Origin of the sequence: Neobacillus niacini (assembly GCF_031457145.1) — a bacterium.
GTDB lineage: Bacteria > Bacillota > Bacilli > Bacillales > Cytobacillaceae > Neobacillus > Neobacillus niacini_J.
The window spans coordinates 1-57671 of the sequence record NZ_JAVDVZ010000002.1 but is presented as its reverse complement, the minus strand read 5'-3'; the positions used below and the strand labels follow the sequence as shown (position 1 = coordinate 57671).

The following is a 57671-nucleotide window of genomic DNA, read 5'->3' as shown; positions in this document are numbered from 1 at the left end:
TGGGTAGCAAGATTGAGTCTCGTAAAGCAATGGAGGAAGCGGGTGTTCCAGTTGTTCCAGGAATTACCTACCCGCTGGCTGATGCAGAGGAGGCAGTAGAAGTAGCCGACCGCATCGGATATCCAGTGATGTTAAAAGCCTCCGCTGGTGGAGGCGGAATCGGGATGCAGGTGGTCAAGAGCGGTGATGAAATCCGCAAGGCCTTTGCCGGCAACCAAAAACGAGCGACTGATTTCTTTGGTGACGGGGCGATGTACGTTGAAAAATACGTTGAAAGTCCAAGACATATTGAGATTCAAATCTTAGCTGATGGCTTTGGAAATACCGTTTACCTTTGGGAACGTGAATGTTCGATTCAACGCAGGCACCAAAAAGTTGTTGAAGAAGCTCCATCTTCTTTTATTACTGAAATAACGCGTAAAAAAATGGGAGAGGCAGCTGTAAAGGCGGCAAAATCTATTGGGTATAAAAACGCAGGTACAATTGAGTTCTTGGTTGATGAACAGCAAAATTTCTATTTCCTTGAAATGAATACCCGTCTGCAAGTGGAGCATCCAGTGACGGAAGAAATAACCGGTTTGGACTTGGTTGAAAAACAATTGAAAATTGCTGCAGGTGAAGCCTTAACTTTTTCACAAGAAGAGGTAAAACGTGATGGTCATGCCATTGAAGTTAGAGTCTACGCAGAAGATCCAAAGACATTTTTCCCTTCTCCAGGAAAAATAACAAAATTAGTGCTGCCGGACGGTGAAGGTGTTCGACATGAATTAGCAATTCATGGACAATCCGTGGTCACGCCTTTTTATGACCCAATGATTGCTAAGCTGGTTGTTAAAGGCAGTAATCGGGAGGAAGCAATCGAACGTTTGCAAGCAGCCTTAGCAGATTATCAAATAGAAGGAATTAAAACAAATATTCCAATGCTGCAAGAAGTCATTTCCCACCCGGCATTCCGTTCAGGTGATACGACAACGAACTTTGTTGAGAAGTACTTAAAACCTTTAAAAAAAGCAAATAAATAGGAGGAATCATCATGAGTGAAGTAGTAGCAAGTATGGCTGGAAGTGTATGGAAGGTACTAGTTAAGGTTGGAGACCAGGTAGAAGAAGGTCAGGATGTAGCGATTTTAGAATCAATGAAAATGGAAATCCCCATTGCAGCCGAGTTCGATGGAACGGTTAAGGAAGTGAAAGTGAACGAAGGCGATTTTGTGAATGAAGGAGATGTCATTGCAGAAATTGAATAAATCCTAAAATTATTAGGAGAAGGAGATGGAACAATGAAGTGGCCCGCAAATATAACCATTAAAGAGGTTGGTCCACGGGATGGACTGCAAAACGAAAAGGTATTTATTTCAACCGAGGATAAAATTGCCTGGATTAATCAATTATCATCCAGCGGCCTGAACCATATTGAAATTACCTCTTTTGTTAATCCAAAATGGATTCCTGCTCTTTCAGATGCGGTTGCCGTTTCTACAGGTATTACCAGACAGCCTGGTGTAACTTATACGGCTCTTGTTCCAAACGAGCGAGGTTTAGCACGGGCGTTTGAAGCGAACATCGATGAAGCAGCAGTGTTTATGTCAGCCAGCGAAACTCATAATCTAAAAAATATAAATAAATCGATTCGTGATACCTTCCCGGTATTAAGTGATTTGGTCCAAAAAACCCTTGCAGCAGGGAAATCGAGCAGGGGTTATGTTTCTACTGTGTTCGGTTGTCCCTATGAAGGGAATGTTGATATAGATGCAGTGATAAGGGTATCGGAAACCTTATTTGAGATGGGAATTGGCGAGCTGTCACTAGGGGATACCATCGGGGTAGCCACTCCAAAGCAGGTCCAAGAGGTTTTACAAGTTTTACTAAAAAGGTTCCCTGCTGAAAAATTAGCGATGCATTTCCACGATACCCGCGGAACGGCGCTGGCCAATATCTTAGCATCGCTGGAGATGGGAATAACCACTTTTGATTCTTCCGTTGGAGGATTAGGCGGCTGCCCTTATGCTCCAGGAGCAGCGGGTAATGTAGCTACGGATGATTTACTTTATATGGTTCATGGGATGGGAATTCACACTGGGGTGGACCAGGAAAAGATTTTGGCTGCATCGAGGTACATTCAAGGGAAGATTGGTAAAGCTTTACCTAGTAAAAGTTTCCAAGCTGCAAGCTCTCAATCAGGCTGCAAGATATGAGGAAGGTGACCACATGGGTAAAAAAGTAGTAGTGAACCGGTTGGAAAATGGAATCATAATGATTACTTTAAATCGTCCTGAGGCAGCTAATGCTTTATCTGTCCAAATGCTAGAGGAACTTCAGGACGCGATTCTTGCCTGTAAATTTGATCGGACAGTCCGCTGTATTGTGATGACTGGGACAGGGGAGAAAGCTTTCTGTGCAGGTGCTGATTTAAAAGAACGGGCAGGAATGGATCCAGTTCAGGTACAGAAGACGGTTTCCTTGATCCGTAGAAATATAAATGAGTTAGAAGCATTATCGCAGCCGGTGATTGCCGCTGTGAACGGCGTTGCATTTGGCGGGGGAACGGAACTTGCTCTGGCTTGTGATATTCGGATTGCCTCTGAAACAGCAAAGCTTGGACTTACAGAAACTTCTCTGGGAATTATTCCAGGTGCTGGGGGTACCCAGCGTTTACCGAGATTAGTAGGTAAGGGACGTGCGAAAGAGCTTATTTTCACTGCGAGAAGAATTGACGCTGTAGAAGCTTTGGAGATTGGATTAGTAGAGTATAAGGTTCCTGCAGATTACTTGATTGAAAAAGCATTAGAAATAGCCAGACAAATTGTCAAGAATGGTCCGATTGCCGTTGCACAAGCAAAATTCGCCATCGATAAGGGATATGATGTAGATCTTAACACCGGTCTTGCTATCGAACAAAATGCTTATGAAGTAACGATTCCGACGAAGGACCGATTAGAAGGTTTGCAAGCTTTTAAGGAAAAAAGACCTCCGGTTTATAAGGGAGAATAGGAGAATACTAAGGAGGAGATTCAATGTCAGTTGAAATAAATAACCTTCAAAAAACACTTGAAGATCGAGTAGAACAAATTAAAAAGGGTGGGCCCCCTAAGTATCATGAGAAAAATCAGGAACAAGGGAAACTATTTGTTCGTGATCGGCTAAAACTATTATTCGATTCTGGTTTTGAATTAGAGGATGCGCTTTTTGCAAACTGTATCGCGGGGGATCTCCCGGCAGATGGTGTTTATACCGGAATGGGAAAAATCAATGGTCAGCTAGTATGTGTAATGGCAAATGATTCAACGATAAAAGCGGGTTCCTGGGGTGCACGCACAGTTGAGAAAATTATCCGTATCCAGGAAACAGCAGAAAAAATGCGTTTACCGCTGCTATACCTTGTGGATTCAGCTGGTGCCCGCATCACGGATCAGGTTGAAATGTTCCCTGGCAGGCGCGGGGCAGGTCGGATTTTTTACAATCAAGTGAAACTTTCTGGGAAAATTCCACAAATTTGTATTTTGTTTGGTCCGTCTGCTGCAGGTGGAGCCTATATCCCGGCATTTTGCGATATCGTGATCATGGTAGATAAAAACGCCTCGATGTATCTGGGCTCGCCACGGATGGCCGAAATGGTGATAGGTGAAAAAGTTACCTTGGAGGAAATGGGTGGTGCACGGATGCACTGTTCCGTATCCGGATGTGGAGATGTTTTGGCGAAAAATGAAGAGGAAGCCATTGCAATAGCTCGTGATTATCTTGCTTACTTCCCAGCAAATTTTTCTGAAAAACCTCCTGTCCGTGAGGCAGTAGCTCCAAAACAATTGAAGAAAACGTTAGAAGAACTGATTCCAGCAAATCAAAATTCTCCATTTAATATGCATGATTTAATTAGTGGAATTATCGATGAAGGTTCCTTCTTTGAAATCAAAAAGCTATTTGCAGCTGAACTCATTACAGGTCTTGCCCGCTTGAACGGAAAGCCTGTCGGAATCATTGCCAATCAGCCGCGTGTAAAAGGCGGGGTATTGTTCCATGATACGGCAGATAAAGCCGCGAAATTTATTAATCTTTGTGATGCTTTCCATATTCCGCTCTTGTTCCTGGTTGATGTTCCAGGATTTATGATTGGTACAAAAGTAGAACGGGCAGGAATCATTCGCCACGGTGCGAAAATGATTTCCGCCATGTCCGAAGCGACTGTTCCAAAGATTTCTGTAATTGTTCGTAAGGCCTATGGTGCAGGTCTATATGCGATGGCCGGACCGGCATTTGAACCGGATGCATGTCTTGCGCTACCCTCTGCTCAAATTGCGGTTATGGGACCAGAAGCTGCAGTTAATGCAGTATATGCTAAAAAAATTGCCGAGTTACCTGAAGAGGAGCGTGCTGCTTTTATCGAGGAAAAACGCAATGAATATAAAGAGGACATCGATATTTACCGATTAGCATCAGAAATGGTGATTGACGGTATTATTCCAGCAAATTCTTTACGCGATGAGCTTGTAAACCGGTTTGAGGCATATTCCTCAAAATATATGATTTTCTCAGAACGAAAGCACTCAGTATATCCGGTTTAAAAAATATAACAAGAAGGCACCTTCAGTTTTGAGGGTGCCTTTTAACATTGTGTTGTTTGGTTCATTTCTTCTATTGGATTATCATTTTGCTGTGAACGCCATTTTTTTATGCCAAAAATGTTCAAGTAGAGTCAGTTTTACAAAACTCATTATTTGTACTGGTCCAGCCTGTTGAAATATTGGATAAGGAATTGATAGAAATTCTTTTCGGATGGTCCAATGTCTCTATGTTTCGGAATAATAACCCCAACTGTACGCATGGCCTTTGGTGTTTCAATCGGTACTTTGACTGTGAATCGGGGAACAGAGTCATAGAATGTACTCTCCGGTAATAGGCTAACGCCGATTCCTGCAGAAACAAGCCCTTTTAAAGCATCCATATCCTCCCCTTCGGACGCAATGTTCGGTTCGAAGCCAGCCTCATGACAGGCATCTATAGCAATTTTTCGAAGGATATATCCATCTGGAAATAAGACAAATGGATCTGTCTGCAAATCACTTAAATACAGACTTTTTCTATCAGCCAAGGGGTGATACTCAGGAAGCAAGGCAACGATATTTTCCATAAATAAAATCTTAGCCTCGAGATCAGGTTCCTTCATGGGCACAGGTCCAAGAAAGGCTAAATCGATTTCTCCGTTTTTAACCGCATCGATTAAGTAGGCATAGGAGCCATGCCGCAAATGAAAATTAACATTTGGCGCAACTTCCTTATAAGCCGAAATAAGAGTTGGAAGCCAATATATGGAAAGACTTGATGGATATCCAATATTAAGCGTTCCTCCTAGTGGATTGAGATATTCTTCTACTTTTTCCTTTCCTTCTTCTAATGTTTTTAAAGCACTTATGGCAAATTGTAAAAAAATATTTCCAATCTGTGTAATCTTAATGTTCCTACCGACCCTTTCTAATAACTTAACCCCTAGCTCCTCTTCTAGCTTGGTAATTTGATAGCTAACGGCTGATTGTGCCACGTTTAGATGATCAGCTGCCTCAGTAACATGCTGCCGTTCGGCAACTTCGATTAAATAACGTAATTGACGAAGTTCCACTTTTGTTTCTCCTTCCCATTCATACAAGAATTAGATTGATTTGATATAAATTATATATTGTTTGGATTGATTAGAAAACCTAAAATAGTTCATATAGAATATTTCGACAAAAATAAACCAACTGGGAGAGATTTGATATGACGTTTCATCAACTACCAAAAGCACAAGGTCTCTACCGTCCTGAATTTGAACATGATGCTTGTGGAATTGGGCTGTATGCTCACTTAAAAGGGAATGCTACACATGCTATTGTGTCAAAAGGTCTGAAAATGCTTTGTCAAATGGATCATCGCGGCGGACAGGGGAGTGACCCGCTGACTGGCGATGGCGCGGGACTTATGGTTCAAATACCGGATCTTTTCTTCCGAACAGAATGTTCAGCAATAAATTTACCTAAAAAAGGGAAATACGGTGTGGGGATGCTGTTTTTCTCAAAGGATGATGCGGAACGAGAAAAAATAGAAACATATATTAATAAAATAGTGGAACAAGAGGGCCAAACAGTACTTGGCTGGAGAACAGTCCCGGTCAATGCAGAACCAATCGGGGTAACGGCACAGGAAAGCTGTCCTGTGATCCGCCAGTTGTTTGTTAGTGACAACGAAAATAGTACGGATTCATTAGCGTTTGAACGAAAATTGTATGTGATTAGGAAACAAGTAGAAAAATGGGCGACGGATTCCCAATATCGGTTTTATTTTGCGAGCCTTTCGAGCAGGACAATTGTTTACAAGGGGCTGTTAACGCCTGAACAAGTTGATCAGTTCTATTTGGATTTGCAGGATGAGAATTTTATCTCTGCGTTTGCTTTAGTGCATTCACGCTTTAGCACAAACACATTTCCGAGCTGGGAAAGAGCACATCCTAACCGTTATTTAATTCACAACGGCGAAATTAATACCCTTCAAGGAAATATTCACTGGATGAATGCGCGAGAAAAACAATTCGTTTCTGAAGCGTTTGGTAGCGATTTGGAAAAAGTACTGCCAATCCTAGATACTGATGGAAGTGACTCATCAATCTTAGATAATGCGCTTGAATTTTTAGTGCTTGCTGGCCGTAAGCCTGCGCATGCAGCCATGATGCTTGTTCCAGAGCCATGGTCAGAAAATCCTCATATCACCCAGGAAAAGCGAGCTTTTTATGAATATCATAGTTCTTTAATGGAGCCTTGGGATGGACCTTCCGCCATTTCTTTTACCGACGGAAAACAAATAGGTGCTATCTTAGATCGAAACGGTCTTCGTCCGGCCCGTTATTATGTTACAGAAGATGATTATATTATTTTTTCATCAGAGGTTGGCGTCATCGATGTTGATCCAGAAAAGGTGTTATACAAAGAGCGACTGAGCCCAGGGAAAATGCTATTGATTGATTTAGAAGAAGGACGAATTATTTCTGACGAGGAAATTAAATCTGAGCTTGCAAGAGAACAGCCATATCAGCAATGGCTTGATGGTCAGCTTGTTCGATTGGAAGAAAAAGTAGAGGTTGAGGGAGAGATTCTAGCAGATTTACTGGTTCGCCAAAAAGCTTTTGGATATACGTATGAAGATATTCAAAAATATATCCTTCCAGTTGTAAGTGAAGGCAAGGATCCGCTTAGCGCGATGGGAAATGATATGCCGCTCGCTGTTTTATCAGACCGGCCACAAGCTTTGTTTAATTACTTTAAGCAATTATTTGCCCAAGTAACGAATCCGCCGATTGATTCCATTCGTGAGGCTATCGTTACTTCAACCATTTCCTATTTAGGAGCGGAAGGTAATTTGCTGAATCCAACAGCAGAAAATTGCCGTCGGATTCAGCTGGAGACACCGATTCTTACCAACTTCCAGCTTGAAGAATTAAAGAACAGCGAATTATTTAAAAGCAAAGTGATCGACATCCTGTTTTCAGAGGATTTAGGGAATAGTCTTAACGAAATGTGCCGTCAAGCAGAAGAAACAATCGCAGAAGGGGCCAGCTTAATCATCCTTTCTGACCGTAATATGAATGAAAAAGATGCTGCGATTCCATCATTACTGGCTGCAAGTACCCTTCATCAGCACTTGATTCGTGAAGGATTAAGAACGAAGGCAAGCATCATTGTTGAAACAGGGGAAGTAAGAGAAGTTCATCATTTTGCAGTATTGCTCGGATATGGAGTAGATGCAATTAATCCTTATCTGCCTTTCTCGATTTATCAGGACGCCGTACAGGAAGGGATTTTACCGTACACGTATACAGAAACAGTTAAAACATACGTGTATGCAATGACTGAGGGTGTTGTGAAGGTCATGTCCAAAATGGGGATTTCAACCGTACAGAGCTACCGTGGTGCGCAAACTTTTGAAGCAGTTGGTATTAGCACTGAGGTGATTGATCGTTACTTCACTGGTACAGTTTCCCAGCTGGGAGGGATTGGTTTAGATACTATCGCTGAAGAGGCGAAGCTACGCCACATTGCAGCTTATACTGATTTGACCGACAAGACATTAGAATCAGGCAGTAACTTCCAATGGAGACATGATGGTGAACACCATGCCTTCAATCTAGGAACAATCCATACCCTGCAATGGGCTTGCCGCAACGGTGATTATCAATTATTTAAAAAATACTCGACACTTGCAAATGAAGAAAAACTTGGCTTTTTACGCAACTTATTCACCTTTAATGGTTCGAGACCGGCTGTCCCGATAGAGGAAGTTGAATCCATTGAGTCAATCGTTCGCCGCTTTAAAACAGGAGCGATGTCATTTGGCTCTATCAGTAAGGAAGCTCATGAAACATTAGCGATTGCCATGAACCGATTAGGCGGAAAAAGCAACTCGGGTGAAGGAGGGGAAGATTCGAGCCGTTATGTTTTAGATGAAAATGGCGACAACAGAGGAAGTGCCATTAAACAAGTTGCTTCCGGCCGTTTTGGTGTAAAAAGTCATTACCTTGTTAATGCCAAAGAACTGCAAATAAAAATGGCACAAGGAGCAAAGCCAGGTGAAGGTGGACAGCTAATGGGTAAAAAGGTTTATCCATGGGTTGCCGACGTTCGTGGGGCAACACCAGGTGTCAGTTTAATATCTCCGCCGCCGCACCATGACATTTACTCTATCGAGGATTTGGCTCAGCTAATCCATGATTTGAAAAATGCCAACCGTGACGCTCGTATCAGCGTAAAGCTTGTTTCTAAAGGCGGCGTTGGAACCATCGCTGCTGGTGTTGCTAAAGCGGTAGCCGATGTGATTGTGATTAGCGGTTACGATGGTGGAACTGGAGCATCGCCAAAAACGAGCATTCAGCACGCCGGATTGCCATGGGAACTTGGATTAGCAGAGGCACACCAAACGCTTATGCTGAATGGTTTACGTGATCGGGTTGTACTTGAAACAGACGGAAAATTAATGACAGGTCTGGATGTCGTCATGGCTGCCTTGCTTGGAGCGGAGGAATATGGCTTTGCAACAGCACCTCTTGTTGTTCTAGGGTGTGTGATGATGCGTGTTTGTCATTTGGATACATGTCCGGTTGGAATCGCCACTCAAAACCCTGAGCTTCGTAAAAAGTTTACGGGTGAAGCCGATTATATCGTTAACTTTATGCGTTTTGTTGCACAGGAAGTACGTGAGATTATGGCCGAGCTTGGATTTAGAACGGTTGAGGAAATGGTCGGTCGTACCGATGTTTTAATGGTAAGTGAGCGGGCAAAAGCACATTGGAAGGCACAGCATTTGGATTTAACTAGGTTGCTTTATAAGCCTGAAGGAACACGCACCTTTAAGCGACCGCAAAATCATAAAATAAACGAAACCCTTGATGTAAAAAGAATTCTGCCAGCTGTTCAACCGGCTTTAGAGCAGGGAACACCAGTGGATGTCAGCTTCCCAATTACCAATGTAAATCGCGTGGTTGGTACGATTGTTGGTAGTGAAATATCCAAACGATTCGGTGAAGAAGGTCTTCCAGAGGATACCATTACCCTTAGGTTTACCGGTTCGGCAGGGCAAAGCTTTGGTGCTTTTGTACCGAAAGGGATGTCTCTTTTTCTTACCGGGGACGCAAACGATTATGTTGGAAAAGGTCTGTCTGGCGGGAAAATCATCGTTAAAGCAGATGAACACACAAAGATCGTTTCAGGAGAAAATGTGATTGCTGGAAATGTGTCCTTCATCGGGGCAACAAGCGGTGAAGCTTATATTAACGGACGCGTTGGGGAACGTTTTGCTGTTCGTAACAGCGGTGCAAATGTGGTTGTTGAAGGAATTGGTGACCATGGCTGTGAGTATATGACTGGCGGACGTGTTGTTGTACTAGGGGATGTTGGCAAAAATTTTGCAGCTGGAATGTCCGGTGGGATAGCCTACGTCTTAGTTGATGACAAGAATGAATTTAAAACTTTATGCAACCAAGAATTGATAGAATTTGAATCGGTATTAAGTCCTGCCGATCGGACTGAGCTAAAAACATTAATCAAAAACCATTTCCGATATACAGATAGTGTAAAGGCCAATTGTGTTCTTGAAAACTGGGAAGAATGTGTGAGGAAATTTATCAAAGTCATTCCAAAGGATTATAAAAGGATGCTCCATTTGATTGAGGAGCAAATTGTAGCTGGCTTACCGGAAGATAAAGCCGTTATGCGTGCATTTTTAGAGAATTCCGGAGCGAAAACAGTACCATCAAAACAACATGAAGCTGGAATCCGCTAAGAAAGGGGAGAGGGAAAATGGGGAAAATAACAGGATTTATGGAATATTCCCGGGTAAAAGTTGGAGAAAGACAACCTCTAACCCGCTTAAACGATTGGAAAGAGTATACTGCTCCTTTTTCTGCTGAAAAGTTAAGTATACAGGGGGCCCGGTGCATGGATTGCGCCACTCCCTTCTGCCATACCGGGATGGAGATTCGAGGAGCAACTTCAGGGTGTCCGATACACAACTTGATACCTGAGTGGAATGATCTAGTCTATCGCGGCCGTTGGAAAGAAGCACTTGATCGGCTGCTGAAAACCAATAATTTTCCTGAGTTTACAGGAAGGGTTTGTCCTGCTCCGTGTGAAGGTTCATGTACGCTGGCGATTTCCGACCCTGCGGTAACCATTAAAAATATTGAACAAGCGATTATTGATAAAGGATTTGAAAACGGATGGATCATACCTAGGATCCCAACCTCACGGACCGGAAAGAAAGTGGCAATTATCGGTTCCGGTCCTGCCGGTTTGGCAGCTGCTGATCAGCTTAATCAAGCAGGTCATTCGATCACCGTTCTTGAGCGTGCCGACCGTCCTGGCGGGTTGCTGATGTATGGAATACCGAACATGAAGCTTGATAAAGAAGTGGTAGAACGCCGGATTCGATTATTGGCACAAGAGGGAATCGACTTCGTTACGAATACAGAAGTAGGTAAAGATATAACAGCTGCAGAACTTCAAGCACAGTTCGATGCCGTCATCCTTTGTACAGGTGCGCAGAAGCAGCGGAATTTAGAGATTGAAGGCAGTGAAGCGAAAAGTGTTCACCTTGCCATGGATTATTTAACGTTATCGACAAAAAGTCTATTGGATTCCAATTTTGAAGATGGTCAATTTATCAATGTAGAAGGCAAAGATGTCATCGTTATTGGCGGTGGGGATACAGGTGCCGACTGTGTGGCCACAGCTCTTCGTCAGAAATGCCGCAGTGTTGTTCAATTTGGAAAGCATCCACAATTGCCTGCTGAACGCACTTCGGATAATTTATGGCCAGCCTATCCAAATGTTTTTACAATGGATTATGCTTATAAGGAAGCAGAAGCTAAATTTGGGGAAGATCCTCGTCAATATTCGATTCAAACCAAGAAAGTTGTGGCCGATGAGAATGGTACCGTGAAAGAACTTCACACAATCCAAATGGAGAAACTAAAGGATGAAGAAGGGCGTTATTATTTTAATGAAATCCTAGGCACTGAAAAAGTATGGCCAGTTCAGTTCGTTTTTGTCGCAATTGGCTTTGAGGGCACAGAGCAGCCTCTGTTAAACCAATTTGGTGTGAAAGCAGTTAATCATAAAATAAATGCTGCATATGGTGAGTTCAAAACCAACGTCGAAGGAGTGTTTGCTGCGGGAGACGCCAGAAGGGGGCAAAGCCTTATCGTTTGGGCAATCAACGAAGGACGTGAAGTTGCGCGGGAAGTAGACAAATACCTGGGTGCGAAAACTCTTCAATATTGATATTACTTGGATATGTTGTTATAAACGAAGGGTTAGATTTAAACTTATGTTATTTATATGTTTGGAGCAAATCTAACAAGTGCATAATATATAATTGTAAGCCGCTCCTGCGGCTTTTTATTTTACTAATTAACTTATTAAACCATTTATTTTAAAGGTGGCAGCAGTCATGGGAGAAATTCCAAAAGATATAGTTCCATTACCCCAGGAATTTTATGAACAGCCTACACTAGAACTAGGAAAGGCATTGCTCGGATGCCTCCTTGTAAAAGAAACACCTAAGGGAATTGCAGCAGGATATATTGTTGAAACAGAGGCATACATGGGTCCAAGTGACAGGGCTGCCCATAGCTATAATAACAGGAGGACGGCAAGAACAGAGGTTATGTTCCATCGTTCAGGTCTTGCCTATACATATCTTATGCACACACACTGCCTTTTCAATGTGGTTAGCGGAGGTGAAGAAAATCCTGAAGCCGTTTTGGTCCGTGCCCTTGAACCTCGGTACGGAATTCAGCTTATGAAAAGCAGAAGAGGGATTGAGCAACTGAAAAATCTCACAAACGGTCCTGGAAAACTGACAAAATCATTGGGCATTTCAATGGAGGACTATGGCAGTTCACTCACTCTCCCACCTTTATACATAGCCAAAGGCTTTCGTCCGGAAAGCATATCAGTCGGTAAAAGGATTGGAATTGATAACTCTGGTGAAGCGAGGGATTATCCTTGGCGTTTCTGGATTACGAATAATAAATATGTTTCAAGGCATCAAATATCTGAATATGTTGTTAACTTGATACAGAATCAAAATGTTTAAGAATAAATGTGCCTTCAAATCGATAATTTATAGACTATTCTAGCAACTTTGTATTAAAATGAAATTTATATATTTAGTTCTATCAAATATAGAGTAATCTCCCGTACCAAACCTAGGGTAATAAAACTTTTAATATATACTGGAGGCAGCTATGAACTTTGTTAGTACACGCGGAAATGTAAGTAAAATCGGTTTTATTGATACAGTCTTAATGGGACTGGCAAATGATGGGGGATTATTAGTACCTGAGAAAATCCCACAAATTCCTGCAGAAAAGTTAGAAGCAATGTCCAAGTTAACGTATCAAGAATTAGCGTACGAAATCTTTTCCTATTATGTTGATGGAGAGATCCCGGAAAATGAGTTAAAGGCCTTAATCGAGAAAAGCTATGCAACCTTCCGCCACCCTGAGGTAACACCTGTTCAAAAGCTGAAGGATAACATGTATGTGCTAGAACTCTTCCACGGGCCAACCTTTGCGTTTAAAGATATTGCACTGCAATTCTTAGGAAATTTATATTCCTATGTATCAAAGAAGACAGGTGAATCGATTCATATTCTTGGCGCTACTTCAGGGGATACGGGCGCCTCAGCCATTGAGGGTGTCAGAGGAAAAGAAGGGATTCGCATTTGTATTTTGCACCCACATGGCAAAGTAAGTAAGGTGCAAGAATTACAAATGACCACGGTTGATGACAAAAGTGTTTTGAACTTGGCCATTAAAGGAACGTTTGATGATGGTCAAAGAATTATCAAGGAATTGTTTGCTGATGTGGATTTTAAAAACAAATATCATATGCGTGCGATTAATTCCATTAACTTTGTTCGGATCATGGCGCAAACGGTTTATTATTTCTATGCGTATTTCCAAGTGAAAAAAGAGACCGATGTAAAGAATATTAACTTTAGTGTGCCAACTGGGAATTTTGGGGATATCTTTGCGGGATATCTTGCAAAGAAAATGGGACTGCCGGTTGGTAAACTCATCGTTGCGACCAACGAGAATAATATTTTAGAAGGTTTTATCCATGATGGAGTGTACAAGCCAGGTGAATTCCGCAGCACGTATAGCCCTTCTATGGATATCCAAGTAGCTAGCAATTTTGAGCGCTATCTATATTACTTGCTTGGAGAAAATCCCAAGTCCGTGTCGGTCTTAATGGAGAAATTCAAGTCAGAAGGAAAAATTGTTGTAAGCGACAATTTGCTCCAAATAGTGAAAGAAGATTTTGCGGCACATGGAGTTAATGGAGAAGAATGCTTGGAAACAATCAGTAAGTACAATGTTGAAACAAGTTATTTATTAGATCCACACACTGCGTGCGGGGTCGCTGCATACGAAAGTTGTAATACACCAAATGAGATTTGTGTCACACTAGCAACTGCTCATCCGGCAAAATTTAATGAATCGATTGAACGTTGTAATATCCAACAGACATTTCCTGAGCAAATAAATCAATTGTTTAATAAACCACAGTATTTAGAGGTTGTTGAAGCCGATAAAGGTAAAATTGTTCGTCATTTAGAAAAGCTTTTTAGTTTTACTGCAAAATAAAACCAATGCAATCTGTAAATTCGGATACGATTTTCTGGAGGAAGTAAGGGCTCAAGTTCAGGTAAATAGGAACGGGGAAACTGCCGATTTGTAATTATCGACAGTTTTTCCCATTGGATTATTTATCAAAAAAGAGGGGACCCCTCTTTTGCGGTTTTTATAAAAATTTATTTTTTTAATATATTGTCACATGATTATTAACATGATACTATTAGTTGAAATTTAAATCCCTTTAATCTGGTCCAGAGAGTCCAAAAAGGCGAAGGTAAAATTCATACATATTAATTATGTCTATGAATGCCCTTTTGTCCTTTGGATGAGAGGGTATTTATTTTTCAAAAAATCTTTTAAATAAGTCCTGTGAGGCTTGAAAGGAGAATGACAATTGGATTATCGTAAAAAAACAGTAGTCGCATCAGTAGCTGGTTTAACATTAGAGGGTATGGATATCATGTTTATATCCTTTGCGATGTCAATGATTATTTCGGAGTTTCATATTGATATGGCAGCTGGTGGACTTATTTCTTCTATTACTAATATAGGAATGCTTGCTGGGGGAGTTATTTTCGGTATTTTAGCAGATAAGTTTGGGAGAGTTAAAATATTTACTTATACCATTCTACTATTTGCTATCGGAACAGCGTTAACCGGGCTAGCACAAAATATCGAACAAGTATATTTATTTAGGTTTATTTCAGGCTTAGGAGCAGGCGGAGAATATGGTATTGGTATGGCACTTGTCGCTGAAGCATGGCCAAAGAATAAACAAGGGCGCGCTTCTTCATACGTTAGCGTCGGTGCACAATATGGTGTTATCCTTGCAGCAGTTCTTAGCGCGATGATTCTTCCTTCATGGGGATGGCGAGGATTGTTTTTCGTTGGATTGGCCCCAGTTATATTCGCCTTTATCGTACGAAAGAAACTAGATGAATCACCTGTATGGCTCGCTTCACAAAAGAATAAGCAAGTCGCGCAGAAACAAGGTAAATTAAAGCAATTGTTTGCTACTCCTAGAATAACATTAACAACTTTTGCTCTGGCAATAATGGCAACGGTCCAAATCGCAGGTTATAATGGTTTGATGATTTGGCTGCCGTCAATGCTTCAACAATCCCAAGGCTTATCCGTTTCAAGCTCGGCACTTTGGACCATCAGTACTGCTGCGGGAATGATTGCAGGTATGTTAACCTTTGGACAATTTATCGATCGCTTCGGAATGAAACGCTCATATGGAATCTTCTTAGTTGCTTCCGCAGTTGCTGTCTTTCTATATTCTTATGCGTCTGGCAGTGCAGGTCTTTTAATTGGCGGTGCGATTGTCGGATTCTTCTCGAATGGAATGTTTGCAGGTTATGGAGCATTAATTAGCAAGTATTATTCAGTAGAAATTCGCAGTACCGCAACGAATACAATTTTTAACTTTGGCAGGGCCTTAGGTGGATTATCTCCAATATTAGTAGGATATATCCTGCAAAATGCAAATGTAACGGTAGCAATGGGGTATCTTGCATTACTCTATTGTATCTCCTTAATAGCAATGGTTAGTTTGCAAAAGGGAAAATTTAAACAAGAAGAAATGAGTCATCTAACTAAAGCAGTGTAATGGTAGTAAGAAAGCCATTCTCTCCAAGATTCAGCTGGAGGGAATGGTTTTTTATATTGGTAAAAAAAATGAATTTTTTGAAAATAGATTGACTCATTGGAATGAAACATGATATAAACACAGTAAGAATTTTAGTACATTAAAGCATATGACATACAAATAATGACAAAATAGGATATACAGGAGGCATTACTTTCATGGGACAGAGCAGCAAAATTTTAGACTGTACGATTCGAGATGGTGGCTTGGTAAATAATTGGGATTTCAGTGTCGAATTTGTTCAAGACTTGTATAATAGCCTAAGCGCTGCGGGTGTTGAATACATGGAGATTGGCTACAAAAACTCTCCAAAACTACTGAATGCAACTGAGCCCAATCCATGGAGATTTCTTGACGATAACTTCCTGAAAGAAATTTTCCCTGAGAAAAAATTCACCAAGTTTTCTGCTCTAGTAGATATTGGGCGGGTAGATCCAAATGACATTTTACCACGTGAGCAAAGTGTTTTAGATATGATTCGAGTGGCTTGCTATATCCGCGAAGTAGATAAAGGGTTAGAGCTTGTACAAATGTTTCATGATTTGGGCTATGAGACTTCACTTAACATTATGGCTTTATCCAGTGTACCTGAAAAACAACTTACGAAAGCGTTTGAAATGGTGAAGGAAAGTCCTGTGGATGTTGTATATATCGTCGATTCCTTTGGAAGCCTAGATCCTACGGATATCGAGCACCAAGTGAAAAAATTCAAAGAGTTGATACCTAACAAACAGCTTGGAATCCATACACATAACAACATGCAGTTAGCATTTGCCAATACATTAGCAGCAATGCAAAATGGGGTTACATACTTGGATTCGTCTGTTTATGGCATGGGCCGTGCTGCAGGTAACTGTAATACAGAACTTCTTGTCAGCTACATCCAAAAGCCAAGCTATGAACTGAAGCCAGTACTTGGAATGATTGAAAAGCACATGCTGGAAATGCGCCAAAAGTGGGAGTGGGGTTATATCATTCCATATATGATTTCCGGTGTACTAAATGAACATCCACGTGTTGCCATGGCTTACCGTGATAGCGCGGATCGTGACAAATTTGTAGATTTTTATGATAAAGTAACATCACCCGAAGCCAATATTGCTCCTGCAACGAAATAGGTTAGATTACCAAAGAGTACATCTCTAGATAGAGGTGTACTCTTTGGTTTTTTGAGGGATTTATTAAATTGATGCCAATAGGAAATGAGAGCAGGATAACTGCAATGAGAAAGGAGAGTTGAAGAAAAGGTGATCATGAAGGATGATAACCAAATACCGGATTGTAAGCTAAGGAAAAGGTCATCATGAAGCGTATGATAACCAAAAACCGGATTGAAAGCCGAAGAAAAGGTCATCATCAAATGGATGATAACCAAATACTCGATTGAAGGCTGAAGAAAAGGTCATCATGAAGCGTATGATGACCAAAAACCGGTTTAAAGACTGATGAAAAGGTCATCATCCACCAAATCATGACCAAAATTCTAAATAATAGAAATTTTATTCATAATAAGTCTATCATTTTCTGATAATATCATTCGTTTATGTAACTCCCTCAAAATCTTAAATTCCTTTGATTCGTATAAAAATAATCTCTAGGGTACTAGTAAGTCGTGTTTGGTTAACCTTACCCCACCCGCCATAAAAAATAGTCTATTATTATTCTAAGAAAATTTCATTTAGCAACCAAAACCTAACTAGTTTATAATAAAAGGATGTCCAAAATAGATATTTGAAGTCTATTCATGACTCTATGAAGATTTAAGCAGGTGAGTACAATCGACATTATTGAAACACGGGTGAGAGGTTTTATAGCTGATATTCAACACCCTAGTCAGAAAAAGAAAATAAATAGTAACGATTTAGAATTTCAGCTGCGCAAGCTGATGGATGATTATTTTGAAATGAACGGTTATTCGTTGTATTATCGTGCAGTCGAAACACTCCAAGGTGAAGGAGAACTTATCCCGATAAAAAATAATCAATATAATGGCAAAACACCAGCACTTGCCTTATATTATTGGGTTAATATCAAGGTTCAGGAATCCAAATGGGATCGTCTCGAGATGATGAAATTAAGTGATCAGTTTGATTTTTCCTATTATGAACGGCATCCTGAATGGCAAACGGTGGATGAATGGAACCGAATCCAGAATTTATATACTTTTCTAAAGTCTAGTCAGGAACGGGAAACCGTGTCATTAGAAGAAAGAAGCCTGGAGCTCTTTGGTCATGAAAAATTTTTAATAGATAGTGATAGTTTTCCCGATGGAAAAGGCTTTTTAGCTAGAATAGGAATATCAGAAGACCAACTTAAAATGGTGAACTATGGGGAGCCTTTTGTATTTTGGATGAAACAAGGGAAAGAAATGAAAGATATTCAAAGAATACTAATCGTCGAAAATCTATCTTTCTTTCATACTTCTATTAAATTATTGGAAGGGAATCAGCTCGATTATGAACCTGAACTAATCATTTATGGTGAAGGCACCAAAATCGAACGGAGCTTTTCCTTTTTCTATCGAATGTTTCCGCAAAAAAACTATCTTTTCTATTACGCAGGAGATCTTGATGCGGCAGGATACGGGATTAACATTCGGCTTATAGAAAAATATCCGGATTGCTGTATTCAGCCTGCATTGCTCATCTATCGCAAAATGCTTGAATGCCTAGAACAAAGGAATGACCAGAAAATAGGACAAACACAAAACCTCAAATACCGTGATTTATTTTTTCAATGGTTTACGGAAGAGGAGCAAGTGTTATTAATGCAATTATGGCAGGAAAATAAGCGAATCCCGCAAGAAGTTTTAACAATTGAAACATGGAGGAGATGGATGTGAACGAATCATGGGAAGGTTTCGCCCAGCGAATGCAACGATTAAATCCACTGTTTGAACTTGGCAGGGGAATGGAGGTAGGAGAGCTGAAGCCTCATATCCAAACCATTCTCATGCAAGTGCTCCTCACCATTTTTTATAGGGAATTAAATGATGATGAATTCAGACATAAATCCGATATCAAACATATGGTAGAAGATTCCATAAAACAAATGAAGCTATTAGCAGACGATAAGCAAATTGAACGGATTACAAGTGGGCTCCTTTATCAAGGAAAAGAAGAGTATAGTAAACCGTTTGAAGCCTTATATTACGATGAAATAAGACAATCTTGGGAAACTCAGGTCTTCCGATATGTCACGATGGATGAATTATATACGAATTTAGAAATCGGTGGATCGATTGTTTATAAACTCACGGATGTCTCTCAAGAAATGATTTTTATGAGCAGGGAAATGGCTGAGGAATTTTCCATAACGATTGAACAACTCTATAGTATGCAGCTGATTAAAAACGGTAATTTTAGAAAAGCTACTCGAAACCTCGATCACCTCATTTCACGCGTAAACCGCTTAATGGCAAGAGAATTCTCCTTTCAGAAGGAAATGATAAACAATCCCAAAATCTTATTGATTGAAGAAGAATGGCAAAGGGCCGACAACCGCGTAGAAATTGAAAAGCAATTTGATGAAGAAAAAAATCACTTCCGTACCATTACAAGCATGATAGAAAAAACGAAACGAAGAAATGAAGAAGATGATTATATTCAGAAAGAATTGATTCTTCTCCAAGAAAAAATTGGCCATACAAGGCAATTGCATGATCGTTTTGCCAAGCTAGTCATTCAAAATATCTCCTATGAGATGAAATTAAAAGCGGAAAACCCTTCTTTGTTTTGGGAGACCAGCCTGGTTTCATTTCGCGAACATATTTATGAAAATGGGTTCATGAAGGAAGGGGTCAAAAGCTTCGAGACTATAGAAAGAGTCCTTTCTCCTTTATTTTCACCGAAAAATGAATTTATTTTGCCGCTAGATTGGATATGGGGAGAGCAAGAATTTGATGAAAAACAACTTACCGATTCTGTAGTCGAAGAGGAGACAGGTGAAAGCATAACTCGAATGAGAGTGACAAACTGGGAGTCTGTTATAAAGGCATGGAGTTATGTTTTTCAACATTTACAAACATACAGAGAGTTTTCATTAGCTGATTTAAAAACAATGCCATTGGAAGTACAGGATTTATGGTTTGAAGAATCTGAAACAATTGATTTATGGATGATGTTTGATAAAAAGCCACTGAAGGTTCAAGTGCTGCATCGGAAGGAAGAAACATTAAGTGACGAGAGGGAAATTCTTCTTTATAAACTAATGGAGGAATATCCGCAATTTCAAACTTTTGAAGGCTCGAAAATCTTTACCATGTTTGATCATCGAGCCGAGCCGCATCTTTGGTACCAAATGAAAATTACCCCGTTTAAGATTTGTGTGCAGGAGGAGAAATAATGAATGCCGAATCAATCAAAAAAGCATCAGCTGTCTATTTTACTCTAGTAAAAGATAAAGTAATTGACGAAAATAGCGAACACTTCCAAACTTATTTTGATCCAGAAGTGAGACAGACTGTTCTTTTATTAGCAGACGAATCAGGTACATATATCATTGAATCGCCTAAACGGATTCAATTAGTTGTCCAGCCGACCGGTTCGGTCTTTGCTACGAACTTTACACATATGAAAGAGAAGCATAAGCAAGTCGAAACAAAAAAACACTTTCATCTTATTAGCGTTGTCATTATGGCTTTTTTAGCGAGCATTGACCGCAACCAGGCCGCAAAAATCCGAACGAAGCGAGAAGGGATTAGCTACTTCGCATTAGAACGGCAAGTCAACGATCTAGTAATGAATTGGGATAGCATTCTGAAAGCGAACCCTGCCTTCGGAGAAGAAGAACGAATCGATATGAAAGACATTGTGACAACGTGGAAATACATGGAAGTGGATACGGATGATTATGGGGCTAAAAAAGCCAATAGACGAACCAGAATCGGTTTAATTGCAAGCAGCATGCGCTTATTAGAGACAGAGGGCTTAATCGTTATACTTGATCGGGATGATATTCCAAAAGCGATTCCCAAAAATGAGCTTTTTGAGCGAATTGAATACCTGTATCACGATTATGATCGTTATGAATTATTTAAAAAATTAATGACTACAGAGGAGGATGAGCATGCCGAAAATCCATCGAATTAGAATTGTTGGCCTGAAGTATGATGGCATGCAAAAGCAATATAAAGATACCACTTTTAATTTCCATAATGAAGAGACATCAACAAATGGTCTTATTGCGATGATGAATGGTGGCGGGAAAGGTGTATTCCTGCAAACCATCTTCCAAATTCTTAAACCTGGAACCTCATGGGGAAAGCAAAACAATCGTTATTACCAGCAGTTCTTTTTTAATAATAAAGAGCAATTTATTCCTTATACCTTTCATGTTCTCATTCAATGGGAATTGGACGGGTCTGACCGCCGGCACCTGGTAACGGGAGGTATGTTCTCAGCCGAACAGCGGATCTCGATGAGTGAAGAAAGTGGTAGTGAAAGCAAGTCGTTGGAACAGGAAGCGAAGATCCTCCCCAATATTACCTTTTATACAAGAGAATTTGAACGGAAAGAAGAGGCATCCCTTGAGCATATTCCACTCTTTGAAAATGATGAGGTTGCGGAAACCGAAGGCTTGAAGGATTATTTAAAATGGAACGGATATGACGTTTACCGCGATACGAAGAAGCACTATCGCATTCTTGATACATACGGAATTAACCGTAAAGACTGGGATATCATGAAAGAAATTAACAAGGATGAAGGCGGCGTGGGCAAATACTTTGAGGGAGCAGAAGATGACCATTCCTTGTTCCAAAAACGAATTATTCCTACTGTTAGTCAAGTCTTGCATCGGACGGAACATCAAAAAAACGATCTTGTCGAGATTTTCAAGAGTCAAGCAAGTATTGCGAAGGACCTCCCTGTTCTTTTAAAAAGAGAGCAGGCACATAAGGAATTTTTAGAAGACATTGTCCCTTTTGAAGAGAATCTAGCAAAAGGAGTCGAGCATAAAGAAATTGTTACTGGCAGTGTAAAGGTAGGAAGACAACTGCTTGGTGCTTTAGAACATTTAAAGAAATCAGAAGAGGAAAGTTTGCTTACTTTAGAGAAAGACATTGAAAAATTAACGATTAGGCAAGCAGAGCTACGCTTTCAAAAGGACAATTTAGAGTATGCAAAAGCTCACAGAGAGGTACGAGATTGGGAGAAGAAATTAGTAGAAGAAAGGAAAAAGCATTTTTCCTTACAAGAGATTGTTAAGGAAAAACAGGAACGAAAAGAACAGCTTGCCTTTCAGGCTTTATTGAAAGAGTGGAATGAAAACGAACAAACCATACGCTCTCTTTCACAGCAAATCGCGACATTAGAACAAAATAGCGGTTTAGAGCAAGTGAATCAAAGAATGGATGAAATCAAAAAAGAAGCTAGAAAGCAATGGGAGGATTCTTATCTATCCCTCCAAGAAGCTGTTAAGCAGTATTTGGGTTATCAAAAGTTCTTGAAGAAAAAAGGAAATGATCTGTCGCAGCAGGATAAACATAAGACAAAAGAGATTGCCCAGCTTAGTACTGAAATAGATTTCTTATTTACCCAAATACAAACATTTGAATCTAAGGAAGAAGGGCTCATCAAAGAATTTGGCGACCGTATAACCTATGACTTAAAGGGTTTTATCGAGTTTCTTTCTAAACAAATTGAAGACAAAAAGGGTAATGTAGAAGAACTGCAGGCAAAAGATAAAGAATCTAGTGAAGTTCAAAATCAACTTGCTGCTGCACATGGTACTCTCGTCCAATCGATACAATTTTCTGAGGAAAAATGTGCAGAGTTAAAGAAAGAAAATGAAGAGCAAAGGCAAAAAGAAGCAAAACTAGTAGATAGGCTTCATGGGTTATTAGATGATGTCACTGGACCATTTACTCATGCGCTTCTTTCAAAATATACGATACAGATTGAAGAAATACTAGGCAATAATCGAGAACAAGGCGAACAAATTAAAAAGGACCTTTGGGAAGTACAACTGGACCATTCCTTAAATGATGAGCACTTCTGGATTCCCAATAAAGATGTGAAAGAATTAAAGGAATGGATCGATGAAAAAACTGGGATTGATGTATTTTATGGAACACAATTTCTCCAATCTTTAGGAAAAGAAGAAATCGAGAATTACCTTTTGACGTATCCGCTCCTTCCTTACGGTTTAGTCGTTAGCGGGCAGCAATGGCAAAAAATTAATCAGCAGGTTCTTTCAGGAAGAATGTTTAAAAGTCCTGTTCCGATTTTCTTACGTGAGGAAATGAACAATGAGACTCACCAGTATTCCTTTGTGATCATTAACGGAACGGAGAAAGAGCTTTTAACGGATAAAAATCATTTCACTAACTGGAAAATAAAGATTGCTAAACAAATAGAAGAAAAGAAAGATACATTAATTGAACTTGAAAAAACAGAAACCTCCTTACGTCGGATTTTAAAAGAAATCGATCGATTTTTATCAAAACCGCTAGCTGGAGATATTGAGAAAACCTTCAATCAGGAACAGAACGCCCTTTTTTCAAAGAAAAAGAGTTTACAAGAAATCACGACACAACAGGAAAAAGAAAAAGAATTAAAGCTTGGGCTAAAAGAACAGTTGGAGACCACAAAGGGAAAGATTGAAAAGCTTACAAAAGATGTAGAAACATTAGAAGATTTTGACCGTGAAAAGCTAGTTCATCTAGAAAATAAACGTTTGAAGGTAGAGAAAGAGAAACAAAAGGAAGCCTTACGTCTAGTGCAGCAAGAAATTGGAAAAGAGCACCATAATATCGTTGAACTGCAAACCAAGTGGAATCAAACGTATTTAGAATGGAAGGTAACAACCGAACAAAATATAAAAGAGATAGCCATCTTTATTGAGACAGCGATTTTTCCTGCGGATGAAAAAGCGGAGCAAGGTGAAGAGGTCCCACGTTTATCGCCACATTTATTAGAAGAGGTAACTGGCAGCATACAAGAGTTAAAACAGCTCCAAAAATCAAAAGAAGAACAGGCTAGAGAATTATTAGTTATTCAAGCAAAAAAAGAAACAGAACAAAAGCAGCAAAAGAAATTAGAGAAAAAACTCGATTCTCATAATAAGGAGTGGAATAACGCTCCGGAACCAGATGAACCTATTAGTATCTTAGAAAATATGCTGCAAACTGCAAATAAGGAAGCGAAGGCTGCGGATAAAGAAGAACGGGAACAAGGAACAGCTGTAACGGTCGCTGAAACTTCCCTAAAGCATGCAACAGAACAGCGTGACAAGACCGGAAAGAAAGTGGCCAAGCATGAAAAACAGCCTGAAGAATGGGAAGACCTTGACTTAGAAGTAAAGGCTGTGGAAATAAAAGACCAAACGAAACAAACGAAAGAGGAAGAAAAGCAGGCTGAAAAGCAGCTAAAAGAAAAAGAAACCAACATTGCTGGTTATGAAGGGGATTTGTTAACTTTATCCGTTATCCTTAAGGAGGAGGCGGCAGCATTTACGGAAAGTGATTTAGAAAAAATTAAGAGTCAAGGAAAAGCATGTATCCTATCCTGGTGTGAAGAACATCAAAACATTCAGGAAGAGGGCCAAGAGAAGCATGCGAAAATCGAGCAATCCTTACGTAATTTAAAGTTAACGATTGAAGGTAAAGATTGGGAGATTCGTTTTAAAAATGAAGTATTAACCACATTAGACCATATGGATACGAGGCATTATTCCCATATCCAAAGTGTAGTAAAAAATATGAAGCGTTTTTCACAAAGTGGATTGGAACAATTGGAACGTGACAAAGAAAGGGCAGAGAATGCTCAAAACTTCTGGGCTAGCCGTGCCAGCATGAAGGTCATGAGTATTTCAGAGGCAATTCGTTCCATGATTGCAAAAATGAAGCTGAAAAACGAACGAGGATCCTTCCCGCTCGTCCAGCTCAAAGAAGACATCTTACCTAAAAAGCCTGAAGATGTCGAGCCGCTTCTGAAGCAGCATTTTGTATCTGCTATTAACAAAATTACTAAACAATTCGATACGATTGATCATACGAATCTAGCTGTAGACCAAGAAATAAAGCAGCTCATTAGTGATGAACAAATTTTGTTTGTATCTCTACGAAATCGGTATCCTGAGCTATTGGTTTACAATATGCGAACGGATAATGCCTTTATGTACGGGAAACCGCAAAGAGAGCATTATTCAACCTGGCAAACGATTAATCAAGGTTCAAGAACAAAATCCGATGGTAGTGGAGGACAAAAGCTATCTGCCCGAATGGTGATGATGATGATGCTATTATCCGTTAAAAACGAAACAGATCAAAGCTGGGTTCCGTTAGTCTGTGATAATCCGTTCGGACAAGCGGCATCGGCACACGTCCTTGATCCGATATTCTCAGTAGCCGAAAAACTGAAGTTCCAATTCATCGTTGTTACTCCGCCAGAACTAGTGAAAACGGAAATCAGCCAGAGATTTGAAGCCTATTACAAATTAGACTTCATTCGCGAAAAAGGGAAAGAAATTGTTTCGGACACGATTGTTCCAGCATTTCGAATTTACCAGGGTGCTGAAGCAACACAATGATGAAACATTGAGGATTTAATGTAAAAAGTCTCACCTTCTGTATGGAAGGTGGGATTTTTTTACTTCGGTTGTTTTTACATAATTACTGATTTAATATTTGGTTTGCACTTCACTTTTACTATTTAGAATGATAGATTGATAACCTAAATGTGACAGGTTTAAAGATTGTCTAATAAAATTACAAATATTCATAAAATTATCACAACCTAAAGTTGTCTGAATTTTTATATAATTAATTTTGTAATCGTTTACAAAACCTTGCGAAATATTTGATTGTGGGGGTGTGACAAAAAGTACAAATCAGTTTTTTAAGTTAAATTAGAGGGGTAAATTAAGGGAGGATGAATGAATTGTCAAGTAAATCTAAACGTTTAAGAAAACTTGTAATGGGCTCGCTTGTAACAACTATCGCCGCAGCTTCTATTGCTGGCGGAGCATTAGCCGCTCCACCAGACCACTCCAACGCTGGTGGGAAAAAGTCACCGTCGGTTGAAGCTCGTGTCAAGCCTATCATCAAGATAGGACAACGCGAGTTCAAAGATCTCAACGCCAATGGAAAGCTTGACCGGTACGAGGACTGGCGCTTGTCCACCGAAAAGCGTGTTGAAGACCTTCTTCCACGCATGAGCATGGAGGAGAAGGCTGGTATCATGCAGATCACTTCATTAGGGTCTACTGCTGATATCGTTAAAGATTACGTTAATAACCGCCATATCCGCTTTATGATTATTCGAGATAACCTTACAGCAGAAAAGTTAGCAGAGCGGGCTAACTCCTACCAGGAGATTGCAGAGGCTTCATCGTTAGGTATTCCACTCGTTTTAACGTCTAACCCTCGTAACCACATCAATGAGCAAAATCAGTTCGGAATCAGTGAAGCCTCTGGCCAGTTCTCATCTTGGCCAGGTACATTGGGTCTAGCTGCAACTGGTGACATTGACTTAATCCGTGATTTCGCAGAGATCGCCAGAGATGAATGGCGCGCATCCGGAATCCAGAAGGCTTATGCATACCAAATTGAGACTGCGACCGAACCGCGCTGGCGCCGCATATCTGGTACCTTTGGGGAGGATCCAAAGTTGAATGCAGAGATTGCACGTGAGTTAGTCCTTGGCTTCCAAGGAAAGGAGCTTAGCAGCCAGTCTGTGGCCCAGACGATTAAACATTTCCCTGGTGACGGTGCGGTACTTAATGGCCTTGACCCACACAATGATGAAGGTCAATATGCTATCTATCCGACTGAAGGCAGCTTATACAAGTATCAGCTTCCGCCGTTCCAAGCAGCTATTGACGCAGGTGCAAGCTCGGTAATGTCCTACTATAACTTGCCTAAAAACGATATGAGCGCTGTGCAGCTTCCGAAAAATCTTTGGTACTCTGATACACAGCAGTTCGAGGAAGTGGCGGGTGCCTATAACAAGAAAATCATTACCGACTTACTTCGCGGTGAGATGGGCTTCAAAGGCTACGTTAACAGCGATAGCGGTGTGCTGACTAGCATGGACTATGGAGTTGAAAATCTAACAATCGAGGAAAAGTTCGCGAAGGCAATTGATGCGGGAACGAATATCTTCTCAGACAACAACAATCCAAGCGGTCTAATTTCTGCGGTTAATAAAGGGCTGGTCAAAGAAAAGGACCTTAACCCATCAGTAGCCCTGTTACTTACTGAGATGTTCAACCTTGGAATGTTTGAGGATCCATACACTGATCCAGCAAAAGCACAGGCACTTGCAGATTCGCCAGAGTCTCAGGCTCGTGCAGACGAGGCTCACCTTAAGTCAGTAACGCTCCTGCGTAACAACGAGAATATGCTGCCGCTGACTGATGCCAAAATAGCATCTACGAAGCTTTATGTTCAGGTATTTGCAGGCAATAACAGTGCAGCTAGGACAACAGCGCTAAAGGAGCTCATTGCTAAGGAAGATCCATCCGTCACTATCGTTAACACGCTTGAAGAGGCAAACGCAGCCCTTGTTATGTTGCGTCCAACAGCTTTTGAGAACAAAGTTGACGTTCACACTCCTGTCGATATCAAGTTGGGTACAAACACTGGCATAGATGTTAATAGAGTGATCGAGATTGAAAAGAAAGTTCCAACAACCCTTGTCATCAATCTTAACAACCCATGGGTCATGGATGAGGTTGAGCCACACGCTGCAGCTGTTGTCGCAACCTACAACGTAAGTGGAGAGGCACTTCTAGATGTGCTTCGTGGCCGCTTTAACCCTACTGGTAAACTGCCAATTACCATTCCAGCCAACCAGGAAGCTGTAGATAAAAATGCTTCTGACGTCCCAGGCTATGCTGAAAAATTCGACTACACCTACACAAATGAAGTTGGTGATGATTACACCTTCGGCTTCGGTTTGGGCTACGACAAGAAGTAAGGTAAGAGATCCAAGTAATACTGGTTCCAAATAAATAAACAGGATTGAACTCTGTAATACAGGGTTCAATCCTTTAATTTTTTTTTGGAATCATCAGGTGCAGTTCCCCAAATCAAACTTCGTATGAAAAATCTTTTCCATATAAGTAGCGGTATGACAGGTTTTTCATAAATGTGACAAATTAAAAAGATTGACTAACAAAATCACAAAAAAATATAAAATTTTACAATTGGAAGTTATTCCATTTTTTATATAATTAATTTTGCAATCACTTTGCAGGTACTGCAAAATTTAGATTTAGAACAAGGTACTTTATAGGAGCAAATCTTAAAAAGGGTGTGTGTATATTTATGGAATGTCTAAGCACTAAACAATTGCTAGAATCTTATATTCTTGCAATTGATTTAAACTTAAGTAAAGAATTTATAGGTATATTAGGTAATGAGTTGCACAAACGAGATCCTAATCAGTCACTATTCCTTAAACAGGGTAGTAAGCATGAACATTGTTTATTTAAAGATACGCTACATCTAATGGAGGGTACCTTGTGACTGAGCAAGAAAAAAAGTTACTTATTAAAACATCTGTTATTCTTAGGAAAGATACTAGCCAAATGAAGTTAGTTGATATTATTGAAGAATTGATTCATTTTATTGAATCAAAATCGAATTAAAAATTAATTCGTTTGTCCTCTTACGCTAGCTAATAAAAGGCGAAAGGGGATATTTGTTTTGCGGAAAAAATTTAATAGTTGAAAAAGAACGGTAGCGTAAACTCTTTCAAATGCCGCTAAATTTCCCCAATCAACCAACCTCCTGAATTCATTATTAGAAAAGTACTCCCTCGTAAACAAAATGAACAAAATGATTATTAAGTTTTTAATGCTGTTTAAATGTATAACCTTTAAAATATTCGAAAATTTTGTAAAATTAAGAAAACGTTTACAAGGGGGAATTAAAAATGTTTTCTATTAAAAAAATTTCAACATTCATGTGTGCTGGGGCATTGGCACTAACTCTTGGTGCTTGTAGCAGCAAAGAAACAGCAAGCCCTGACAAGAAGGAAGAAAGTACAGGTTATCCGACGAAAACAATTACAGTTGTAGCACCATCTGGAGCAGGTGGGGGATGGGATTTAACTGCTCGTTCGTTTACAAAAATTTTGGGTGAAACAAAGATTATCGAACAGCCATTGACGGTTGAGAATAAGCCTGGTGGCGGTGGTGCTGTATTTATGGCTGAATATGCTACCCAGCAAGCAGCGAATAACGATATGCTCTTTGTCAATTCACCACCGATTGTGATTAACAATTTGAAAAAAGAAGGAAATAGTCCATATGGGTACAAAAATACAACGCCATTAGCGCAGTTGACAAAAGATTTTGGTGCTATTGTCGTAAAAGCCGATTCTCCATTTAAAGACTTAAAGTCAGTTTTGGAAGAAGTAAAGAAGGATCCTAGTAAACTAACATTTGCTGGAGGTTCAGCTCCAGGTTCCATGGACCATTTAATCTCCATTCTTCCCGCTTATAAGTATGGAGTGGACCCAACAAAAGTGAAATACGTTTCCTATGATGGCGGCGGAGAAGCGGTTACAGCACTTCTTGGCGGTAACGCAGATGTAATTGGCACCGATGCCTCCAGTGTGAAGGAGTTTCTAAAGGCGGGTAAGATACGCGTGCTGGCGATTACCTCTGAAGAACGATTAGCTGGGGATTTTAAAGATGTGCCAACTGCAATAGAACAAGGTGTAGATGCAGAATTCACCATTTGGCGCGGGGTTTTTGGACCAGAAAAAATGTCAAAAGAAGCAAAAACTTATTGGGAAAAATCCATTGAAACACTCGTGAACTCTCCTGAATGGAAGAAAGAAGTAGAGACGCAAGGCTGGGAATTGGAATACAAAAACAGTGCTGATTTTAAAAAGTTCTTAGACGAGCAAGAAAGCCAAGTCCAGCAATTATTAGAAGCATTAGGTATGCAGAAGTAAAAGGTGAGGGAAGGGGGATACTTTCTCCTTCCCGGTATTCTTTTTGAAAGGGGATTTCGAATGATTATTCAATTTGATCGCATTGCATCAGTTTTGTTTCTCGCAATAGGTGTTCTTTTTATCATTGGGAGCCAGCAGCTTGGAAGCTCCTCCTATGGAAGTTCTGTTGGACCAGATATATTTCCGTTAATTCTTGGAATCATACTTGTATTATTAAGTATCCGTCTATTTTATGAAACATTCAGGCAAAATCAACAGGGTTCTAAAGAAAAATTATTGTACAAGCCATTTTTAATCATCTTTATAGCGACATTATTTTATATTTTGACATTGGAAACAATCGGGTATGTCATCACTACCTTTCTATTTTTATTTGTTTGTTTTCAAACAATGGAACGTTCAAAGTGGGTTCAATCCCTTATCATTTCTGCTTGTTTTTCAGGATTTGTATATTTCTTTTACGTAGAGATTTTAAAAGGTACGCTTCCAGACTGGCCAATTTGGTTTTCATAGCCAACTAGAAACTTTTAGAAAGGAGATCAAACCATGAGTACAATCGATTACTTAATTCAGGGATTTGGAACAGCCCTTATTTGGTATAATATCTTATTTGCTTTTGTTGGGGTATTGATTGGAACCGCTGTTGGTGTGCTACCAGGAATTGGACCGATGAGTGGTGTAGCCCTGCTAATTCCAGTAACAGCTTCTATTACTGGCGGCCTTCCTCCGGAACAAGCAGCAACCAGCGCCATTATCCTGTTAGCTGGAGTCTATTATGGAGCAATGTATGGAGGATCGACCACTTCCATTCTATTAAATACACCAGGAGAATCCTCTTCTGTTGTGACAACTTTAGATGGTTACCAGATGGCGAAAAAAGGAAGGGCTGGAAGTGCCTTATCCATAGCGGCAATCGGATCTTTCGTGGCAGGGATTGTTACACTTGCTGCGCTGATTCTATTAGCGAAACCACTATCATCTGTAGCGATAAAATTTGGACCGGCCGAATATTTTTCTTTAATGCTTTTAGGGCTCGGAGCTGTCAGCGGGCTAGCTGGGAAATCTGTTACAAAAGCATTAATCATGACGGTTTGTGGATTATTACTTGGAACAATTGGAATTGACAGCGTATCAGGTATTGCTAGATTTACCTTTGATGTCCCGTGGCTGTATCAGGGAATTGAGTTTTTAACCATTGCTGTTGGATTGTTTGCACTCGGTGAAGTGTTTAAGACCATCTTGGAAAAAGATGAGGAAGATGCTGAAATTGCAAAGATTAATAATTTACTGCCATCAAAAGAAGAGTTAAAAGAATCTGCAGCTCCCATCGTCCGTGGCTCATTATTAGGTTTTTTTGTAGGGATTTTACCTGGTGCCGGGGCAACGCTTGCATCCTTTTTTTCCTATATTCTTGAAAAAAAGGTTTCAAAAGATCCATCGAAATTTGGAACTGGAGCTATTGCAGGAGTTGCGGCACCAGAATCTGCCAATAACGCTGCATCTGGCGGTGCGATGATACCCCTTTTAACATTAGGGATTCCAGGGTCGGGAACAACAGCAATATTAATGGGAGCGTTAATGATGTATAATGTCCAGCCAGGACCATTATTATTTGAAGACCATCCTCAGGTAGCTTGGGGACTGATTGCTAGTATGTTTATCGGAAATATTATGCTATTAATTCTAAATCTTCCACTTGTAAGAGTGTTTGCAAAAATTATTCAAACCCCAAAGAAATTTTTGATTCCTATGATCATAGCCATTTCCATTTTTGGTGTCTATGCAGTTCAAGTATCCACGAATGATCTCTTGCTTTTATTGGTTTGCGGAATACTTGGTTATTTTTTGACCAAGAATGATTATCCCATTGCCCCGCTCGTTCTCGGATTGGTTTTAGGGCCAATGGTTGAGAATAACTTACGACGTGCGTTAACGATTTCTAATGGCGATTTCAGTATATTTTTAACAAGACCGATTTCGTTGGTTTTTATCCTTATTACCCTTCTTTGGCTTGTCATACCACTTATGCTGAAAAAACGAGGAAAAGACGTAATCATTAATATTGAAGGATAATTATTTTAATAATTCGAAAAACTCCTTTTTTTAAGGAGTTTTTTTATTATAATAAGCATAGAGGTGTTTGCATGCTATTACATACAAAATTAATGCTAGTAATATCTATTCTAATTATCTCAATTGGCGGGATTTTTGAGATAACTTTTAAAAATATTTTGGAAACTCACCTTAAAGATGAAATTGGTTCTAAAGCCTTGTCCGTGGCCCAAACGATTGCGAATATGCCAGAGATTCAAGAGGCTTTTCAAGCGGACAAACCACAATCAGTCTTGCAACCGATTGCAGAAGGCATTCGTAAACAGGTAGGTGCGGAATTTATTGTAATTGGGAACCGGAATGAAATCCGCTATACTCACCCAAATCCGGATCGGATAGGGAAGAAAATGGTTGGGGGAGATAATGTTCGTGTTTTTAAAGGCGAATCTGTAATCTCCGCATCTACAGGGACACTAGGCCCATCCTTAAGGGGAAAAGCACCTATCTTTCGTCAGGGAGAAGTGATTGGTGTCGTTTCAGTCGGGTATCTCCAGTCCGAGATTGAAATGAAAGTTTCAAAGATACAGAAACAAATCTTAGCTGCTACTTTTCTTATTTTAATAGGAGGATTACTAGCTGCCATTTTTATCTCTTTAAATATCAAAAAAGCGATATTTGGACTGGAACCAAAAGAGATAGCCTGGATGTATCAGGAGAAACATGCAATACTGGAGTCTATACATGAAGGGATTATTGCCATTGATACCAATGGACAAATCACTGTAGTTAATGAAACTGCTCATAAGATTTTGGACATTCCAAATGAATCACTTCTGCGTGGAAAAAGAATCGAAGAGGTTTTAGGTAATACCCATCTTCTTGAAGTGGTTCGAAACGGACAGGCAGAATACGATAAGGAGACAATCATTTTGGGGGACATTTACTTGGTAAATTGTATCCCTATTTATAATAAAAAAGGGGATGTCATTGGTGCTGTTTCTAGTTTCCGTAATAAGTCAGAGCTTGCTCATTTATTACAGGAATTATCCCATGTAAAAGCATATGCTGAAGGATTACGTGCTCAAACTCACGAATATTCCAATCGTCTCTATACTCTTCTTGGGTTGATTCAACTGGGGTCTTATAAAGAAGCCATTGATTTTATCTCAAAAGAAGTGGATGTTGCCCAAGGGTTCATCCAATTTTTAATGAAGGAAATACCAGATCCAATTCTTGCTGGGTTTATTTTAGGAAAGATTAGTTTAGCAAGCGAATTAAAAGTAAGTTTTTTAATAGACAAAGAAAGTACCTTTAAGGATATACCGAACGAGATTAGTAGAGATTTATTGGTTACGATTATTGGAAATCTCGTCAATAATGCTTTTGAAGCCGTGAGGGAAAATGATAAGGAAGAAAAAAGAGTTTTGTTGTTTTTAACAGATTTAGGTAAAGAGTTGATTATTGAAGTAGAGGATAACGGAAAAGGAGTCGATAGCAAAAATAGTAATCAGATTTTTAATGAAGGATTTTCAACAAAGAATACGAATTCTAATGCAGGAATTGGACTTAGTCTCGTTCAAAACGCTATTAATAGCTTAGGTGGTTCGATTACATTTTCATCTAATGTGGGGGAAGGGACGATTTTCACTGTAGCCATACCAAAAATTAAGGGGGTAGTAAAGGATGGGGGACCGGGATATCGAAGTGTTAATTGTTGAGGATGACTTAAGGATAGCTGAAATCCAAAAACGGTTTATTGAACAGATTGAAGGCTTTCAAATGGTAGGGATTGCCGCGAGTTATGTAGAAGCTAAAACATTAATTGACATCTTGAAACCGGATTTGCTCTTGCTCGATGTTTATTTTCCTGATATGAATGGGCTGGACTTACTTAAAGAAACCAAACAGCAAACGAAACAAATGGATGTTATTATGATTACTGCAACAAAAGAAATTCATAAAGTCCAAGAGGCTATAAGTATAGGAGTCTTCGATTATATTATTAAACCAGTCGTTTTTGACCGCTTTAAGCAATCATTGCTAAGATTTCAGGATTATCATGCAAAGCTTTTACAATTAGGAGTAGAAAATATCCATATTAACCAGCAGCAGGTAGACAAGCTGTTACGAAGAGAAGTGGATGAAGCTGGTAATGAAAAATTTTACCTGCCAAAAGGGATTGACCCGCTGACGCTTGAAAAAGTTATCGAGGTCCTTGGGAAGACAGGAATGGGGCTGACAGCAGAACGTGTGGCCAAAGAAATTGGTGTTAGTAGAACAACCGCCAGACGTTACCTCGAACATTTAGTTTCGATGGAAAAAATTGATGCTGATTTATCGTATGGAACAGTAGGCCGGCCTGAGCGGGTTTATATGGTAACGGGGAGTATGTAAGAGATTATATTGCAATTTTTTTGGGAGGTGTTCAGCCTGAAATCCATCAAGGTTTCTTTGCAGACAAAAATATTCGGGCTGGTTCTGTCACTAGGCTTGTTATTGATCCTGTTAATGACTGGATTTTATAGTTATATGGAAAGTAAACAAATTGAAGAAAATAGGGGAAGGCTGGCACTAGAAATATCGAAAACGATATCCTTTATTCCTGATATCATTGGTGCTTTTGAAACGAGTGACCCTGCTAAAACCATACAACCCCTAGCCGAAAAGATTCGAATTGAAACAGGAGCTGAATTTGTCGTTATTGGGAATAAAGATGGCATTAGATTTTCACATCCGAGTGCAACAAAGATTGGGCTAAAAATGACAGGCGGGGATAATGATAGAGCACTAAAAAAGGGTGAGTATTATGTCTCTGAGGCAGAGGGCTCACTTGGACCATCGATTAGAGGAAAATCCCCTATTTTAAATGAACAGGGGGAGATTATCGGAATTGTTTCTGTAGGATTTCTTCTTGAGGATGTCCATCAGCAAATTATCGATAAAATTTTCAAAGTATTCATTGTTTCTTTCTTTGCCCTGTTAATTTCCCTCGTTGGAAGCATTTTTCTTGGAAGAAATATCCGTAGAGATACATTGGGGCTCGAGCCGTATGAAATTGCTAATCTTTATAAAGAGAAAAACGCAATCCTGCATGCTGTAAAAGAGGGGATTTTAGCTATTGATAACCAGGGTAATATCACGATGATGAATCAACGGGCGAAGAGGCTGCTCGATATTCACGGAACAGTGAGAAATAGGAAAGTGGATGGGCTGTTTCCTTCAAATTATTTGTATGAGGTAATAAAATCAGGAAACTCCCAAACAGATAAAGAAATGGTCTGGAAGGATAAAACCGTGATCGTAAATTGTACCCCCATTTTTAATGAAAATGGTATTAAGGGGGTTGTCGCTTCTTTTCGTGATAAAACAGAGATTGAGCAGATGCTAAATACCATCTCAGAGGTAAAACGATATTCGGAAGACCTCCGTGCCCAAACACATGAATTTACGAATAAATTATACGTATTATTGGGCTTGCTTCAACTAGGTGAATATAAAGAGGCTGTCGATATGATACAAAGTGAAACACAAACACTACAAGTCCAGCATTCAGTCGTTTTTAACCAAATTAATGATACAAAAGTTCAGGCGATTCTATTAGGGAAAATAGGAAGAGCATCAGAAAAGAAAATAAAGTTTGAAATAAATGCAGATAGCTATTTAGCTATATTACCTTCTCATATTACTCTCTCCAACTTAATCGTAATCCTTGGAAACTTAATTGATAATGCCATTGAAGCTGTCTATGATTGTGAAACTCCTACGGTTAGTTTTTTTGCAACAGATATCGGTGATGATATCATCTTTGAAATTTCTGATAACGGAAAAGGAATTGGGGAAGAAACATCTCTTCTATTTGAAAGAGGTTATACCTCCAAAAACAGTGCTGAACCCAGGGGGTTTGGTTTATCGAATGCAGAAGAGGCTGTAATAGAATTGAATGGTATCATCGAAGTACAAAGCAGCCAGAATGGTGGAACTGTTTTTACCGTTTACCTGCCGAAGAAAGTGCAAGGGGTTGATGATGTTGAATGGAATTAAAGTGGCTATTGCGGAAGACGATTTTCGAATCGCCGATATACATGAAAAGTTTCTGAATAAGTTTAAAGAAGTAGAGGTAGTAGGTAAAGCGTTAAAAGGTGCGGAGACACTGCAATTATTGGAGCAGCAAAATCCTGACTTGCTGCTGCTGGATGTTTATATGCCGGATATGCTAGGTTCGGATCTTCTCCCTATCATCCGGGAGAATTTTCCCAAGGTTAGTATTATTATGATAACAGCTGCAACTGATAAAGTTTTCCTGGAAAAATCTTTGAGCTATGGAGTGGAGAATTATTTAATCAAACCTGTAAGCAGGGAACGATTTGATGAGGTCATTCAGGAATATATAAAAAAACGCTCACTTCTTTCAACCACTAAAGAAGTAAATCAAGATTATGTTGACCTTTTTTTTCGTAAAGGTAAAAGTGGAGGAGCGGCAAAGACCGTTGGGTTACCAAAAGGTATTGATGAAATCACCTTGGGAAAAGTTAAGGCGGTTATCACCGAAAGAAGAGAGGGACTTTCAGCTGAGGAAGTAGGGAAGGAAATTGGTGCTTCTCGGATTACAGCACGTAGATATTTGGAATATCTCTCTTCTAGACAGAAAGTTAAAGCAGAAGTAGTTTACGGTATTGTTGGCAGGCCGGAAAGAAAATATTACCCAGTATAGAGGATGGCAAACCCTGCCTACCTCTTTTTTTATGCCTTAATTCAAGTACGAACCCCTTAATGAATTATTCTACACTGGGGAAATTATCCTCTTGTGAACAAAATGTACAAAATCTATTTAATTTACGATAATAACTTTATTTTGGTAACGTTTTCACAACGGAATATTTTGATTATATTTAATTTACAAACAAAAGGGGTGAAGAAGATGCTAGCATTATTAGGTTTTTTGATGATACTTACATTTATGATATTAATTATGACCAGACGCCTTCCCGCAATGATTGCACTAATCGTTATTCCTGTCATTTTTGCACTAATTGGCGGCTTTGGAAAAGAAATGGGCCCGATGGCGCTTGAAGGAATAAAAAGTGTTGCTCCAACGGGTATTATGATTCTTTTCGCTATTCTCTTCTTCGGTATCTTGATAGATGCAGGAGTTTTTGATTCTATTATTTCAACTATCTTAAAGGTTGTAAAGGGAGATCCAGTAAAAATAGCGATTGGAACCGCAGTTCTTGCACTATTGATATCTCTCGACGGAGATGGGACAACAACCTACATGATTACTATTTCTGCCATGCTGCCGTTGTATAAACGGATTGGCATGAAACCATTAATTCTAGCTGGAATTGCTGTTTCTGCTTCAGGTGTCATGAACCTTCTGCCGTGGGGTGGACCGACTGCAAGAGCAATGACAGCCTTACATCTTGAGATGTCAGATATTTTTATTCCGGTTATCCCTAGCATGGTGGGTGGAGTGCTGTTCGTATTGTTCATGGCCTATTGCCTTGGAAGAAAAGAAAGGAAACGGGTGGGTATCCTGCAAATTGATCACAGCATCAATGCTGAGGTAGCTGCTACTTCAGAAGATGCTTATCTAAAACGACCAAAGTTAATAGTAGTAAACTATTTTCTAACGATTATATTATTAGTAGCACTAATCAACGAGGTTCTTCCAGCAACAGTATTGTTTATGATTGGATTTGCATTGGCTATTACGATTAATTATCCAAAAATTAGTGACCAAAGAGAACGAATTGTTAATTATGCAGATAATGCCTTATCGGTTGTTTCGATGGTATTTGCAGCAGGGATCTTTACTGGTATTCTGACTGGTACGAAAATGGTCGATGCGATGGCGAGTTCCATGATTTCCTATATTCCTGATGTTCTTGGTTCTCATTTTGCCGTTATTACGGCGATTATCAGTGCACCTCTAACATTTTTCATGTCTAATGATGCTTTTTACTACGGAGTATTACCCTTGCTGTCCAAAGCAGCTAGCGTATATGGCATTGACCCAGCAGTAATAGGTCGAGCTTCATTATTAGGACAGCCTGTTCATTTATTAAGTCCTTTAGTACCCTCAACATACTTGTTAGTGGGTATGGTTGGAGAGGATTTTGGGGATTTACAACGCACATTCCTTAAATGGGCCTGTGGTTCGACTTTGGTTATGATTGTCGTTGCTATTAGTTTATCAATTATTCCTTTTTAACTAAGATTGTTTTAATAACAACATTTAAACAGTAAATAAAAAGAAAAATAGAATGGAGATGAATTTTATGTGGATACTTACTGTTTATTCAACGCAAAACAATATAAAAATGTTTGAATTTGATTCAGAAGTGGAAGCAAGAGAAGCTTTATTAAAGGAACCAGGATGTAAGGTTCTTTCCGAAGTAATTTATTTTAACGATGATTGCCTGGAATTTCCCACTGTTTAAAGATAGTTTTATATAACCATTTATGGATGAAGAAGAGTAATTTCATAAATGGTTATTTTATCTGCATTTTTCTTGTTTTGGTGATGTGAAAGAAGGTAAATTCTATGATAATATTGTTTCGTATTGTATTGGAAATTATTTTTCCGATATTCGTGTTAATTGGGCTCGGTGTAATCCTGCAGCGTAGAGTCAGACTTGATTTATCTACATTGTCAACGTTGACAGTGTATTTATTATTGCCTGCTGTGTGCTTTGTAAATATTTATGAGAGCAAGATGTCTAGCGCATTAATTACTCAAACATTACTATTTTTATTCCTTTTTAATTTTTTGCTTATCCTAACCAGCATGTTTATTGCTAAAGTTAATAGGTTTGACCGCACACTAGGAGCTACTTTTAAAAACAGCATGGTATTAAGCAATTCAGGTAATTACGGTCTTCCTGTAAGTGAACTCGTTTTTGCCGCAAATCCTGCAGGTATGTCGATCCAAATCATTACCTCTATTTTTCAAAATATCCTCACTTTTACCTATGGTTTTTTTAACAGTGTCTCTGCCCAAAGCAGTGGTTTAGAAATCTTGCGAAAAATTATGTGTCTTCCGGTTATTTATGCATTACTATTGGCCATATTGTTCAAATGGTTTCATGTGGAAATTCCAAAATTCTTATGGAAACCATTTGAAAATGCTTCGAACGCATTTACAGCTGTTGCCCTGATCACCCTTGGGGCCCAAGTGGCCTATTTAAAGATTACAAGGATCACTAGACCAATTGTATGGATTGTTATCGGCCGCTTGATTATTTCACCCATTATTGGCTTACTGGTAATATTCATTCTTGGTTTGACAGGTATAACGGCTCAGGCACTATTCATAGCCAGTTCTTTTCCTTCTTCAAGAAATAGCGCTCTACTGGCTCTTGAGTATAATAATTATCCTGAATATGCTTCACAAGCTGTTCTACTAACTACTATCCTAAGTAGTTTGACTGTTGCGGTTGTCGTTTATCTTTCAAAAATACTCTTTTAGAAAAAACGGGATATTTTTAATTGGTGAGAATCTGCCTACTGTTTGAAGGAGAGAATCTCACCAATTTTTTGATGGACCGAAGTTAATATTTGTTTGGTAAAATAAGGGTAAGTCATCAATAGTATGAGAATACAAAAAGAAATCTAATAACCTCTTTCAACAATACACTTTTTTTTGAGATATTGAAAAAATTGACTTCTGGAATTTCGGGACTTATTGATAATGATAAAGGAAAACTAAATGGGTGAGGTGTCCTAAGCACCAAAAGGAGGTAGTATTGACATTAAATCGAAAAAAACAGTAGTGATTATTGCCATTATTTTATTATGTGTTGCTGGTTTAATAAATCTAGTGAAAAAAGATATATGGGATGTTAACACCAAATTATTGAAAAAAGAAGTTTTATCTATCGGACAATCCGTTGAAAATGTAAGTTTATTAGATTTAACCCCATTTGTATGGGATATTGCATATTCCTTTGACCCATATACACCGAAAGAGTCGATATATGAAATAGTCGGTTATAAATGGAACAATATTAGTGAAACAGTTAGTGAAGGAATGAACCAAATCGTTTTTTTAAAGGATGGGAAAGTGGTTTGTTATTTGTATGGATACCCTGAAAATAATGGGTTTGGGATAAATTTTTCAAATGAAAATAAGCCAGGTGCAGCTTCAGCGTCTGTACTTAATTATAAAGATGATTTAACTTTTCAGGTTATAAGAATTAATAATGTCATATATTTAAGCAACGCAACAGAAAGTGAATGATGTTAGTATTTACAAGTAAATTAAAAACGTTTACGTGTTTCATAGATATAAGATTAAGAATCTACAGGGCTGCATAGGGGAGGATTATTAGTGCATCATTTATCAGCTTCTTCGACTGTTTTTTTGTTAGGGGACAATCATCCGCGTGAACAAGGTCTCGAGTATTTAGTTGGCCCCCGTGCACAGGTGATGGCCCGGATTAAGGGAATTCGGGAGTATCGCCAGCACCATTTCGATTTAAATAGTAAAGGACTTTGGCCGGTATTAGCAGGAGTGGACACAACAGTTGATGAATCAGATGACAGAATCGACGGGATGGAAGAGTTTTTATTGAAAGATGCCGTCTCCTTTAAACAAAAACAGATGAAAGCCAATGAGTCACATGTCTTTAAGGAGACTGATCATTACATAGCTAGTGAGACAGACAACCATTGGCTGCGGAGCCCTAATGGTAGTAATAAAGTGGGCTTCCGCACAATCGTGCTGATTCGTCGAAAAGCAGATATCGCGTTAAGTGACTTCGAAGATTTTATTAAAAATATTTTGGGCCCGGCGCTTGCAAATACTAAAGAATTATTTGAGGTTCGTTACCAGGTATTACTGCCGGCAACGACCGAAACTAAATCCAAAGGAAACTATCACGCTTTATTCGTTCTAGGAGCTTTCGGGTATAATGAGTTGCAACAGTCTCTTCTATCACCTGTTCTTGCTGTGACATGGAATGCACAGAGCCGGTATTGTGATGCGATACATGCTTATTCAGTTTCTCAGACATATGTTTTTACAAAAGAAGGAAGACCCACTCTTCCTCAGGTAAAACCAGAGCCGAAGCCGAGTTTAGAACCGGTTAAACGTGAACTCCCACCTGCCCCCGCGCGTGCCTCCCTTAAGAAAGGAAACACACCGTTCCCGCCTTCACGTCTGATCCCGATTAACGGGTATGGACCCGAGGATGTAGTTGTGGATGACCAAGGCCGCCTTTTATGTGGTGTCAAAGGAGGACGTATCCTAAGGATAGATCCTGAGCGTGGTATAGAGGAAATGGTAGGTAATACGGGTGGGCGTCCTCTTGGTCTTGAAGTTCTACCTGACGGGCGTTTACTTATATGTGATGCTTACAAGGGTCTGCTCCGTCTAGATACGGATACTGGTAAACTTGAGACTCTGGTTCAATACGTTGATAATTTACCACTACGTTTTTGCTCAAACGCAACCGCTGCTAGTGATGGAACGATTTGGTTTACCGAATCCACTAACAGATACGATTTTGAGCAGTATAAGGGTGCCCTTTACGAGCACCGGCCTTCCGGACGCCTGTTCAGACGTGACCCTGATGGCCGTGTAGAGGTAATCCTTGACAAGCTACATTTTGCCAATGGAGTTACTATGTCAAGTGATCAGTCTGCTGTACTCTTTGTCGAAACGGATGGTTACCGACTCAACCGTCTATGGATTCGCGGACCCCATGCAGATAAGAGAGAGATACTTGCTGAAAACTTACCGGGTTTCCCTGACAATGTCTCTCGTATACAAGACGGGAAATTCTGGGTTGCGATGGTCACCCCACGTAACAAATTGCTTGACTCTCTTGGCAAAGCACCAGCTTTATTCCGCAAACTTATTTGGAGAATCCCTGACCAGTGGCAGCCTGCTGGTGTCCGAACTACCTGGGCAATGTTGTTTGACGAAAATGGGAATGTTCTTATGGATTTGCAGGATACTCTATCTAACTATCACGGAGTTACAGGTGTGGCTGAGTATGACGGCCGGTTGTATCTAGCAGGCCTTGAAGAGAAAGCTTTGCTGTCACTTGATCTAAGGGGATATGACAACTATTGATATATAATTAATTTCACCTAAACTCTTGGCTATATTGTATTCATGGTGACCGTAATTGGAAGAAAAACGAAAAAGAGGTCATCATGAGGCGTTCATGGTGACCGTAATCAAGGGAAAAATGAAAAGGCGGTAATCATGAAGTGGCTTTTTTTGTCGTAATAAATGGAACCCGAATCAAAAAAGACTAGTAATCCAAAGCAGTCATGTTTTTTAACTTTTTATTTTCTCTTTTTTGGCTATATCCATCACAACATCCTCTAGCGTTGCTCTCTCCAAAACCTTCTCCATTGCAAGTTGAGCAGCTGAAATCAATGGTTCAATTGTATTTTGAATGTTTCTGCCTACAAGACAATTCAGATTGGGGTTACCATGAACGCTAAATAACTCATTTTCCTGTACTACATCTACTGCCTTATAAACATCAAACAGTGTAATATCAGATAATTCCCTCGCAAGTTTAGCTCCAGCAATACCAGGATGAACTTCCACTAGACCTGACTTTTTAAGCATTCCCATAAGTTTTCTGATCACGGCTGGGTTCGTGTTAACACTGGCAGCTAAATATTCGGAAGAACTTGTTCCTTCTTTATTCAAATGAATTAAGGCTAATATATGAATTCCGACAGCAAATCGGCTGCTGATTGACATCTTCCGTCACCATCCTATTGATTTATCGGTTATGTAATTTATTATTTTATCTTGTAATTACATTGATTACAAGTATAGTATACCAAATACAAATAAAAACTATAAAAGATATTCAACATGTTGACAAAAAAGTTACATGTAACTAAAATGAATACATGTAACACAACTGATTACAATTAGAACTGATTGGAGGAATATTCAAATGAAATTATTAGTTACAGGAGCAACTGGGAAATTGGGTTCAAAGGTTGTAGAAACATTATTAAAAACTGTATCTTCAAGTCAATTGGCAGTTAGTGTTCGTAATCCGGAAAAGGCAGAAGGACTACGTTCTCAGGGTATAGAAGTTCGCCATGGTGACTTTGATAAACCTGAAACACTAGATACTGCTTTTGCAGGTATTGACCGTCTATTAATTATTTCTGCAGATGGTGACAACGAAACTAGAATTCGTCAACACACGGATGCAGTTGCTGCAGCAGAACGTGCAGGAGTAAAATTTATCGCATATACCAGCTTAGCTAATGCAACAGAAAGCAAGAACTTAATGGCTCCACCTCATGTAGTGACGGAAGCAGCTATCATTAAAACAGGCATTCCCTACACTTTCTTGCGTAATAATTGGTACTTGGAAAATGAAATTGGAAGTATTCAAGGTGCTATGGCAGGTTCTCCTTGGGTAACGTCTGCTGAAGAAGGTAAAGTAGGTTGGGCGCTTCAACAAGATTATGCAGATGCGGCAGCAAAGGTTCTATCCGAAGATGGTCATGAAAATAGAGTATATGAACTTTCTGGACAACTTTTAACGCAAGAAGAATTAGTCAATGCTCTTGGGGTTGTATTGGATAAAGAAATACCTGTACAACAAGTTAATGATGAGACATATGCGGAGATTATGAAAGGTATAGGTTTACCTGATTTTGTGATTCCAATTGTAGTAGGAATTCAAGATAGCATCCGAAATGGTTCTTTAGCAGTTGAAAGCAATGACTTTGAGAAAGTTCTTGGTCGTCCAGTTACACCTATTAGGGAGGCATTGACGCAAATTGTTAAGGCAATCCCGCAAGCATAGCTGATCAAAAATGATAAACCGACCTTAATTTGAAAAGGTCGGTTTTTAGTTAAGGAAGTTCGTGTATCTAAGCCCCCTTATTAAGGACAAATCTCCTCACTAACCCATCGAGATTAGTCCAATTAGGTCAGGAGCGAAAAAAAAACGCGCCAATCAGGATGGCTTCCGCTTCAAATAGATTTTCTAGTTGAATATTCGACCAGCCAGTCTGGTATTGAATTTTGAATGGTATTGTTCCGTTCGCATTTATTTCTCTCATGTCCTTCCTTCATCCATTCCTGTAACGTCTTTGGAAAATCATTTTCTTCAAAGTGAAATACCGCAATATCCGTAATTGCAGGTGGAAATGGGCTTTTTCGAATGTGGTTTTTCAGCTTTGTCATCACCTTCTCATAATCCATTTCAGAACAAAATTTGAACCATTGCAGAATGGTTTCGTTCTTGAATATGCATTGGGGATAAATCCATTCAACGAGTACTAATAGTTTGACTACCTCTTCCTTGGTCATTGAGATTCCTCCTTTATAATAATTAACGCTCCCTAAATCAAAAGATGTACCCGGAAAGACCTCGATTCATTTTTTGAATTTTTGGGTTGTTTTCTGTTTTTCTTTGCATCTAGTTTTGTCCTTAGCACCTTTTCGAAATACCAAAGAGAGGCAAAGTTCAATCTTTTCCTCTCATTTTGTTTTGCCATAAAATCGACAAACTAAAAAGTTTATACAAATGGATTATGGATCAAAAACTCATTTGTGAGAGCGGTTTTGAATATGAAGGAAAGCAATTAGCTGATTACATTCCGATGTTATTAGAGCTTTTAGCTGTCATGGAAGAGGATGAAAATTTCATCTATTTATCAAAACGAATGGCTGTAGCGATTCAGCGATTACTAAATAATCTTCATACTAGTAATCCTTATTATCAAGCCATTGAAGTATTAATGGAATTTGTCTTTGAAGCGCCTGGGGCAGAGGAAATTATGTTAATGGAAAGAGAATATGAGCAGGCTGATTTGGATGAGTTACCATATCCATTGATGTATCGATAAAGGACGGTGAGATATTTATGGAAGGCATTTTTTGGTGGACCATATTTCCCTATATTTGCGCAACAATTCTAGTTGTCGCCACCTTTTATAGATTCATTTTCCGTGGAAAAAGCTGGACGGCACCTTCTACGAAGATATTTGGAAAAAAGTGGCTGAGAATGGCATCTATGTTGATCATATAAATCTATGAAACTTAAGTAAAATCATTTCGTAACTTGCTAAGAAGTATATTTCCACTATGAATAATATATTAATATAGAAATAGAAAAATATTAATGAATAATTTGTTCCAGGTTACTACTTCATATAAAATGTGAAAAATTAGTGAAAATGTCGCATTTTGTTGTACTTGAAATATAATTGTAATATTTTTATTACATAAATGACAAGATTCGCTGTTATACTTCAAATAGTAAAATGTAAATGTTTTCATAGTTTATTATGAAATTTATAATGAAAAGCAGATTTAATAGATGAATTTTACTTGGTACATAGAACGAAAAAAGAAAGCAGGAACAAATGATGAAAAAGCAGTTTTTAGTGCTCAATATTACAATGACGCTTGGACTAGGAAGTGTTTTTGCGCTGCCAACCGCCAAGGCAGATTCAATTTCTGGCATTCAATCGCAGCGTTCTAGTATTCAAGCAAATATTAAGCAGGCGAACCAAGAAATTCTTTTGGTTCAGGATGAACTTTCAAAGTTAAACGAACAATTAAAACGTGCTGAACAAGCAATGATTGATAATCAAAACATGATTGTTAAGACTGAGAACGATATCACTGCAGCAAACCTTGAGATTCAAAAGCTGGAAGAAGAGGTTGCTAGTTTACAAGAAGCCATCGCTAAGCGAAATGAAATATTAAAAGAACGAGCTCGTTCCTACCAAGTAACTGGCGGAGATGTTAAATATCTTGATGTCGTATTTGGTTCAACAAGTTTTAGTGATTTTGTTGATCGTGTTGGAGCAGTTGTTACCTTTATGAATGCCGATAAGGATCTTATGGAAAAATTTGAGGCTGATAAGAAAGCCGTGGAAGAAAAGCAAGCTTCTATACAAACAAAACTAGTAGAATTAACCAATTTGAAAACGGAGCTAGATGGAATGCGTGCTCAGATTACCGAGCAGCAGCAGCAAAACGAGTTGCTAAGAGAAGAGCTAAAGCAGAAAGAAGCAGCAGGGCTTGCTTCTAAGGCAGACCTGCAACAACAAGATAGTAGCCTTGCATCACAAGAAGCACAAATGGCTGCTAATCTAGCACCACGAGTAGCTACCACTACAGGAAGTTCTACTAGCACAAAAAGTTCAACTACAACATCAAGTTACATTCCTGCTGCACCAGTTCAAGGAAGCGGAGCAGTTAGTATCGTTACTACAGTTGGGAATAGATATATCGGAAACTCTGTTTATGTCTTTGGTGGTGGAAGAACCGCTTATGATGTAGCGAATGGGAGATTTGATTGCTCTGGATTTGTTCATTGGGCCTTTGCGCAAGCAGGCATTAGCGTTGGAGCAAGTACAGATTCATTGAAAAATGCTGGCCGTAAGGTTTCAACAAGTGAGATGCGCCCAGGTGATTTAGTATTCTTTAATACTTATAAAACGGATGGTCATGTTGGAATTTATTTAGGTGGCGGCAATTTTATTGGTTCACAAAATTCTACAGGTGTTGCTGTTGCTAATATGTCCAGCGGTTATTGGGCAAATCACTTTGCTGGAAAAGTGGTCCGGATTATTGAATAAGCTTTAAATTGAAAAGAATCAGTTTCCATTCTATATGATGGAGACTGATTCTTTAATTTCTTTTAAAATAAAAAAAGCGTGGTAATGTACATTGTACAAAACCTCGCTTTTTTTATTGGTTTATTATGTTTTTTTATACTAATCACTTCATTCGGTTTAACTTGATACTTGATGAGGTGTAGATAACAGCTTTGCTGATACAAGTCTTTTATAGACGGTAATCCCAACCCAAGATGCTAAAAATGCTTTAATTAAACCAACGACGATAAATGGTAAAAACCCTGAAGCAAATGCACCCGTCCAAGTCGTATCAACCGCAAATTTTAACCAAACGGTCCCAAACATCAAGGTAACTAGCATACCGATTGTATTAGCAATCATAGCGTTTATGACAGTAAAGCTAGTTTTTTCTAAATAAAGACCTGTTAAAAATGCTGCAGGGATGAATCCAACGATAAAACCGCCAGTAGGACCAACAATAACCCCAATACCACCTGACATTGCACTAAAAACGGGTATACCGATAGCTCCAATTAAGCCGTATAAAATAACTGAAAGAGTGCCATATCTTGAGCCTAAAATGGTCGCTGCTAAACCCACTGCAAGTGTCTGTCCTGTAATTGGAACAAGTGGCAATGGGATGGTGACTTGAGCTAAAATGCCGATAATGGCAGCAAATAAAGCACTGATAATCCACATTTTTAATCGATTGTGTGATTGAAGCAAAATAATTCCCCCCAATATGTTTAGTTAACTAATTTTATGTATTGGTTAACAATCATATTATAAGATGTGTATAGAAACTTTGTCAATCTTATTTTTCTGATAATACATAAAATTAGAAATAAGGTGAAAGCGTATTAGAATGAAAAGTATTTATTAAGTATTAGACTAGTTATTATATATTCTACTTGACAAAATAAGCCCAAAAGTAATAAATTATCTTATAGTATTAGATAATTTTAGAAAGAGGTTTGTGATGGATTACAGAGCGTTGGCAAATGAAATGGTTAGTAATATGACTAAATCACCTAAAATGCCGTTTCAGAAAAAAGTTGACGATCTTTCTCAGGGAGAAAGAAGAATATTAGGATACTTAACTTTTTTAAAAAATGGAGGTGCTTCATCTGGTGAACTTAGTGAAAAACTGTTTCTCAGCACCCCTCGTGTCGCCTCGGCACTTAAAAGTTTATCCAAAAAAGGATTTATTGAGCGAAATAGGCATGAGAATGACAAACGCATTGTCATCGTGACGATAACGGAAGCTGGTAAAAGCTTTATGAGGGAAGAACAAGAAAAAGCGGTATCTATGCTGGAGAAAACACTACAAAAACTAGGCGAAGAAGATGCAAAGGAATTTGTTCGAATTATTAAAAGGATTATCGAAAATACAACGGAAGATGAATGATTTTTTGCAGGCTTAACTGAGAGGCTGCTTTATTTTGAAGAAGTATCTAACACTATTAGATTAATTGTGATTGGAACCTAGGAGGTATGTACATGCTGAAAATTTTTAAATATCTACAGAAAAAAGATTACCTGTTAATTATGTTCAGTTTGGTATTCATTGTGACACAGGTGTATCTGGATTTGAAGCTTCCTGATTATATGCGTGAAATTACCATACTTGTACAGACAGAAGGCAGTAAGATGAGCGATGTGCTCGTTCAAGGCGGGTATATGATACTGTGTGCGGTTGGCAGTATGATTGCTTCTATCATTGTTGGCTTTTTTGCAGCCAAAGTCGCAGCTGGTTTTTCTGTACGTCTTCGAGGAATGGTGTTTGAGAAGACGATGTCTTTTTCAATCGAAGAAATCAATGGTTTTTCAACAGCAAGTCTGATTACACGTTCCACAAATGATATCACCCAAATACAGATGCTTATCGCAATGGGACTTCAAGCCATTGTAAAGGCTCCGATTCTAGCAGTTTGGGCAATCTTAAAAATTATGGGTAAGAGCTGGCAATGGACGGCAGCTACTGGATTTGCGGTTTTATTTCTTCTTATTATGCTGTCTATCCTTATCATAGTTGCTCTCCCAAAATTCAAAATTATCCAGAGTTTAACAGATAACCTGAATCGCGTAACAAGAGAAAACTTGACTGGAATTCGTGTTGTTCATGCCTACAACGCAAAGGGATATCAGGAAGAGAAATTTGAAGAAGCGAACAACGCCCTTACAAAAACAAATCTTTTTACCAGCCGAATGATGGCGATTATGATGCCGACGATGGGAATCATTATGTCAGGTATGAGTCTAGCCATTTATTGGATTGGTGCATTCTTAATAAACGATGCTGCACTGCCAAACAAATTATCTTTGTTCTCGGACATGGTTGTATTCATGTCTTATGCCATGCAGGTGATTATGGCCTTTATGATGCTTTCATTCGTGTTTATCATGCTTCCTCGGGCTTCCGTATCTGCAAAACGAATTGCAGAGGTACTTGATACCGAAGCAAAAATCATTGATGGCAACGAGACAAAAGGGAAAAATGGACTTTCAGGAGAAGTTGAATTCCGAAATGTAAGCTTTAAATATCCTGATGCAGCCGAGTATATTCTTCGCAATGTGAGTTTCACAGCAAGTAAAGGTGAAACGGTGGCATTTATAGGCTCAACCGGCAGTGGCAAAAGTACACTTCTCAACCTTATTCCCCGCTATTATGATGCAACAGAAGGGGAAGTTTTGATTGATGGTGTCAATGTAAAAAATTATACACAGCAATCTTTACGAAATAAGCTTGGTTATGTATCCCAAAAAGCAGTATTGTTCAGCGGTACGGTTATTTCCAATGTTGCGTATGGGGACAATGGGAAGAAGTCATCAGATGGAGCAGCAGTCAAGAAGGCAGTTGAGATTTCACAAGGCAAAGAATTTGTTGAAAAGATGGAAGACCAATATAGTGCAGCAATTGCTCAAGGAGGAACCAATATTTCTGGCGGACAGAAACAGAGGCTATCCATTGCCCGTGCCGTTTTCAAACAGCCTGAAATCTATATTTTCGATGATTCTTTTTCCGCACTAGATTATAAGACGGATCGAGTATTGCGCTCCGAACTCAAAAAAGAAACAAGAGATGCAACTACACTAATTGTGGCACAGCGTATAGGTACCATAAAGGAGGCAGACCGCATCGTTGTGTTAGAAGAAGGCGAAGTTGTGGGTATTGGTACGCATCGTGAGCTAATGAGAAATTGTGAGGTTTACCAGGAAATTGCCTATTCTCAGTTGTCAAAGGAGGAACTTGAAATTGGCTAAGGATAATAATTATAGAGGCGAAAACATGAATTCTTCCAAAGGCATGGGTGGACCTGGAGGTCATCCAGGAGGTCCTATGGGTAGTCCTGGTGCTAAAGCAAAAGATTTTAAGAAAACAATCAAACAGCTTGTTACCTATTGTAAGGTATATTTACCGATTATTATTATCGCATTGGTACTTGCCATGGCAGGTGCAATTTTTAATATCATTGGGCCGGAGATGCTTAGTAAGATAACGGATTTGATTACTGAAGGATTAATGACAAGCATAGATCTTAATGCAGTAGTCAATCTGGCAAGCATTCTTGCTTTCCTATATGGTTTAGGATTTTTGTTTAACTATATTCAAGGCTTCATTATGGCCACGGTCACACAGCGAGTGTCAAAGAAATTAAGGACCGATATTTCAACGAAAATTAATCGTCTCCCTTTAAAATACTTTGACTCTACTAGTACCGGGGATGTGCTAAGTCGTGTGACGAATGATGTTGATATGATCGGTCAAACGATGAACCAGAGCTTAAGTACACTTGTTTCAGCAATAACTATGTTCCTTGGCTCTCTCATCATGATGTTTTATACAAACTGGATTATGGCCATTTCAGCAGTCGTTTCTACCATTTTAGGGTTTGCTTTTATGACTGTCATCATCTCAAAATCTCAAAAATACTTCGCTCAGCAGCAAAAAGAGCTTGGACTACTGAACGGACATATTGAAGAAACGTATTCAGGTCACAATGTTGTGAAGGTTTATAACGCAGAAAAAGAAGCAAAAGACACCTTCCATGAAATTAATACAAGATTATATAATAGTGCTTGGAAATCACAATTCATGTCAGGGCTGATGATGCCATTAATGATGTTTGTTGGTAATTTTGGCTATGTGGTGGTAAGTATCGTTGGAGCTGTGCTTGCTGTGAATGATATCATTTCATTTGGTGTGATCGTTGCCTTTATGATCTATATTCGATTGTTTACACAGCCACTTACACAGATGGCGCAGGCAGCTACAAATCTTCAATCCACAGCCGCTGCAAGTGAACGTGTTTTTGAATTTCTTGCTGAAGAAGAGCTCGCAAATGAAAGTGAAAAAAGAGAAAAGCTTGAAACGGCAACAGGTGATGTTGAGTTTAAAAATGTTCGCTTTGGTTACAGTGAAGAAAAAATGGTTATCAATAACTTTTCAGCCGTTGCAAAGGCAGGACAAAAAGTGGCGATTGTCGGCCCTACCGGTGCCGGTAAGACAACCTTAGTTAATCTGTTGATGCGTTTCTATGAAATAAATGGCGGAGAAATTCTGATTGATGGTGTTCCGATCCATGCACTCACTAGGGAAAACATTCATGATATATTCAGCATGGTTCTTCAAGACACCTGGCTATTTGTAGGAACCATTCGTGAAAATATTGTCTATTCCAGACAGGGAGTAACGGACGAAGAAGTAAAGGCTGCCTGTAAAGCAGTGGGACTGCATCACTTTATTAAAACTCTTCCAAATGGTTATGACACGATTCTGGATGATAAAGCAAATCTTTCCGCTGGTCAAAAACAACTCATTACCATTGCTCGTGCAATGGTTGAGCATAAACCATTACTCATTTTGGATGAGGCAACAAGTTCGGTTGATACCCGTACAGAATTACTGATTCAGCAGGCAATGGATAAACTGACAGTCGGCAAAACCTCATTTGTAATTGCTCACAGACTTTCAACCATCAAAAATGCGGACTTAATCCTTGTTATGAAGGATGGAGATATTATTGAAAGTGGAAATCACGAAGAACTACTTTTGAAAAATGGCTTCTATGCAGAGCTTTATAATAGTCAATTTGAAAATGTTTCGTAAATCGTACTCAAAATAACCATAGAGCCCGGAGAAAATATTTTTCTCCGGGCTTTTCTTTAAGAAGGTTTTTCAATAGAAATACTATAGATTTCATTTTTCTACCATTTGTATTTTAGAGAGCAGTGGTCGATTGTTATTCCAAAGTACACTTACGGGAAGCTCGAAAAAACGGGAAAGCTGTTTACTCGAAATCATCTCTGCTGTGTCCCCAGTAGCAAAAACTTGGCCATCTTTAAGCAGTAATGTTTTGTTGAATACTGGTAAAATTTCTTCTACGTGGTGGGTAACATAGATCATAGTTGGTGCATTTTGACTTTTCGCAATTTCTTCAATGGATTCCAACAATTTCTCGCGTGCGATAAAATCTAATCCATATGTAGGCTCATCTAGAATTAGTAAAGAGGGATCAGCCATTAATGCACGAGCAATCAGAATGCGTTGTTTCTCACCTTGAGAAAGTGTTTCATAATTTCGATTAGCGTAATCGATGCATCCAAGCTTATTGAGTAAGCTAACAGCCTTATCCCTCATAAGATCCGTAGGTGTTTCGTAAAGACCAATAGAAGCAAATGCTCCACTAAGCACAACCTCAAAAGCATTATCACCCTGATGGAATTTTTCCTGTAAAGAACATGAAACAAAACCAATTTGCTTCCGAAGTCGTTCAGCAAGGTATGTTTTTCCAAATTCCATTCCTAATACACTAATTTTTCCCTCTGTCGGAAAGTAGTATGCGTTAAGTATATTTAAAAGGGATGTTTTCCCAGCTCCGTTTAGTCCGAATAAAATCCAGTTCTCCCCTTTTTCAATCTGCCAATTAAGATCTTTTAAAATCCACGTTTCTCCCCGTTTCAAAGCAATATTCTCTAATTGTAGTACCAATTTATTACTCCCTTCTCCGAATTCATTACCAATCTCTATAATGTTATTCACCTTTTTAGGGGATAACTAACCTAGAAGTTAGATAACAATCGTTTCGATTTTATGTGTGGTTATAGTAAGTATAGTATGAATATTAAGTAAATGGAATAATCGGGAGGCAAGAGAATGAGAAGGATCAATCCTGGTTCCGTCAATTCTTACATTAGGTATGGGAATATTAAAATACCAAAGAGTATTCAAAGTGAGTGCCCACAATGCCGAGAAACAACTGAATTTATGGTGAATACAAACTTCCAAAGCAGCAAAAATGGATTGGTATCGGAGTCCAGTTGTCCTACTTGTAAAAAATCAGCCGTGTTTATCATTATGACCAAGGATGTTCTAGATGAACAAGGGGAGCATGCTGATACCTATATATACGACGTCCAAGCTTCAAGGCATCCAATCAATCAAATAGAAAGTCTCCCTAATATCCCAAAGGATCTTATCAGAGCATATCGGTCTGCACTAAATGTACATCAAACAAGAGAAAACTCAGCAACAGCTGTTATGTCTAAACGTGTAATTGAAAGTATCCTAAAACATTTTCTTAAAGAAAAAAGTAAAGGACAACCCTTGGCACAGCAACTTGAGATACTTCCGAATCAAGTGGATCTAGCAAAGCCGATTCAATCCCTTGGTCAGCTGCTAGCCACAGAAGGCCCCTTACATCGGATGCTTGAATTAGAAACGGAAATGGATTATGAAACGACCTCTTTATTAATGGATTTATTAGAAAATATGATTGAATATCTTTTTGTATTGCCAGGGAAAATTGAGGTAACTCATAATAAAATTGCAAAGAAGTTTAACCCGCAATAAAGTGCTAAAAGCTAAGAGAACCATTCGTAAATGGATTATTTACAAATGGTTCTCTTTTTTATAGTCCATTGGAAAAAATTAATGAAAAATACTTATAGGATAATTCAGAAAATTATTATAAAATAGGAATAATACACATAGAAGAAAAATTAGATTGAAATAATGTATGGGGGAGAGAGTAATTTTGATTGAGAAAACATTCACAATTATTGACAGGGATGGAATCCATGCTCGACCTGCAGCAATTCTAGTAAGTACTATCAGCAAATTTAAGTCTGACATTAGATTGGAATATAGGGAAAAACAAGTCAATTTAAAGTCTATTACAAGCCTGATGACTTTAGGAGCTGGAGAGGGAGATCAAATTAAAGTTTTTGCGGAAGGCCCAGATGAGGAAGAAGCTTTTCAAGAAACTGAGGCGATTCTGAAAATTTCCAGCGTTGTAAAATAATATTATATTCATAAATAAGAATCTTAATAGAAGGCAACTTCCATTTACCAATGGGAGTTGCCTTTTGTCTTTTCTTATCAGAAAGACAGTTACTTGAAATTTAATTTTTCTTTAATTTTATCTCTTTTAACTTTTGATATTGTTCATCGGGCCACCATGCACCGCAATCGTCCGATACGACACATGCAGTACATTTTTCTAAGTCATATACAATCATTCCTGTAATGGGAGGGGAATAAAGATGGAGAGTAACCAAATCTGTATTGTTAGAAGCCTTCATTTTATGGATGGCCTTTTTCGGTGCAAAAAAAAATTTCCTTTGATGATGGAACTCATGGAACAATTCTGTAGGCAAGCCATTCCCTTTTACCTCATATACGGAGTTAAGGGAAGTACCGGAGAGAACTTGTATCCAGCCGTGGGAATTGCCATGATCATGAGGGGCACATTCTAACTGTGACCAATTCATCACGAGCAGCTCGACCTCTTCATTTTTAAATAGAAGCTTTCGATTGTACGGCTTTCCTTCGGATGGCTCTGGCAAATCAGCAAGATCATTTACTGTTATATTCAATTGTAATAAAGCGTTCTTTAACTCTTCTTTAGATGGGCTTTTTAATGGCCCTAAAACATCCTTTATCTTGCTTAATAAAGTCATAAAGCTTTCCTCCTATAGTCGTTTTTTCTTGAAGAAACTGAACAACATAGGCACAAGCTGACCGTTAACAATAATCACTCCAATTATAATTATGATTCCACCTGCAACACTTAGAAGATAAACTTTTTCTTGTAAAAGCAGTACTGCGGCTATTAACGTTGCAACCGGCTCCAAATAGAGAAACATCGAAACCTTTGAAGCTTCCAAAACTTCAAGTGCCTTTGCCCAATACCAATAAGCGATTCCAGAAACAAAGACACCAAGAAACAACAAATGAGCCCACTCTGACTTCGTCAATAGGGAGAGTGATTCCCAGCCTCTATTACGGATAAGAAAAGGTGTTGTAAGAATCAAGCCACAGAAGCTCAAATAAAAGGTGACAACGATCGGGGGATATGGGATTTTTAAGCTTTTTAATAGCACTGAATATACAGCCCAGTTTAATGTGCTCAAGATCATTAGAAGGAAGCCTATATTCATGATGACATGAAAGGATTGTCCATTTTTTGCTGTTGTAACTAAAAGTACACCAGTTATTGCCAGAACCATGCCCGCAGCCCTAATGAAACTCATCTTTTCATGCAAAAAAAGAATCGACAGAATCACTGTAAAGATAGGAGATAATGAAATAAGCCATCCTGCTGAAGAAGCGTCAATCGTCAATAATGCTGTTGCTTGAAGCAATTGATGAACAAATACTCCTAGAATGCCCAGAACCATTAAATGTGGTACATATTTAATAGATACAAGAAGGCGTTTACGCTGCAGGAGTAATAGCAAAAGCAAGAATAAGGCTCCTATTCCAAAGCGAATAACGAGTAACGAATAGGGGTCTAACTTTCCTAGCACAGCTTTCGTAGATACAAATGAAACGCCCCAAAAACTAATCGACATCATTGCATACATCGATGCCGTTAACTTCGATTTAATAGAAGTCATGATAAAGCATCCTTTCAGAGTAAAAACACAGATAATTCATTTTATGCTTGTCCAGCAAGAACAATGATGAACCATTAAAACATTTAGAATAAGTAAATATATTTTCTCTCCCCTTCATATTATGTATTGACTGACTATTGATACAAATATAAAACGATGGGATAAGGGGGGATTTACGTGGATATTCATAAATGTCCGGTCTGCATGGCATTAAGAATGTTCGAGGATGGCAAATGTTCAAATTGTGGTTATTGTTCCAGCATTAGAGCATCTATAAATGCATTGTATACTCAAAAAAGAAATTCTAACAATCAAGAATACGAAACAATTAAAAGGTTAAGAGAAAAACGATTTAACCATCAAATAATCAACAAACATCAAGATTAATGGTATGGTCGGTGTCAGAGTATCCACAAATTACATACACTTTTCCTAGAGATGTATTATACACCTGAGGAGATGGAAAAATGAACTTCGAAATGCAAAAAGCAATCATATTGGCTGAAAATATAAATGGTTTTATAAAATTTGTTCAAAGGCAAAAAATACAAAACAATTTTAGAATCGAAACTGATAAATTGTATCAAGTGAAACTTTGGATGGAGGAGTATAAGTTTCAAATACTATCCGATGAACTACTAAGAATAAATCAGTTTGATTGGGATGAAAAGTACACTTCTTACTTAGTTGATAGACTCCAGAAGGGAATTAACATAATTGATGAATATGTAAAAAATAACTATCCTGAATTATTTATTTTAACAGCTAGACTATATACACTAAAAAACCTGAGCAATTCTTTTAATAAAATTGCTTAGTTTTATCTTTACCAAATTACTCAGCATGCTTGTGCTGTTTTTTAGTTATTATATGAATATTTTCAAAAATCTGAGTAAGCTTATGTTTTGATAAAGTAATATAATTAGGAGAAAATAATAAACGGATATGATGATCATGATCGAAGACCTTAATTTCTAAAGGGAACCAATTCAATACAAAAAGGCGGTTTTTTATATGTTTAAAAATTTATTTAAAAGTAAAAAAGTTGAAAGTGATTCTACATACTTACAGCCATTAGAGGGGGAACTAGTAACTCTAGATGTTGTTCCAGACCCTGTATTTTCTCAAAAAATGATTGGCGATGGATTTGCTGTCAATCCAACTAACGGTACAGTTGTTTCTCCAGTTGATGGAGAGGTAATAAGTGTATTTCCTACAAAACATGCAGTTAGCCTTAAGTCCAAGGATGGCAGAGAAATCTTAATCCATGTGGGTCTAGAAACAGTAACCCTTAATGGTGAAGGATTTACTTCGTTCGTTAATGATGGACAAGCGGTGAGTAAGGGACAAAAGTTACTTGAAGTTGACTTTGAATCGATTAAAGATAAAGTCCCTTCTATTATCACTCCCGTAATCTTCACCAACTTGGCTGAAGATGAAAAGGTAGTGATTGATGAACTAGGAGTAAAGATTACAAAATAAGGAAAGAGCAAACTTTACGAGTTTGCTCTTTTTTCTTTATAGGCTGTTTTTGTAAAGATTGTTGTTGAAATCTTAAAGCCGATTTAACCTGGAAATAGTTATTTTACGTTTATTTTCTAGAGACGGTCATCTTCCCATGCCCGATCATAGTCTTTTATATTGTCAGTTCCCAATCTTTTAACATTATCTGTTAATCGATTTGCTTTATTCGCTCTTATAAGCTTCGTTACCAATACTAAATCGGGAAAGCCCCTGCTTTTAAGTATGGGGATGAATCGATTTTTTTATTGCGCATTTAGGATTTTTTTGGTAATATATATACGAACGTATGTTTGAATATAGTCGTGGAAGTAGGTGTGAAACATGGTGAAAGCAAAAACTCCTTCATTTATCATCGATGTAGAATTAAAAGGTACGAATAGAGACTTATTAATGATCGATGCTGAACTGGAAGTTAATCGAGTGATTTATAATACTTCGTTGGGCGAGTATTTGAAGAGAGAAAAACAAATGAAAAGGACAAAACGATACAAAAAACTTGTCCGTATTTCAAGAGCCATAAAGTCACATCTAGCTAAAAATAGTAACAAAGAAAAGATGGAGTATTTTCAAAATGAACAGAAAAACCTCTCTGAAGAATTCAAGAAACTAAGAGAAGAATTTGGATTAACGGAATATTCCATGCACGAATACATAAAAGAAGTTCGAAATCATTTTCATGATAAGGTAAATTCAATCATTGCCCAAAAAACAGCCACAAGAGCATGGCACACTTTCAAAAAGAAATTGTTTGGACAAGCCAAAAAAGTGGTATTTGTAAAGCGTGGAGAAATGGACTCCTTTGAAGGGAAAAACAACGATACAGGTTGGAGATTTAAAGATGGGAAAGTAATCTCAAATGATACGGTATTTGCACTGAAGGTAAAAGA

General features: G+C 38.7%; 48 protein-coding genes and 1 pseudogene (1 of these 49 running past the window's edge). 42 read left to right on the top strand and 7 right to left on the bottom strand.

Annotated elements, in window-relative coordinates; translation table 11 throughout:
• The 5 genes in view from J2Y03_RS05075 to J2Y03_RS05055 are tightly spaced (at most 33 nt apart) and all read left to right on the top strand, a layout consistent with a single transcriptional unit that may run on beyond the window.
• Positions 1 to 1022: the 3' portion of an acetyl-CoA carboxylase biotin carboxylase subunit gene (locus J2Y03_RS05075; protein WP_310191507.1), read on the top strand. Its footprint begins 337 nt before the window's first position; only the last 1022 of its 1359 coding nucleotides appear in the window; its start codon lies off the left edge, out of view; its stop codon occupies positions 1020 to 1022.
• Between the two features lie 11 nt (positions 1023 to 1033).
• Positions 1034 to 1246, top strand: a complete 213-nt coding sequence (locus tag J2Y03_RS05070) for an acetyl-CoA carboxylase biotin carboxyl carrier protein subunit (RefSeq protein ID WP_132091191.1) — start codon at positions 1034 to 1036, stop codon at positions 1244 to 1246.
• A 33-nt stretch (positions 1247 to 1279) separates the two neighbouring features.
• Positions 1280 to 2194, top strand: coding sequence for a hydroxymethylglutaryl-CoA lyase (locus J2Y03_RS05065; RefSeq protein WP_310191504.1), 915 nt, complete (start codon positions 1280 to 1282; stop codon positions 2192 to 2194).
• 13 nt (positions 2195 to 2207) lie between these two features.
• Entirely contained in the window at positions 2208 to 2990 is a 783-nt protein-coding gene (locus J2Y03_RS05060; protein ID WP_310191501.1) for an enoyl-CoA hydratase, read from the top strand.
• Positions 2991 to 3013: 23 nt separating this feature from the next.
• Positions 3014 to 4558 (top strand): acyl-CoA carboxylase subunit beta, encoded by a 1545-nt coding sequence (locus tag J2Y03_RS05055; RefSeq protein ID WP_310191498.1) that lies wholly within the window; start codon positions 3014 to 3016, stop codon positions 4556 to 4558.
• A 149-nt stretch (positions 4559 to 4707) separates the two neighbouring features.
• On the opposite strand, the gene J2Y03_RS05050 is transcribed toward J2Y03_RS05055, so the two are convergent.
• Positions 4708 to 5610 (bottom strand): LysR family transcriptional regulator, encoded by a 903-nt coding sequence (locus tag J2Y03_RS05050; RefSeq protein WP_310191494.1) that lies wholly within the window; start codon positions 5608 to 5610, stop codon positions 4708 to 4710.
• A gap of 137 nt (positions 5611 to 5747) precedes the next feature.
• On the opposite strand from J2Y03_RS05050, the gene gltB reads away from it, so the two are divergent.
• From gltB to J2Y03_RS04925, 25 genes are all read left to right on the top strand, one after another.
• Entirely contained in the window at positions 5748 to 10295 is a 4548-nt protein-coding gene (gene gltB / locus J2Y03_RS05045; protein WP_310191491.1) for a glutamate synthase large subunit, read from the top strand.
• A gap of 17 nt (positions 10296 to 10312) precedes the next feature.
• Positions 10313 to 11794 (top strand): glutamate synthase small subunit, encoded by a 1482-nt coding sequence (gene gltD, locus J2Y03_RS05040; protein ID WP_310191489.1) that lies wholly within the window; start codon positions 10313 to 10315, stop codon positions 11792 to 11794.
• A 169-nt stretch (positions 11795 to 11963) separates the two neighbouring features.
• A complete protein-coding gene (locus J2Y03_RS05035; protein WP_310191487.1) occupies positions 11964 to 12611 on the top strand; it encodes a DNA-3-methyladenine glycosylase in 648 nt (215 codons plus the stop codon).
• A 151-nt stretch (positions 12612 to 12762) separates the two neighbouring features.
• The gene (gene thrC / locus J2Y03_RS05030; protein WP_310191484.1) at positions 12763 to 14166 is read left to right on the top strand and encodes a threonine synthase; all 1404 of its coding nucleotides are present in this window, start codon (positions 12763 to 12765) and stop codon (positions 14164 to 14166) included.
• Between the two features lie 385 nt (positions 14167 to 14551).
• Complete coding sequence (locus tag J2Y03_RS05025) at positions 14552 to 15769, top strand: MFS transporter (protein WP_310191482.1); 1218 nt, start codon at positions 14552 to 14554, stop codon at positions 15767 to 15769.
• 197 nt (positions 15770 to 15966) lie between these two features.
• Positions 15967 to 16926: an aldolase catalytic domain-containing protein gene (locus J2Y03_RS05020; RefSeq protein ID WP_132091155.1), complete on the top strand. Its 960-nt coding sequence runs from the start codon at positions 15967 to 15969 to the stop codon at positions 16924 to 16926.
• A 650-nt stretch (positions 16927 to 17576) separates the two neighbouring features.
• On the top strand, positions 17577 to 18650 hold the full coding sequence (locus J2Y03_RS05015; protein ID WP_310191479.1) for a Wadjet anti-phage system protein JetD domain-containing protein: 1074 nt from the start codon (positions 17577 to 17579) through the stop codon (positions 18648 to 18650).
• Positions 18641 to 20152: a hypothetical protein gene (locus J2Y03_RS05010; RefSeq protein WP_310191476.1), complete on the top strand. Its 1512-nt coding sequence runs from the start codon at positions 18641 to 18643 to the stop codon at positions 20150 to 20152. Before J2Y03_RS05015 ends, J2Y03_RS05010 begins: the two co-directional genes overlap by 10 nt.
• Positions 20152 to 20898 (top strand): DUF6063 family protein, encoded by a 747-nt coding sequence (locus J2Y03_RS05005; RefSeq protein WP_310191473.1) that lies wholly within the window; start codon positions 20152 to 20154, stop codon positions 20896 to 20898. The genes J2Y03_RS05010 and J2Y03_RS05005 overlap by 1 nt, the downstream gene beginning before the upstream one ends.
• Positions 20876 to 25339, top strand: a complete 4464-nt coding sequence (locus J2Y03_RS05000) for a hypothetical protein (RefSeq protein WP_310191470.1) — start codon at positions 20876 to 20878, stop codon at positions 25337 to 25339. The genes J2Y03_RS05005 and J2Y03_RS05000 overlap by 23 nt, the downstream gene beginning before the upstream one ends.
• 350 nt (positions 25340 to 25689) lie before the next feature.
• Positions 25690 to 27729: a glycoside hydrolase family 3 protein gene (locus J2Y03_RS04995; RefSeq protein ID WP_310191467.1), complete on the top strand. Its 2040-nt coding sequence runs from the start codon at positions 25690 to 25692 to the stop codon at positions 27727 to 27729.
• Between the two features lie 350 nt (positions 27730 to 28079).
• The gene (gene sda / locus J2Y03_RS04990) at positions 28080 to 28280 is read left to right on the top strand and encodes a sporulation histidine kinase inhibitor Sda (protein WP_310191464.1); all 201 of its coding nucleotides are present in this window, start codon (positions 28080 to 28082) and stop codon (positions 28278 to 28280) included.
• The gene (locus J2Y03_RS04985) at positions 28277 to 28402 is read left to right on the top strand and encodes a hypothetical protein (protein WP_310191461.1); all 126 of its coding nucleotides are present in this window, start codon (positions 28277 to 28279) and stop codon (positions 28400 to 28402) included. The genes sda and J2Y03_RS04985 overlap by 4 nt, the downstream gene beginning before the upstream one ends.
• A 287-nt stretch (positions 28403 to 28689) precedes the next feature.
• The gene (locus tag J2Y03_RS04980; protein WP_310191459.1) at positions 28690 to 29718 is read left to right on the top strand and encodes a Bug family tripartite tricarboxylate transporter substrate binding protein; all 1029 of its coding nucleotides are present in this window, start codon (positions 28690 to 28692) and stop codon (positions 29716 to 29718) included.
• A gap of 60 nt (positions 29719 to 29778) precedes the next feature.
• Positions 29779 to 30231, top strand: a complete 453-nt coding sequence (locus tag J2Y03_RS04975; RefSeq protein WP_310191458.1) for a tripartite tricarboxylate transporter TctB family protein — start codon at positions 29779 to 29781, stop codon at positions 30229 to 30231.
• 33 nt (positions 30232 to 30264) lie between these two features.
• On the top strand, positions 30265 to 31791 hold the full coding sequence (locus J2Y03_RS04970) for a tripartite tricarboxylate transporter permease (protein ID WP_310191455.1): 1527 nt from the start codon (positions 30265 to 30267) through the stop codon (positions 31789 to 31791).
• 92 nt (positions 31792 to 31883) lie between these two features.
• Positions 31884 to 33488 (top strand): sensor histidine kinase, encoded by a 1605-nt coding sequence (locus J2Y03_RS04965; protein WP_310191452.1) that lies wholly within the window; start codon positions 31884 to 31886, stop codon positions 33486 to 33488.
• Entirely contained in the window at positions 33454 to 34164 is a 711-nt protein-coding gene (locus tag J2Y03_RS04960) for a response regulator (RefSeq protein ID WP_310191449.1), read from the top strand. Before J2Y03_RS04965 ends, J2Y03_RS04960 begins: the two co-directional genes overlap by 35 nt.
• Before the next feature lie 114 nt (positions 34165 to 34278).
• The gene (locus tag J2Y03_RS04955; RefSeq protein ID WP_310191446.1) at positions 34279 to 35811 is read left to right on the top strand and encodes a sensor histidine kinase; all 1533 of its coding nucleotides are present in this window, start codon (positions 34279 to 34281) and stop codon (positions 35809 to 35811) included.
• Positions 35795 to 36481 (top strand): response regulator, encoded by a 687-nt coding sequence (locus J2Y03_RS04950; protein WP_463675875.1) that lies wholly within the window; start codon positions 35795 to 35797, stop codon positions 36479 to 36481. Before J2Y03_RS04955 ends, J2Y03_RS04950 begins: the two co-directional genes overlap by 17 nt.
• Positions 36482 to 36583: 102 nt before the next feature.
• Positions 36584 to 37981, top strand: a complete 1398-nt coding sequence (locus tag J2Y03_RS04945; protein ID WP_310191440.1) for a CitMHS family transporter — start codon at positions 36584 to 36586, stop codon at positions 37979 to 37981.
• 67 nt (positions 37982 to 38048) lie between these two features.
• Positions 38049 to 38210, top strand: coding sequence for a hypothetical protein (locus J2Y03_RS04940; RefSeq protein WP_310191438.1), 162 nt, complete (start codon positions 38049 to 38051; stop codon positions 38208 to 38210).
• Positions 38211 to 38314: 104 nt separating this feature from the next.
• Complete coding sequence (locus tag J2Y03_RS04935; RefSeq protein WP_310191436.1) at positions 38315 to 39238, top strand: AEC family transporter; 924 nt, start codon at positions 38315 to 38317, stop codon at positions 39236 to 39238.
• Positions 39239 to 39541: 303 nt separating this feature from the next.
• Entirely contained in the window at positions 39542 to 40009 is a 468-nt protein-coding gene (locus J2Y03_RS04930) for a hypothetical protein (RefSeq protein ID WP_310191434.1), read from the top strand.
• A 90-nt stretch (positions 40010 to 40099) separates the two neighbouring features.
• Positions 40100 to 41848, top strand: a complete 1749-nt coding sequence (locus J2Y03_RS04925) for an SMP-30/gluconolactonase/LRE family protein (RefSeq protein ID WP_310191432.1) — start codon at positions 40100 to 40102, stop codon at positions 41846 to 41848.
• A gap of 210 nt (positions 41849 to 42058) precedes the next feature.
• Here the strand turns inward: J2Y03_RS04925 and J2Y03_RS04920 are convergent, their stop codons facing one another.
• Positions 42059 to 42496, bottom strand: coding sequence for an Rrf2 family transcriptional regulator (locus J2Y03_RS04920; RefSeq protein WP_310191429.1), 438 nt, complete (start codon positions 42494 to 42496; stop codon positions 42059 to 42061).
• Between the two features lie 202 nt (positions 42497 to 42698).
• Here J2Y03_RS04920 and J2Y03_RS04915 point away from each other — a divergent pair, with 202 nt between their 5' ends.
• Positions 42699 to 43568, top strand: a complete 870-nt coding sequence (locus tag J2Y03_RS04915; protein ID WP_310191426.1) for an SDR family oxidoreductase — start codon at positions 42699 to 42701, stop codon at positions 43566 to 43568.
• Positions 43569 to 43738: 170 nt separating this feature from the next.
• On the opposite strand, the gene J2Y03_RS04910 is transcribed toward J2Y03_RS04915, so the two are convergent.
• Positions 43739 to 44077 carry a replicative helicase loader/inhibitor gene (locus tag J2Y03_RS04910; protein ID WP_310191424.1) on the bottom strand — a complete coding sequence of 113 codons (339 nt, stop codon included), beginning with the start codon at positions 44075 to 44077 and terminating at the stop codon, positions 43739 to 43741.
• Positions 44078 to 44301: 224 nt separating this feature from the next.
• On the opposite strand from J2Y03_RS04910, the gene J2Y03_RS04905 reads away from it, so the two are divergent.
• The 3 genes from J2Y03_RS04905 (at position 44302) to J2Y03_RS04895 (ending at position 46359) form a co-directional block, all read left to right on the top strand.
• Complete coding sequence (locus J2Y03_RS04905; protein ID WP_310191422.1) at positions 44302 to 44616, top strand: nitrate reductase molybdenum cofactor assembly chaperone; 315 nt, start codon at positions 44302 to 44304, stop codon at positions 44614 to 44616.
• Between the two features lie 17 nt (positions 44617 to 44633).
• Positions 44634 to 44798, top strand: coding sequence for a respiratory nitrate reductase subunit gamma (locus J2Y03_RS04900; protein WP_310191420.1), 165 nt, complete (start codon positions 44634 to 44636; stop codon positions 44796 to 44798).
• A 340-nt stretch (positions 44799 to 45138) separates the two neighbouring features.
• A complete protein-coding gene (locus tag J2Y03_RS04895; RefSeq protein ID WP_310191417.1) occupies positions 45139 to 46359 on the top strand; it encodes a coiled-coil domain-containing protein in 1221 nt (406 codons plus the stop codon).
• Between the two features lie 156 nt (positions 46360 to 46515).
• On the opposite strand, the gene J2Y03_RS04890 is transcribed toward J2Y03_RS04895, so the two are convergent.
• The gene (locus J2Y03_RS04890) at positions 46516 to 47058 is read right to left on the bottom strand and encodes a biotin transporter BioY (RefSeq protein ID WP_396954185.1); all 543 of its coding nucleotides are present in this window, start codon (positions 47056 to 47058) and stop codon (positions 46516 to 46518) included.
• Between the two features lie 295 nt (positions 47059 to 47353).
• On the opposite strand from J2Y03_RS04890, the gene J2Y03_RS04885 reads away from it, so the two are divergent.
• The 3 genes from J2Y03_RS04885 to J2Y03_RS04875 all read left to right on the top strand — a co-directional run bounded on the left by J2Y03_RS04885 (position 47354) and on the right by J2Y03_RS04875 (position 51469).
• A complete protein-coding gene (locus J2Y03_RS04885; RefSeq protein ID WP_310191412.1) occupies positions 47354 to 47767 on the top strand; it encodes a MarR family winged helix-turn-helix transcriptional regulator in 414 nt (137 codons plus the stop codon).
• Positions 47768 to 47859: 92 nt separating this feature from the next.
• On the top strand, positions 47860 to 49623 hold the full coding sequence (locus J2Y03_RS04880) for an ABC transporter ATP-binding protein (protein WP_310191408.1): 1764 nt from the start codon (positions 47860 to 47862) through the stop codon (positions 49621 to 49623).
• Positions 49624 to 49666: 43 nt separating this feature from the next.
• The gene (locus J2Y03_RS04875) at positions 49667 to 51469 is read left to right on the top strand and encodes an ABC transporter ATP-binding protein (protein ID WP_396954184.1); all 1803 of its coding nucleotides are present in this window, start codon (positions 49667 to 49669) and stop codon (positions 51467 to 51469) included.
• Positions 51470 to 51559: 90 nt separating this feature from the next.
• On the opposite strand, the gene J2Y03_RS04870 is transcribed toward J2Y03_RS04875, so the two are convergent.
• Positions 51560 to 52351, bottom strand: a complete 792-nt coding sequence (locus J2Y03_RS04870; RefSeq protein ID WP_310191406.1) for an ABC transporter ATP-binding protein — start codon at positions 52349 to 52351, stop codon at positions 51560 to 51562.
• Between the two features lie 165 nt (positions 52352 to 52516).
• On the opposite strand from J2Y03_RS04870, the gene J2Y03_RS04865 reads away from it, so the two are divergent.
• Both J2Y03_RS04865 and J2Y03_RS04860 read left to right on the top strand, forming a co-directional pair.
• The gene (locus J2Y03_RS04865) at positions 52517 to 53212 is read left to right on the top strand and encodes a hypothetical protein (RefSeq protein ID WP_310191402.1); all 696 of its coding nucleotides are present in this window, start codon (positions 52517 to 52519) and stop codon (positions 53210 to 53212) included.
• A gap of 184 nt (positions 53213 to 53396) precedes the next feature.
• Positions 53397 to 53663 (top strand): HPr family phosphocarrier protein, encoded by a 267-nt coding sequence (locus J2Y03_RS04860; RefSeq protein ID WP_310191399.1) that lies wholly within the window; start codon positions 53397 to 53399, stop codon positions 53661 to 53663.
• Positions 53664 to 53763: 100 nt separating this feature from the next.
• Here J2Y03_RS04860 and J2Y03_RS04855 read toward each other — a convergent pair whose 3' ends face one another.
• Positions 53764 to 54321, bottom strand: coding sequence for a cysteine dioxygenase (locus J2Y03_RS04855; protein WP_310191396.1), 558 nt, complete (start codon positions 54319 to 54321; stop codon positions 53764 to 53766).
• Positions 54322 to 54333: 12 nt separating this feature from the next.
• The gene (locus tag J2Y03_RS04850; RefSeq protein WP_310191394.1) at positions 54334 to 55260 is read right to left on the bottom strand and encodes a DMT family transporter; all 927 of its coding nucleotides are present in this window, start codon (positions 55258 to 55260) and stop codon (positions 54334 to 54336) included.
• A 467-nt stretch (positions 55261 to 55727) separates the two neighbouring features.
• Here J2Y03_RS04850 and J2Y03_RS04845 point away from each other — a divergent pair, with 467 nt between their 5' ends.
• The 3 genes and pseudogenes from J2Y03_RS04845 to J2Y03_RS04835 form a co-directional block, all read left to right on the top strand.
• Entirely contained in the window at positions 55728 to 56078 is a 351-nt protein-coding gene (locus J2Y03_RS04845) for a hypothetical protein (RefSeq protein WP_310191392.1), read from the top strand.
• Between the two features lie 196 nt (positions 56079 to 56274).
• Positions 56275 to 56742 carry a PTS sugar transporter subunit IIA gene (locus J2Y03_RS04840; RefSeq protein ID WP_310191389.1) on the top strand — a complete coding sequence of 156 codons (468 nt, stop codon included), beginning with the start codon at positions 56275 to 56277 and terminating at the stop codon, positions 56740 to 56742.
• Between the two features lie 366 nt (positions 56743 to 57108).
• Positions 57109 to 57671, top strand: a pseudogene (locus tag J2Y03_RS04835) (hypothetical protein); the annotation flags it as partial.

What these genes read in the sequence shown, in the direction of transcription:
- J2Y03_RS05070 (WP_132091191.1), top strand. Translation starts at nt 1,034, where the DNA reads ATGAGTGAAGTAGTAGCAAGTATGGCTGGAAGTGTATGGAAGGTACTA.
- J2Y03_RS05065 (WP_310191504.1), top strand. Translation starts at nt 1,280, where the DNA reads ATGAAGTGGCCCGCAAATATAACCATTAAAGAGGTTGGTCCACGGGAT.
- J2Y03_RS05060 (WP_310191501.1), top strand. Translation starts at nt 2,208, where the DNA reads ATGGGTAAAAAAGTAGTAGTGAACCGGTTGGAAAATGGAATCATAATG.
- J2Y03_RS05055 (WP_310191498.1), top strand. Translation starts at nt 3,014, where the DNA reads ATGTCAGTTGAAATAAATAACCTTCAAAAAACACTTGAAGATCGAGTA.
- gltB (WP_310191491.1), top strand. Translation starts at nt 5,748, where the DNA reads ATGACGTTTCATCAACTACCAAAAGCACAAGGTCTCTACCGTCCTGAA.
- gltD (WP_310191489.1), top strand. Translation starts at nt 10,313, where the DNA reads ATGGGGAAAATAACAGGATTTATGGAATATTCCCGGGTAAAAGTTGGA.
- J2Y03_RS05035 (WP_310191487.1), top strand. Translation starts at nt 11,964, where the DNA reads ATGGGAGAAATTCCAAAAGATATAGTTCCATTACCCCAGGAATTTTAT.
- thrC (WP_310191484.1), top strand. Translation starts at nt 12,763, where the DNA reads ATGAACTTTGTTAGTACACGCGGAAATGTAAGTAAAATCGGTTTTATT.
- J2Y03_RS05020 (WP_132091155.1), top strand. Translation starts at nt 15,967, where the DNA reads ATGGGACAGAGCAGCAAAATTTTAGACTGTACGATTCGAGATGGTGGC.
- J2Y03_RS05010 (WP_310191476.1), top strand. Translation starts at nt 18,641, where the DNA reads ATGGATGTGAACGAATCATGGGAAGGTTTCGCCCAGCGAATGCAACGA.
- J2Y03_RS05005 (WP_310191473.1), top strand. Translation starts at nt 20,152, where the DNA reads ATGAATGCCGAATCAATCAAAAAAGCATCAGCTGTCTATTTTACTCTA.
- J2Y03_RS05000 (WP_310191470.1), top strand. Translation starts at nt 20,876, where the DNA reads ATGCCGAAAATCCATCGAATTAGAATTGTTGGCCTGAAGTATGATGGC.
- sda (WP_310191464.1), top strand. Translation starts at nt 28,080, where the DNA reads ATGGAATGTCTAAGCACTAAACAATTGCTAGAATCTTATATTCTTGCA.
- J2Y03_RS04980 (WP_310191459.1), top strand. Translation starts at nt 28,690, where the DNA reads ATGTTTTCTATTAAAAAAATTTCAACATTCATGTGTGCTGGGGCATTG.
- J2Y03_RS04975 (WP_310191458.1), top strand. Translation starts at nt 29,779, where the DNA reads ATGATTATTCAATTTGATCGCATTGCATCAGTTTTGTTTCTCGCAATA.
- J2Y03_RS04970 (WP_310191455.1), top strand. Translation starts at nt 30,265, where the DNA reads ATGAGTACAATCGATTACTTAATTCAGGGATTTGGAACAGCCCTTATT.
- J2Y03_RS04965 (WP_310191452.1), top strand. Translation starts at nt 31,884, where the DNA reads ATGCTAGTAATATCTATTCTAATTATCTCAATTGGCGGGATTTTTGAG.
- J2Y03_RS04960 (WP_310191449.1), top strand. Translation starts at nt 33,454, where the DNA reads ATGGGGGACCGGGATATCGAAGTGTTAATTGTTGAGGATGACTTAAGG.
- J2Y03_RS04955 (WP_310191446.1), top strand. Translation starts at nt 34,279, where the DNA reads ATGACTGGATTTTATAGTTATATGGAAAGTAAACAAATTGAAGAAAAT.
- J2Y03_RS04950 (WP_463675875.1), top strand. Translation starts at nt 35,795, where the DNA reads ATGTTGAATGGAATTAAAGTGGCTATTGCGGAAGACGATTTTCGAATC.
- J2Y03_RS04945 (WP_310191440.1), top strand. Translation starts at nt 36,584, where the DNA reads ATGTACAAAATCTATTTAATTTACGATAATAACTTTATTTTGGTAACG.
- J2Y03_RS04940 (WP_310191438.1), top strand. Translation starts at nt 38,049, where the DNA reads ATGTGGATACTTACTGTTTATTCAACGCAAAACAATATAAAAATGTTT.
- J2Y03_RS04935 (WP_310191436.1), top strand. Translation starts at nt 38,315, where the DNA reads ATGATAATATTGTTTCGTATTGTATTGGAAATTATTTTTCCGATATTC.
- J2Y03_RS04920 (WP_310191429.1), bottom strand. Translation starts at nt 42,496, where the DNA reads ATGTCAATCAGCAGCCGATTTGCTGTCGGAATTCATATATTAGCCTTA.
- J2Y03_RS04915 (WP_310191426.1), top strand. Translation starts at nt 42,699, where the DNA reads ATGAAATTATTAGTTACAGGAGCAACTGGGAAATTGGGTTCAAAGGTT.
- J2Y03_RS04910 (WP_310191424.1), bottom strand. Translation starts at nt 44,077, where the DNA reads ATGACCAAGGAAGAGGTAGTCAAACTATTAGTACTCGTTGAATGGATT.
- J2Y03_RS04905 (WP_310191422.1), top strand. Translation starts at nt 44,302, where the DNA reads ATGGATCAAAAACTCATTTGTGAGAGCGGTTTTGAATATGAAGGAAAG.
- J2Y03_RS04900 (WP_310191420.1), top strand. Translation starts at nt 44,634, where the DNA reads ATGGAAGGCATTTTTTGGTGGACCATATTTCCCTATATTTGCGCAACA.
- J2Y03_RS04895 (WP_310191417.1), top strand. Translation starts at nt 45,139, where the DNA reads ATGAAAAAGCAGTTTTTAGTGCTCAATATTACAATGACGCTTGGACTA.
- J2Y03_RS04890 (WP_396954185.1), bottom strand. Translation starts at nt 47,058, where the DNA reads ATGTGGATTATCAGTGCTTTATTTGCTGCCATTATCGGCATTTTAGCT.
- J2Y03_RS04880 (WP_310191408.1), top strand. Translation starts at nt 47,860, where the DNA reads ATGCTGAAAATTTTTAAATATCTACAGAAAAAAGATTACCTGTTAATT.
- J2Y03_RS04875 (WP_396954184.1), top strand. Translation starts at nt 49,667, where the DNA reads ATGGGTGGACCTGGAGGTCATCCAGGAGGTCCTATGGGTAGTCCTGGT.
- J2Y03_RS04865 (WP_310191402.1), top strand. Translation starts at nt 52,517, where the DNA reads ATGAGAAGGATCAATCCTGGTTCCGTCAATTCTTACATTAGGTATGGG.
- J2Y03_RS04855 (WP_310191396.1), bottom strand. Translation starts at nt 54,321, where the DNA reads ATGACTTTATTAAGCAAGATAAAGGATGTTTTAGGGCCATTAAAAAGC.
- J2Y03_RS04850 (WP_310191394.1), bottom strand. Translation starts at nt 55,260, where the DNA reads ATGACTTCTATTAAATCGAAGTTAACGGCATCGATGTATGCAATGATG.
- J2Y03_RS04845 (WP_310191392.1), top strand. Translation starts at nt 55,728, where the DNA reads ATGAACTTCGAAATGCAAAAAGCAATCATATTGGCTGAAAATATAAAT.
- J2Y03_RS04840 (WP_310191389.1), top strand. Translation starts at nt 56,275, where the DNA reads ATGTTTAAAAATTTATTTAAAAGTAAAAAAGTTGAAAGTGATTCTACA.